Origin of the sequence: Algoriphagus aquimarinus (assembly GCF_007997215.1) — a bacterium.
Lineage (GTDB): Bacteria > Bacteroidota > Bacteroidia > Cytophagales > Cyclobacteriaceae > Algoriphagus > Algoriphagus aquimarinus_A.
On the sequence record NZ_VORW01000022.1, the window covers coordinates 1 to 57384 of the forward strand.

The 57384-nt window shown below is 40.8% G+C and carries 53 protein-coding genes, 1 rRNA gene, 2 pseudogenes and 1 riboswitch (1 of these 57 only partly in view); of the genes and pseudogenes, 33 read left to right on the forward strand and 23 right to left on the reverse strand.

The window, feature by feature from the left end:
• Positions 1 to 7 precede the first annotated feature (7 nt).
• Positions 8 to 119: ribosomal RNA gene (rrf, locus tag ESV85_RS19190) — 5S ribosomal RNA — on the forward strand.
• Between the two features lie 170 nt (positions 120 to 289).
• Here rrf and ESV85_RS19195 read toward each other — a convergent pair.
• Together ESV85_RS19195 and ESV85_RS19200 are read right to left on the reverse strand one after the other, a co-directional pair.
• A pseudogene (locus ESV85_RS19195) lies at positions 290 to 1110 on the reverse strand (ISL3 family transposase).
• A gap of 68 nt (positions 1111 to 1178) precedes the next feature.
• The gene (locus tag ESV85_RS19200) at positions 1179 to 1553 is read right to left on the reverse strand and encodes a transposase (protein WP_223276049.1); all 375 of its coding nucleotides are present in this window, start codon (positions 1551 to 1553) and stop codon (positions 1179 to 1181) included.
• A gap of 440 nt (positions 1554 to 1993) precedes the next feature.
• Here ESV85_RS19200 and ESV85_RS19205 point away from each other — a divergent pair, with 440 nt between their 5' ends.
• The 9 genes from ESV85_RS19205 (at position 1994) to ESV85_RS19245 (ending at position 11761) form a co-directional block, all read left to right on the forward strand.
• Entirely contained in the window at positions 1994 to 2785 is a 792-nt protein-coding gene (locus ESV85_RS19205; protein WP_146920500.1) for a phenylalanine 4-monooxygenase, read from the forward strand.
• Positions 2786 to 2857: 72 nt separating this feature from the next.
• On the forward strand, positions 2858 to 3454 hold the full coding sequence (hisH, locus tag ESV85_RS19210; RefSeq protein ID WP_146920502.1) for an imidazole glycerol phosphate synthase subunit HisH: 597 nt from the start codon (positions 2858 to 2860) through the stop codon (positions 3452 to 3454).
• 176 nt (positions 3455 to 3630) lie between these two features.
• Positions 3631 to 4350 carry a 1-(5-phosphoribosyl)-5-[(5-phosphoribosylamino)methylideneamino]imidazole-4-carboxamide isomerase gene (hisA, locus tag ESV85_RS19215; RefSeq protein WP_146920504.1) on the forward strand — a complete coding sequence of 240 codons (720 nt, stop codon included), beginning with the start codon at positions 3631 to 3633 and terminating at the stop codon, positions 4348 to 4350.
• 208 nt (positions 4351 to 4558) lie between these two features.
• On the forward strand, positions 4559 to 5314 hold the full coding sequence (hisF, locus tag ESV85_RS19220; protein WP_146920507.1) for an imidazole glycerol phosphate synthase subunit HisF: 756 nt from the start codon (positions 4559 to 4561) through the stop codon (positions 5312 to 5314).
• Positions 5315 to 5317: 3 nt separating this feature from the next.
• Positions 5318 to 5926 carry a bifunctional phosphoribosyl-AMP cyclohydrolase/phosphoribosyl-ATP diphosphatase HisIE gene (gene hisIE / locus ESV85_RS19225; RefSeq protein WP_146920509.1) on the forward strand — a complete coding sequence of 203 codons (609 nt, stop codon included), beginning with the start codon at positions 5318 to 5320 and terminating at the stop codon, positions 5924 to 5926.
• Between the two features lie 206 nt (positions 5927 to 6132).
• A complete protein-coding gene (locus tag ESV85_RS19230) occupies positions 6133 to 7734 on the forward strand; it encodes a BCCT family transporter (protein ID WP_146920511.1) in 1602 nt (533 codons plus the stop codon).
• Entirely contained in the window at positions 7731 to 8597 is an 867-nt protein-coding gene (locus tag ESV85_RS19235; RefSeq protein WP_146920513.1) for a universal stress protein, read from the forward strand. The genes ESV85_RS19230 and ESV85_RS19235 overlap by 4 nt, the downstream gene beginning before the upstream one ends.
• A 50-nt stretch (positions 8598 to 8647) precedes the next feature.
• Positions 8648 to 10096 carry a M24 family metallopeptidase gene (locus tag ESV85_RS19240; RefSeq protein ID WP_146920515.1) on the forward strand — a complete coding sequence of 483 codons (1449 nt, stop codon included), beginning with the start codon at positions 8648 to 8650 and terminating at the stop codon, positions 10094 to 10096.
• A gap of 15 nt (positions 10097 to 10111) precedes the next feature.
• On the forward strand, positions 10112 to 11761 hold the full coding sequence (locus ESV85_RS19245) for a M1 family metallopeptidase (RefSeq protein WP_191322064.1): 1650 nt from the start codon (positions 10112 to 10114) through the stop codon (positions 11759 to 11761).
• Positions 11762 to 11817: 56 nt separating this feature from the next.
• On the opposite strand, the gene ESV85_RS19250 is transcribed toward ESV85_RS19245, so the two are convergent.
• Together ESV85_RS19250 and ESV85_RS19255 are read right to left on the reverse strand one after the other, a co-directional pair.
• Positions 11818 to 13137 carry a S41 family peptidase gene (locus ESV85_RS19250; protein WP_146920518.1) on the reverse strand — a complete coding sequence of 440 codons (1320 nt, stop codon included), beginning with the start codon at positions 13135 to 13137 and terminating at the stop codon, positions 11818 to 11820.
• 55 nt (positions 13138 to 13192) lie between these two features.
• A complete protein-coding gene (locus ESV85_RS19255; protein WP_146920520.1) occupies positions 13193 to 13585 on the reverse strand; it encodes a Dabb family protein in 393 nt (130 codons plus the stop codon).
• A gap of 167 nt (positions 13586 to 13752) precedes the next feature.
• Between ESV85_RS19255 and ESV85_RS19260 the strand changes: the two genes are divergently transcribed.
• Positions 13753 to 14739: an aldo/keto reductase gene (locus ESV85_RS19260; protein ID WP_146920522.1), complete on the forward strand. Its 987-nt coding sequence runs from the start codon at positions 13753 to 13755 to the stop codon at positions 14737 to 14739.
• A gap of 77 nt (positions 14740 to 14816) precedes the next feature.
• On the opposite strand, the gene typA is transcribed toward ESV85_RS19260, so the two are convergent.
• From typA to ESV85_RS19290, 6 genes are all read right to left on the reverse strand, one after another.
• Positions 14817 to 16622, reverse strand: a complete 1806-nt coding sequence (gene typA, locus ESV85_RS19265) for a translational GTPase TypA (protein WP_146920524.1) — start codon at positions 16620 to 16622, stop codon at positions 14817 to 14819.
• Between the two features lie 210 nt (positions 16623 to 16832).
• A complete protein-coding gene (locus ESV85_RS22375; protein WP_191322065.1) occupies positions 16833 to 17531 on the reverse strand; it encodes a hypothetical protein in 699 nt (232 codons plus the stop codon).
• Positions 17528 to 18190, reverse strand: a complete 663-nt coding sequence (locus tag ESV85_RS19275; RefSeq protein ID WP_146920526.1) for a hypothetical protein — start codon at positions 18188 to 18190, stop codon at positions 17528 to 17530. The genes ESV85_RS22375 and ESV85_RS19275 overlap by 4 nt, the downstream gene beginning before the upstream one ends.
• Positions 18187 to 18870, reverse strand: a complete 684-nt coding sequence (locus tag ESV85_RS19280) for a hypothetical protein (protein ID WP_146920528.1) — start codon at positions 18868 to 18870, stop codon at positions 18187 to 18189. The genes ESV85_RS19275 and ESV85_RS19280 overlap by 4 nt, the downstream gene beginning before the upstream one ends.
• Positions 18867 to 19547, reverse strand: coding sequence for a hypothetical protein (locus ESV85_RS19285; protein WP_146920529.1), 681 nt, complete (start codon positions 19545 to 19547; stop codon positions 18867 to 18869). Before ESV85_RS19285 ends, ESV85_RS19280 begins: the two co-directional genes overlap by 4 nt.
• 19 nt (positions 19548 to 19566) lie before the next feature.
• On the reverse strand, positions 19567 to 19914 hold the full coding sequence (locus tag ESV85_RS19290) for a PadR family transcriptional regulator (protein ID WP_146920531.1): 348 nt from the start codon (positions 19912 to 19914) through the stop codon (positions 19567 to 19569).
• A gap of 376 nt (positions 19915 to 20290) precedes the next feature.
• On the opposite strand from ESV85_RS19290, the gene ESV85_RS19295 reads away from it, so the two are divergent.
• Positions 20291 to 21205, forward strand: a complete 915-nt coding sequence (locus ESV85_RS19295) for a glutaminase (RefSeq protein WP_146920533.1) — start codon at positions 20291 to 20293, stop codon at positions 21203 to 21205.
• A 168-nt stretch (positions 21206 to 21373) separates the two neighbouring features.
• Here ESV85_RS19295 and ESV85_RS19300 read toward each other — a convergent pair whose 3' ends face one another.
• Positions 21374 to 21829 carry a YciI family protein gene (locus ESV85_RS19300; protein ID WP_146920535.1) on the reverse strand — a complete coding sequence of 152 codons (456 nt, stop codon included), beginning with the start codon at positions 21827 to 21829 and terminating at the stop codon, positions 21374 to 21376.
• 1241 nt (positions 21830 to 23070) lie between these two features.
• Between ESV85_RS19300 and ESV85_RS19305 the strand changes: the two genes are divergently transcribed.
• The 4 genes from ESV85_RS19305 to ESV85_RS19320 are packed head-to-tail and all read left to right on the forward strand — an operon-like array spanning position 23071 to position 26029.
• The gene (locus tag ESV85_RS19305) at positions 23071 to 23442 is read left to right on the forward strand and encodes a response regulator (RefSeq protein WP_146920537.1); all 372 of its coding nucleotides are present in this window, start codon (positions 23071 to 23073) and stop codon (positions 23440 to 23442) included.
• A gap of 60 nt (positions 23443 to 23502) precedes the next feature.
• Positions 23503 to 24300 (forward strand): MlaE family ABC transporter permease, encoded by a 798-nt coding sequence (locus tag ESV85_RS19310; protein WP_146920539.1) that lies wholly within the window; start codon positions 23503 to 23505, stop codon positions 24298 to 24300.
• 2 nt (positions 24301 to 24302) lie between these two features.
• A complete protein-coding gene (locus ESV85_RS19315) occupies positions 24303 to 25055 on the forward strand; it encodes an ABC transporter ATP-binding protein (protein WP_146920541.1) in 753 nt (250 codons plus the stop codon).
• Positions 25052 to 26029 carry an MlaD family protein gene (locus ESV85_RS19320; RefSeq protein ID WP_146920543.1) on the forward strand — a complete coding sequence of 326 codons (978 nt, stop codon included), beginning with the start codon at positions 25052 to 25054 and terminating at the stop codon, positions 26027 to 26029. Before ESV85_RS19315 ends, ESV85_RS19320 begins: the two co-directional genes overlap by 4 nt.
• 6 nt (positions 26030 to 26035) lie before the next feature.
• Here ESV85_RS19320 and ESV85_RS19325 read toward each other — a convergent pair whose 3' ends face one another.
• Positions 26036 to 27034, reverse strand: a complete 999-nt coding sequence (locus tag ESV85_RS19325; protein ID WP_223276050.1) for an endonuclease/exonuclease/phosphatase family protein — start codon at positions 27032 to 27034, stop codon at positions 26036 to 26038.
• 216 nt (positions 27035 to 27250) lie between these two features.
• Between ESV85_RS19325 and acnA the strand changes: the two genes are divergently transcribed.
• On the forward strand, positions 27251 to 30028 hold the full coding sequence (gene acnA / locus ESV85_RS19330) for an aconitate hydratase AcnA (protein ID WP_146920547.1): 2778 nt from the start codon (positions 27251 to 27253) through the stop codon (positions 30026 to 30028).
• 367 nt (positions 30029 to 30395) lie between these two features.
• On the opposite strand, the gene ESV85_RS19335 is transcribed toward acnA, so the two are convergent.
• Complete coding sequence (locus tag ESV85_RS19335; protein ID WP_146920549.1) at positions 30396 to 31175, reverse strand: TonB family protein; 780 nt, start codon at positions 31173 to 31175, stop codon at positions 30396 to 30398.
• A 64-nt stretch (positions 31176 to 31239) separates the two neighbouring features.
• Positions 31240 to 32016 (reverse strand): energy transducer TonB, encoded by a 777-nt coding sequence (locus ESV85_RS19340; RefSeq protein ID WP_146920551.1) that lies wholly within the window; start codon positions 32014 to 32016, stop codon positions 31240 to 31242.
• Between the two features lie 169 nt (positions 32017 to 32185).
• Here ESV85_RS19340 and pgi point away from each other — a divergent pair, with 169 nt between their 5' ends.
• Positions 32186 to 33832 (forward strand): glucose-6-phosphate isomerase, encoded by a 1647-nt coding sequence (pgi, locus tag ESV85_RS19345; RefSeq protein ID WP_146920553.1) that lies wholly within the window; start codon positions 32186 to 32188, stop codon positions 33830 to 33832.
• Positions 33833 to 34462: 630 nt separating this feature from the next.
• On the opposite strand, the gene sucD is transcribed toward pgi, so the two are convergent.
• Entirely contained in the window at positions 34463 to 35344 is an 882-nt protein-coding gene (sucD, locus tag ESV85_RS19350; protein WP_146920555.1) for a succinate--CoA ligase subunit alpha, read from the reverse strand.
• A 264-nt stretch (positions 35345 to 35608) separates the two neighbouring features.
• Between sucD and ESV85_RS19355 the strand changes: the two genes are divergently transcribed.
• Genes ESV85_RS19355 through ESV85_RS19370 form a run of 4 tightly spaced genes read left to right on the forward strand, consistent with a single transcriptional unit; the run spans position 35609 to position 39145 of the window.
• Complete coding sequence (locus tag ESV85_RS19355; protein ID WP_146920557.1) at positions 35609 to 36784, forward strand: ATP-binding protein; 1176 nt, start codon at positions 35609 to 35611, stop codon at positions 36782 to 36784.
• A 2-nt stretch (positions 36785 to 36786) separates the two neighbouring features.
• The gene (locus tag ESV85_RS19360; RefSeq protein WP_146920558.1) at positions 36787 to 37419 is read left to right on the forward strand and encodes an ABC transporter ATP-binding protein; all 633 of its coding nucleotides are present in this window, start codon (positions 36787 to 36789) and stop codon (positions 37417 to 37419) included.
• On the forward strand, positions 37416 to 38678 hold the full coding sequence (locus tag ESV85_RS19365; RefSeq protein ID WP_146920560.1) for an ABC transporter permease: 1263 nt from the start codon (positions 37416 to 37418) through the stop codon (positions 38676 to 38678). The genes ESV85_RS19360 and ESV85_RS19365 overlap by 4 nt, the downstream gene beginning before the upstream one ends.
• A 26-nt stretch (positions 38679 to 38704) precedes the next feature.
• Complete coding sequence (locus tag ESV85_RS19370; RefSeq protein ID WP_146920562.1) at positions 38705 to 39145, forward strand: hypothetical protein; 441 nt, start codon at positions 38705 to 38707, stop codon at positions 39143 to 39145.
• Between the two features lie 306 nt (positions 39146 to 39451).
• Here ESV85_RS19370 and ESV85_RS19375 read toward each other — a convergent pair whose 3' ends face one another.
• Positions 39452 to 40273 carry an aminotransferase class IV gene (locus tag ESV85_RS19375; RefSeq protein WP_146920564.1) on the reverse strand — a complete coding sequence of 274 codons (822 nt, stop codon included), beginning with the start codon at positions 40271 to 40273 and terminating at the stop codon, positions 39452 to 39454.
• Positions 40274 to 40401: 128 nt separating this feature from the next.
• Here ESV85_RS19375 and ESV85_RS19380 point away from each other — a divergent pair, with 128 nt between their 5' ends.
• Positions 40402 to 40821, forward strand: a complete 420-nt coding sequence (locus tag ESV85_RS19380; protein WP_146920566.1) for a hypothetical protein — start codon at positions 40402 to 40404, stop codon at positions 40819 to 40821.
• Here ESV85_RS19380 and ESV85_RS19385 read toward each other — a convergent pair whose 3' ends face one another.
• Genes ESV85_RS19385 through ESV85_RS19395 form a run of 3 tightly spaced genes read right to left on the reverse strand, consistent with a single transcriptional unit; the run spans position 40822 to position 42452 of the window.
• Positions 40822 to 41262, reverse strand: a complete 441-nt coding sequence (locus tag ESV85_RS19385) for a c-type cytochrome (protein WP_146920568.1) — start codon at positions 41260 to 41262, stop codon at positions 40822 to 40824.
• Entirely contained in the window at positions 41259 to 41909 is a 651-nt protein-coding gene (locus ESV85_RS19390; RefSeq protein ID WP_146920570.1) for an SCO family protein, read from the reverse strand. The genes ESV85_RS19385 and ESV85_RS19390 overlap by 4 nt, the downstream gene beginning before the upstream one ends.
• 12 nt (positions 41910 to 41921) lie before the next feature.
• Entirely contained in the window at positions 41922 to 42452 is a 531-nt protein-coding gene (locus ESV85_RS19395; RefSeq protein WP_146920571.1) for a CopD family protein, read from the reverse strand.
• Positions 42453 to 42505: 53 nt separating this feature from the next.
• Between ESV85_RS19395 and ESV85_RS19400 the strand changes: the two genes are divergently transcribed.
• Genes ESV85_RS19400 through ESV85_RS19410 form a run of 3 tightly spaced genes read left to right on the forward strand, consistent with a single transcriptional unit; the run spans position 42506 to position 44643 of the window.
• Positions 42506 to 42913 (forward strand): hypothetical protein, encoded by a 408-nt coding sequence (locus ESV85_RS19400; RefSeq protein WP_146920573.1) that lies wholly within the window; start codon positions 42506 to 42508, stop codon positions 42911 to 42913.
• A complete protein-coding gene (meaB, locus tag ESV85_RS19405; protein WP_146920575.1) occupies positions 42910 to 43899 on the forward strand; it encodes a methylmalonyl Co-A mutase-associated GTPase MeaB in 990 nt (329 codons plus the stop codon). Before ESV85_RS19400 ends, meaB begins: the two co-directional genes overlap by 4 nt.
• Positions 43900 to 43905: 6 nt before the next feature.
• Positions 43906 to 44643: a DUF3298 and DUF4163 domain-containing protein gene (locus ESV85_RS19410; RefSeq protein ID WP_146920576.1), complete on the forward strand. Its 738-nt coding sequence runs from the start codon at positions 43906 to 43908 to the stop codon at positions 44641 to 44643.
• A 366-nt stretch (positions 44644 to 45009) separates the two neighbouring features.
• Here the strand turns inward: ESV85_RS19410 and ESV85_RS19415 are convergent, their stop codons facing one another.
• Positions 45010 to 46065: a YncE family protein gene (locus ESV85_RS19415; protein WP_146920578.1), complete on the reverse strand. Its 1056-nt coding sequence runs from the start codon at positions 46063 to 46065 to the stop codon at positions 45010 to 45012.
• 137 nt (positions 46066 to 46202) lie between these two features.
• A complete protein-coding gene (locus tag ESV85_RS19420) occupies positions 46203 to 48062 on the reverse strand; it encodes a TonB-dependent receptor (protein ID WP_146920580.1) in 1860 nt (619 codons plus the stop codon).
• A 112-nt stretch (positions 48063 to 48174) separates the two neighbouring features.
• Positions 48175 to 48390: riboswitch (cobalamin riboswitch) on the reverse strand.
• Between the two features lie 99 nt (positions 48391 to 48489).
• On the opposite strand from ESV85_RS19420, the gene ESV85_RS19425 reads away from it, so the two are divergent.
• The 5 genes from ESV85_RS19425 to ESV85_RS19445 all read left to right on the forward strand — a co-directional run bounded on the left by ESV85_RS19425 (position 48490) and on the right by ESV85_RS19445 (position 54052).
• A complete protein-coding gene (locus ESV85_RS19425) occupies positions 48490 to 49650 on the forward strand; it encodes an ABC transporter substrate-binding protein (RefSeq protein ID WP_223276051.1) in 1161 nt (386 codons plus the stop codon).
• Positions 49637 to 50668: an iron ABC transporter permease gene (locus ESV85_RS19430; RefSeq protein ID WP_146920582.1), complete on the forward strand. Its 1032-nt coding sequence runs from the start codon at positions 49637 to 49639 to the stop codon at positions 50666 to 50668. Before ESV85_RS19425 ends, ESV85_RS19430 begins: the two co-directional genes overlap by 14 nt.
• Before the next feature lie 3 nt (positions 50669 to 50671).
• Positions 50672 to 51643, forward strand: coding sequence for an ABC transporter ATP-binding protein (locus ESV85_RS19435; RefSeq protein WP_146920583.1), 972 nt, complete (start codon positions 50672 to 50674; stop codon positions 51641 to 51643).
• 232 nt (positions 51644 to 51875) lie between these two features.
• Positions 51876 to 53360 carry a DUF5687 family protein gene (locus tag ESV85_RS19440; RefSeq protein ID WP_146920585.1) on the forward strand — a complete coding sequence of 495 codons (1485 nt, stop codon included), beginning with the start codon at positions 51876 to 51878 and terminating at the stop codon, positions 53358 to 53360.
• Positions 53357 to 54052 (forward strand): ABC transporter ATP-binding protein, encoded by a 696-nt coding sequence (locus ESV85_RS19445; protein ID WP_146920587.1) that lies wholly within the window; start codon positions 53357 to 53359, stop codon positions 54050 to 54052. Before ESV85_RS19440 ends, ESV85_RS19445 begins: the two co-directional genes overlap by 4 nt.
• A gap of 15 nt (positions 54053 to 54067) precedes the next feature.
• Here ESV85_RS19445 and ESV85_RS19450 read toward each other — a convergent pair whose 3' ends face one another.
• Positions 54068 to 54469, reverse strand: a complete 402-nt coding sequence (locus ESV85_RS19450) for a hypothetical protein (protein ID WP_146920589.1) — start codon at positions 54467 to 54469, stop codon at positions 54068 to 54070.
• 96 nt (positions 54470 to 54565) lie between these two features.
• On the opposite strand from ESV85_RS19450, the pseudogene ESV85_RS22585 reads away from it, so the two are divergent.
• Positions 54566 to 54757, forward strand: a pseudogene (locus ESV85_RS22585) (DUF5687 family protein); the annotation flags it as partial.
• Positions 54758 to 54771: 14 nt separating this feature from the next.
• Positions 54772 to 55467 carry an ABC transporter ATP-binding protein gene (locus ESV85_RS19455; protein WP_146920591.1) on the forward strand — a complete coding sequence of 232 codons (696 nt, stop codon included), beginning with the start codon at positions 54772 to 54774 and terminating at the stop codon, positions 55465 to 55467.
• 582 nt (positions 55468 to 56049) lie between these two features.
• Here the strand turns inward: ESV85_RS19455 and ESV85_RS19460 are convergent.
• Positions 56050 to 57384, reverse strand: the 3' portion of a protein-coding gene (locus tag ESV85_RS19460; protein WP_146920615.1) for a TolC family protein. The gene runs 105 nt beyond the window's last position; the window shows 1335 of its 1440 coding nt (coding positions 106-1440); its start codon lies off the right edge, out of view; it ends in the stop codon at positions 56050 to 56052.

Genomic DNA, 57384 nt, shown 5'->3' on the forward strand with positions numbered 1-57384 from the left:
TTCCAATTTAGGCGGCCTAGCGCAGGGGTCCCACCTCTTCCCATCCCGAACAGAGAAGTTAAGCCCTGCAGCGCCGATGGTACTGGGGTTACACCCGGGAGAGTAGGTCGCCGCCTCATTTATTCAAAAGCCAGCTTTAATAGCTGGCTTTTTTGCGTTTAACCCATTATTGTTTTGATACTATTACATCCAACAGAGCAGCCCACGATAGGAATCGGGAGCAGCCTCATTTATTCAAGCCCTTTGGTTTTTTTACGGATCAGTCGGAATATCTGGGGAGCAGGTTCTTTTAAGCATAGATATTAGATAGTCTGAACAGGAAGAATTCAATGTTAGTGACACCTCTGAACTGAGCCCTGAATGCTTTTATTTTTGCATTGAATGATTCTGCTGATGCATTTGTACTCCTGTTTTCAAAGAAGTTAAGAATGGAAGTGTAGTGATTCTGTATGGTTCTGGAGACTGTGTTGAATAATTTGAAGCCTGCTTCTTCTACTTCATTAGTTTGTAGGCTTTTTCCAGATCAGGGTAGCGCTGGAAGAGAATCTCGGCCCGGTGTGCCTGTGACACCGTCCATTTATCTTCTCCTTTGAAAAGTAGGTATCTGCTTCTGGCCAACAGTTGTTTTTCTGTATCGCTATTTTCGAGCTTGTGTGGGATAAATACTTTTTTACACTCTCTACTGAGCTCCATTTCTTTATTCTCCTGTTCAATAGCATCCCATCTGTGAGAGATTCTCATCTCCTGAACCGCGTCATAGACCAGCTTCTGAACATGAAATCGGTCAGTGACCAATTGGGCTTTGGGAAAACTACGGCGTACGATCTTTTCCATGCTGGCAGCCATATCCAGCGTCACTTCCTCTACCTTCTTCCTTTTATTCTCGGGTAGTTGCCTGAGAATAGTGTTTACTGTTTCACTGTCCGTCCCTTTTATCATGGCCACCAGAGCTCCCTTCTTTCCTTTAGCTGTTTTATTGGTCAGGATAGTATACAGTTCTCCTTGGGACAGGGCTGTTTCATCAATGCTGAGATGTGTTCCCAGGTTTTCAGGAAAGAGAATCCAGTCTTTGGCATGTGGACGTTGTGGCCAGTCCAGAAAGCTACTCAGATGGAAAACGTATTGATGCTCAAGGGTTTTTCCGTTTACATGAAAGTTCTCAGCTAGGCTTTTGCAGCTTACCGGCGATGAATCCAGTCGTTCCTTTTTAAAAAAAGCGCGAATTCCTCTGTCATCCGCGTGCCGTTTGCCACCAAGCTCCAATCCCTGCTCACATTCGTGCCTGTCTGTTCATTGAGCCACTTCCTTCTTTTAATGTTAAGAAAACAGGCTTTGCCACGTAACGGAAAGTCCTGAATGCTCACCTGGTCATAAAAACCTTTTGAGGTGAGTTTTGATCCCTGAAGATGCTCGGGATGAATATTGAGCTCTTCCAGATAAATGTGGTAAGCATTGTCTTTGAGTCCCGCTGAAGTAACCTTGAAAAATTCAAGCAGGCCCTGAGGCAAAAGCAAGCTGAGGTAGTCCTTTTCTTCCAATTCTTTTTTTAGCAAAGAAAATGGATTGTGTCAATTCCCCCAACTTTTAGGACTGATCCCTATTACATCCAGCAGAGCAGCCCAAGATAGGAATCGGGAGCAGCCTCATTTATTCAAGCCCTTTGGTTTTTTTACCTTTTCCTTTTAGTAAACCTGAAGCTAGATATTGCTTTAGCAGAATCACTTAGTATCTTAGCGCTATGAATCCAACACCAAGAACTTTCGTACATCATTCTTACTACCATCTTCGATGAAGGGATAGGATGACTATGATTTTTTGGTAAAAAAATATAGAGGCCTATTCCCAATGGAATAGGCCTCTTTTAGTTTCAAGTCGCTGTGATACTGCTTCTTCAGAAGCAGCTTCAATACAACCCGTTTCCTGCTTTTGGAGAATCAACGCAACTAGTATTATTTAGAATAGTTAACTAGAGTACAGAATATACCCAAATACCATGAACACAAACACAAACACAAAACAAAAAGAATGGGTCTTTAGTGACCAACGACTGCAAAAGCTTAGGCAACAGTATGAAATCTACACTCCGGAAGATTTTAAGGTATGGAAAATCCTCTTTGAGCGACAGATGCCGAATTTACCAAAAGCTGCTTCTAAAGCTTATCTGGAAGGAGTGGAGCAAGTCAAGTTTACAGCTGATAAAATTGCCAATTTCGATGAGTTGAATCAGGTTTTAGCCAAAAGCACAGGTTGGGAAGTGCAGGTGGTACCTGGGCTGATCGATGATGATTTATTCTTTGGGTTGTTGAATAACAGAAGGTTTCCTTCCTCGACCTGGCTTCGCACGATGGAGCAACTCGATTATTTTGAAGAACCTGATATGTTTCATGATGCTTTTGCGCACATGCCATTGCTGACAAATCAGCCCTATGTGGATTTTCTAGAAAACCTTTCTGGGATCGCTCTAAAGCATATTGATAATCCTTGGGCGATCCAATTGCTGAGTAGGATTTATTGGTTTACGATTGAGTTTGGGCTCATTAATGAAGAAGGGGAGTTAAAAATATACGGTGCGGGGATCCTAAGTTCGGCTGGAGAGACTAAATTTAGCCTTTCAAACGAACCTATCCATCTCGCATATGATGTTCGGAAGATTTTGAATCAGGAATACTCGAAAAATCGCTTTCAGGATAAATACTTTGTGATAGATAGTTATGAGCAACTTTATGAGTCATTACCAGAAATTGAAGCGGTACTTGAAGAGATGCTTTTAGAAAAAAGACAATAGACATTAGATGCTAGACATAAGATGAGAGACTACTAGTCTTGAATCTTGTATCTAGCGTCTTGATACTTAAAAATGAAAATAGCAGTAATCAAATATAATTCCGGCAATGTACAGTCGGTGCTTTACGCTTTGGAAAGGCTAGGGGCAAATGCTGAACTGACTGATGACCCAGAAGTAATCCGCGCAGCAGATAAAGTGATTTTCCCCGGTCAAGGCGAAGCTAGCACTGCCATGAGATACTTGAAGGAGCGAAAGCTTGATCAATTGATCTCAGACATCAAACAACCTTTTTTGGGGGTATGTCTAGGCTTGCAATTGCTTTGTGAATATTCTGAGGAAAATGATACAGCCTGTTTGGGTATTTTTCCTGTGAAAGTAAAGCGATTTGTGCCTGAGAATTCTCAGGAGTTCAAAGTGCCACACGTGGGCTGGAATGAACTGGAGAATTTGAAGGATAATCCATTGCTTAAAGATCTTCCCGCTGAGCCATTTGTCTATTATGTACATAGCTTTTATGCTGAGTTGAGCGAAGAGACTATAGCTCAGACGCATTACATTCATGATTTCTCAGCCATGCTCCATCGGGATAATTACTATGCCATTCAGGCACACCCAGAGAAAAGTGGGTTAGTAGGAGAGAAGTTATTGAGCAATTTCCTCAGTATTTAATTGGAATTAATTTCGATTTATGAAGCACTATTTACGAGATTGTTGGAACCCCGAATTTGATCTTTAGTGCTTTAAATTTGTGATTCTATGTTTGAGGTTCATATCTATGTCGTAATTCAAAAATCGTAAATCGTAATTTTCCAATCTTTCAATTTTCAAATCTTCCAATTCAAAAAATGGAAATAATCCCAGCAATCGACCTCATCGGAGGCAAATGTGTCCGACTTAGTCAGGGCGATTACAGCAGTAAAAAAGAGTACCACGACGACCCGTTGGAGATGGCCAAGCGCTTTGAAGGTGCTGGAATCAGAAGATTGCATCTAGTGGATCTGGATGGAGCCAAAGCCAAAAAGATAGTAAATGCTGATGTATTGCAGCGAATTAGCGGCAACACGAGCCTTCAGGTTGATTTTGGAGGAGGCATCCAAGCTGACGAGGAAATAGAGAAAGCATTCAGTTTGGGAGCAAAGCAAGTGACGGGAGGAAGTATTGCGGTGAAAAATGCAGTGCTGTTTGAAGCTTGGATTACGAAATACGGTTCTGAAAAAATTATCCTTGGAGCAGATGCTAAAAACAAGAAAATAGCTGTGGGAGGTTGGGAAGAGACTACTTCGGTGGATTTAATTCCTTTTATCAAAGACTATGTAGCAAAGGGTATTAGCTATGTGATCTGTACTGATGTAGCTAAAGACGGTTTACTTCAAGGTCCTTCAACTGATTTATACAAAGAGATTTTGGAAGAAATTCCGGGGGTAAAATTGATAGCAAGTGGGGGAGTATCCTCTGTCAAAGACCTAGAAGAACTGGAGAAGATTGGTGTCTATGGAACGATTGTAGGGAAAGCATATTACGAAGGAAGAGTGACCTTGGAGGAACTCGCTTCATTTATCCATTGAAAAGATATTATCGTAATATTTACGACTTACGATATTGGATTTACGAGGCCTATTTTAGTGTTGACCATTATCCCAATCTTTAGCTTTTCAAAATGGCAAGACTCGAAGATTAAGGATTGAGGTTCAAATCAACGTCGTAAATCGTACTTCGTAAATCCTAAATTTCCCAATAACTAATTTTAAATAGTGAAGTTTTGAATACAAGAAGATGTTAACCAAAAGAATAATCCCCTGTCTGGATATAAAAGATGGTCGTACGGTCAAAGGAGTGAACTTTGTGGAGCTTCGAGATGCTGGTGATCCGGTGGAGTTAGCAAAGATTTACTCTGACGAAGGGGCTGACGAACTGGTTTTTTTGGATATCACTGCTACGGTGGATAAGCGTAAAACCTTAGCCGAACTTGTAACTAAAGTGGCCAAAGCCATCAATATTCCATTTACAGTTGGCGGCGGGATATCTACGGTGGAAGATGTTAAGTTTCTACTGAATGCCGGAGCTGACAAAATCTCCATCAATTCGGCTGCCGTACACAATCCCCAAATCATCAATGAAATGGCTGCCGAATTCGGTTCGCAATGTATTGTGGTGGCGATCGATACTAGAAATGTAGACGGAATTGATTTTGTACATACGCACGGGGGTAGAAAAGCAACCCTACTGAGAACTCAAGCTTGGGCTCAGGAAGTGTGTGATCGAGGGGCTGGAGAGATCTTATTGACGTCCATGGATCATGACGGAACCAAAGCTGGTTTCTCCAATGAGCTTTTGGCGGAGATATCATCTGCGCTTTCTATTCCAGTGATTGCCTCGGGTGGAGCAGGAAGTATGGAACATTTCAAAGATGTGTTTACCTTCGGGAAAGCGGATGCTGCCTTGGCGGCGAGTATTTTTCACTTTAAAGAAATAGGAATTCCTGAATTGAAGAGCTTTCTCTCCAATTCTGATATCAGTATAAGAAAATAAGTAATGAGCGAAAGAAGTATAGATTTTAAAAAAATGGATGGATTGGTGCCGGCAATCGTGCAGGATTCCATTAGTGGTAAAGTCTTGATGCAAGGCTATATGAATGAGGAAGCTTTGGCAAAAACCAAGGAAACCAATCAGGTCACATTTTTCAGCCGCAGTAAAAACCGTCTCTGGACAAAAGGCGAGACTTCCGGTAATTTTATGGAGTTGGTAAGCATTGCTATTGATTGCGATGGAGATTCGATTTTGGTGAAAGCCAATCCAAGTGGCCCAGTTTGTCATACGGGTTCGGATACCTGCTTTGATGAGGTCAATGCTTCAAAAACCGTATTCATTGATCAATTAAGAGCTATTATCAAGGATCGCAAAAACAATCCAACAGACACTTCTTATACTGCTTCTCTTTTTGCCAAAGGCATTAATAAAGTAGCTCAAAAAGTAGGTGAGGAAGCGGTGGAGATAGTGATCGAAGCAAAGGACGATAACAAGGAACTCTTTATGGGTGAGGCAGCCGATTTACTTTATCATTATTTAGTCTTACTAGAAGCTAAAGGCTATGAACTAGACGAGGTGATGGATGTGCTGATTGATAGGCATAAGAAAAAGTAAGGATATTTGGTGGTCAATGTAGACACTGGTCACACTAAATGAATGTTATAAAAGCTCTAGGGTTGAAGATAATTCAACCCTTTTTCTTTGTGGCAAGTAGAATTCCTTAACTTTTTATTTCATCCCCCAGATCGAGATTAATATATCAATCGATAAGCACAAGATTCATTTGTAAGTGCTTTTTTAACTAACAGAATTTTCAGCTTATGAAAAACAAGTACGTAGATATCCATAATCCTGTATTTTTCCCAACAGTCATTTTGTTGGTTGTATTTATGGCGGTTACGATTATTGTCGGTGAACCCATGCTGGTTTTATTTGATTCCTTTAAAACTTTTGTGACAGAAAAGACGGGTTGGTTATTCATTTTGGCAGTCAACTTTTTTATAGTTTTCTGCCTTTATCTAGGCTTTAGTAAATATGGTTCTATCAGATTGGGAGGAAAAGACGCTAAGCCGGACTTTTCTACCAGTTCTTGGTTTTCCATGCTTTTTAGCGCGGGGATGGGCATTGGCTTATTATTCTATGGTGTGGCTGAGCCAGTTTCTCATTATGCCAAACCTCCGGTAGCAGATCCCTTTACTGTAGAATCGGCGCAGGACGCGATGAGTTTTACATTTTTGCATTGGGGAATTCATGCCTGGGCCATCTATGCAGTGGTAGCATTGTCCCTGGCTTTCTTTGCCTTTAACAGAAATATGCCGTTGACTATGCGGTCTGTTTTTTATCCTGTACTGGGTGACAGGATTTATGGTTGGATGGGAGATGTGATTGATGTTTTCTCTGTATTGGCTACCATATTTGGTTTGGCGACTTCACTGGGAATCGGCGTACGACAAGTGAGCGGGGGACTTTCCTATGTGTTCGGTACTCCAAATAACGTTTGGGTTCAGGTAGCCTTAATTGCTGGGATTACTGCCATAGCCACGATCTCGGTAGTGTCTGGAGTAGACAAAGGGGTGAAGTTCCTAAGTGAATGGAATGTGCGAATAGCAGCTTTGCTTTTATTATTCGTGTTGATTTTCGGTCCTAGCCTATTTGTGTTTAAGTCATTTATACAAAACATGGGTGTCTATGCCAATGAACTGGTAGAATTGTCAACTTGGACTGAAGCTTTTGTAAATAAAAAATGGCAGGGAGACTGGACAGTGTTTTATTGGGCTTGGTGGATATCCTGGTCACCTTTTGTTGGAATGTTCATTGCCCGGATTTCAAAAGGGAGAACGATTCGTGAGTTTATTTTTGGGGTATTATTAGCGCCAAGCATTTTGACTTTCTTTTGGATGACGACCTTGGGTGGTTCTGCTATCTTTTTAGACATGCAGGATACATTAGCTGGGGGAAATCATGAATTTGCCAAGGCAATAATCTCAGACGAATCCACTGCCTTATTTGTCTTTCTGGAGAAATTCCCGTTGAGAATGGTTGGGTCTATTTTAGGAATACTATTGGTTGCTAGCTTTTTCGTGACTTCCTCTGATTCTGGATCTTTAGTGGTCGATAGTATCACTTCTGGTGGTAAATTAAACACACCTACTCCTCAGCATGTATTTTGGGCAACTACCGAAGGTGCTGTTGCCGCAGTATTGCTAATGGGTGGTGGACTCACTGCTTTGCAAACGGCGACGATTTCGACCGGTTTGCCTTTTCTCTTTATCTTAACAGTCATGTGTTATTCACTGCTGAAAGGAGTGAAAAAGGAATACGCCATGGACAAGCAACTGGCAGATGAGATAGATCAAAAATCCTATACCAACCGCTTGACGAAAGTAATAATTAAGCAAATCGATAAAGATAAAAAGCCATGAAGCCATTAAAGAACATTGGGATTTTTCTGGATTTGAGCGAGACCGATGAGTTCCTATTGAGCTATTTCAAAAAGCTGGATGATGTATTCGAATTTGATTCACTCACCTTGATACATTTTGTAGCCTTAGAGAGCGATTCGGCAGATCTAGCGGCTCTGACTCAGCAGCTTCCCAAGCCACTGGAGGAAGTCTTGGAAGACGAGGTTATGGAGTTAGTCGAAAAAGTTTTTGGTGGAAAGAAATCCAGTATTCAAATTAAAATTGCTTTGGGTGGAAAATTGGATGTACTCATCAAATGGGTCGATTCGAAGCGTTTCAATCTATTGGTGCTAGGAAAAAAAGCCAAGGAAGAAGGTACTGGCGTATTCAGTAGCAAGGTGATTCGACTTACTAATTCTGATTGTTTGTTTGTGCCAGAAGGTGCCAAGACCGAATTTGAAAGTATTGTTTTGGCTCTGGATTTTTCAGACTATACTGAGAAGGTAATCGTGAGAGGATTGAATTTGTCGAAAAACCTTTCTTCTAAATTGATGCCCCTACACATTCTTAAAGCTGGTTTTCAATATTTTCCTTACTTCAAAAATCAAGAGAATTATCAGAATACGCTAAGGCTCAAAGCTGAGAGTTCTTTTAAAAAGATCCAAAAGAAAACCGGACTTGCTGAAGAATTGATTTGCGTGGAAGACAGTGGTAACCATATCAGCCGATCTATACATGAATACGCAGCAGAACACCAAGCCAATTTGATCATCATCGGAAATAAAGGAAATGCTGACGCAGATGATCTATTGATTGGAAGTGTGGCAGACCGATTGACTTCCGCTGAGCGAAAAGTCCCTATATTGATAGTAAAGCCAGATTAACCAGGATTTATATTTATTATTTCAATCTAGAATTTAGCAACTACTCCGCTATGAAGTTTAAAAACACCCTAACAGTATTCCTGTTTCTGCTGTCTATTATTTCAGCAATTGCGCAAGAGAAAAATTACTACCAAACTGATTTCTCGAAAGAAGAGTTTGCCGCTAGAAGAGCAAAGATTTTTGATGCTATAGGAAATCAATCCATTGCAGTTATTCAAGGAGCAGGCGGTACTCCAGGTGTCAGCGTATTTCGCCAATCCAATTCCTTCTATTATTTGACGGGTATAGAATCTCCCCATGCTTACTTACTTATTAACGGTAGAAATAGGCGGTCTACGCTATATCTATCTCATAGAGATGAGGGAATGGAACGAAATCAAGGTAAAGTGTTGTCAGTAGAAGATGCGGAGCTGGTAAAAGAACTTACGGGAATCGATGAGGTAAAAGGAATCGAATTTCTCGCAAGAGACTTATCCGGATCAGGATTGATCAGACCGCCAGCACCAAGTTTATACACAGAATTCAGTCCCGTAGAAAGTGGCAATGATAGCCGTGACGAATTGCTAGCTAAGCAGATCATGGCTGCTTCTGATCCTTGGGATGGATCTGCTTCCCGTGAGGCTGAATTTATCCAAAAACTGGAATCTCGTTTTCCTCAGTTTGAAATCAAAGACCTTACTCCCACGCTGGATAACTTGAGACTGATCAAAAGTGAAAAGGAGATAGCTATTATTCGTGAAGCTACAGAGATCGCCGGCTTGGCAATCATCGAAGCAATGAAATCTACTGCCCCTGGTGTGTACGAATACCAACTTGGCGCAGTGGGTAAGTATGTGTTCTCACTTCATGGCGCAATGGGAGATTCCTATCCAGCGATTATTGGAGGTGGGACGAATGCTTATATGGGGCATTATTTTCATAAAACGGACAAGCTCGTAGATGGAGATTTGGTGCTGATGGATTATGCTCCGGATTATAAGTATTACTCTAGTGATGTGACCCGAATCTGGCCAGTGAATGGCAAGTTTACTGAGGAGCGACGCGCGCTTTATGAGTTTATCGTAGCGTATAGAGATGCACTTTTTAGATACATCAGGCCAGGCGTGACTTCCAATGAAGTGCTAGATCAAGCTGCAGCAGAGATGAAGGAATATATGAAAGGTAAGACGTTTGTGAAGCCTGCTCATCTAAAAGCTGTTGCGGAAGGAATCAAGTTTCGTGGACATTTTCAGCATCCCGTAGGAATGATTGTTCATGATGTAGGAAGAGTACATGGTGTTAAATTGGAGCCTGGAATGGTATTCACGATTGATCCGATGATCTGGATTCATGAAGAAAGGCTATATGTAAGAATAGAGGATGTGGCAGTAGTCACTAAAGACGGAGTGGAAAACCTCAGTGCATTCGTGCCTACGAGTATAGAAGAGATAGAGCAGACTATCGCTAAAAAAGGGATAATTGATTTCAGTCCTGCCGTTAAATTGCCTCTTGATAAATAACCTTACTATTTGATGATGTCTACCATAAAATACGGAATACTAAGTCTTGCTTTCCTGTGTCTCTTTGTCACTTATTCCTTTGCAGATAAATATCCCAAAAACCCCAAAGTCAATATTCTGAATTATCAATTTCAGATAGAACTGTCTGATGACACGGATGAGATCAAGTGTAAAACTACCATTGATGTCAGTTATTTAGGAGAAGGGGTTCAAGTACTAAGATTGGACTTGATAAAGGCAAGTGAGGCTTTAGAGAATAAAGGAATGACTGTAAGCCAAGTGATGGCCGATGGCAAAGAATTGAGTTTTACCCATGAAGGGGATGCATTGAAAATCACTTTACCAGTAGCTTCGCGAGTTAACCAACGCAGCCAATATACAGTGGTCTATTCTGGAGTTCCTGCTACAGGGCTTAAGATTGCGAACAATAAACATGGAGATCGTACTTTCTTTAGTGATAACTGGCCAGACAAAGCGAGAAACTGGCTGGCAGTAGTGGATCATCCATATGATAAAGCTACCAGTGAGTTTGTCGTGACTGCTCCAAATCATTACCAAGTAGTATCCAATGGCCTAATAGTAGAAGAAACTGACCTTGGAAATGGAAAAAGACTTACGCATTGGAAGCAGTCTGTTCCGATTGCATCTTGGTTATACGTATTGGGCGTGGCAGAATTTGCTGTGCAGCATGTAGATGATTTTGATGGAAAAGCTATTGAGACGTGGGTTTATCGCCAGGATAGAGAAGCTGGATTTTATGATTTTGAAGAGCCGACCAAAAAAGCACTGGAATTCTACAGTGATTACGTAGGACCTTTTTCCTATGAGAAACTAGCGAATATTCAATCCAATAGCGTGAGTGGTGGGATGGAAGCAGCATCAGCTATTTTATATTCTGAGGGATCAGTTGTAGGAGATAGAAATGAACGCTGGAGAAATGTCGTGATCCATGAGATTGCCCATCAATGGTTTGGGAATGCTGTGACAGAATACGATTGGGATGATGTGTGGCTAAGTGAGGGTTTTGCTACTTATTTCACTTCACTATTCATCGAGCACCAATACGGCCACGATGCCTTTATGGAGCAAATGACATCAAGTAAAAAGCGAGTAGATACTTTTAGTGCCGATAATCCAGGATATACCATCATCCACAACAATCTGGCGGATATGAGTGATGTCACAACTTCACAGACTTATCACAAAGGTTCATGGGTTTTACATATGCTTCGAGGCATGATCGGGAATGATCTATTCTGGAAGGGAATACAGAACTATTATGCTAAATATCAAGATCTGAATGCTACCACGGCTGATTTTAGAAGAGAAATGGAGGAAGTGTCTGGGATGGATCTTGAGGTTTTCTTTGACCAGTGGCTGTATAAGTCGGGAAGCCTAAAAATTGATGGGAATTGGAGTTATGATTTTACAGGAAAGAAACTTGAGATTAACCTAAACCAAGTTCAAAAGAATAGCGGGATATTAACTATGCCAATCCAGGTGGCAATCTATCAATCAGATAGTAAAAAGCCGGTGATTGAAACATTGACTTTGGATAAAGAAAAGAATTCCTTTTCTATTCCGCTAGGGTATAATCCTACCAAAGTAGTCCTAGATCCAGAATTTTGGGTGTTGATGGATTCTGATTTTAAAAGGAAAAAGTAGCAAGACTTAGTGAAGTAAAAAGGCCTGATCAATTCAAATTTGATCAGGCCTTTGATTTAGTAAGCAGGGAATTCCTGTTTCAATCCTTTGAATTGATCGATCATTTCCCATTTGGACCTATAGAAAGTGTTCAATAATCTACCTCCAACGGAGCCATTTTGCAGGACATGCAATGCTGCTGCAAAGCGTAGGTCATTTGGGTCTCCCCAGTTGAACTGAGGAGAATCTCCGACAGCAAAGTCAGCTGGGAATCCATCGAAATACTCAGCTTTCCCTTCGGAGTTGGCAGTGGCAAATGTGATAGGGACTAGTTCTACGTTATTTTGCTTTAAGATTTCATTGTAGCTGGACAGAGGAAAAGAGCCTACCGGTTTCCCGTAGGTATTATCTCCAACTAGAGTGATGTCGAAGTAGGGATCTAAGCAATTAATAACTAATTCTGAAGCAGATGCTGATCCTCTGGAGGTGATGAAAATCAATTTGTCAAGACTTAAGTTTCCTCCCTTTTTGAAATTCACACTTTTTTGAAGATTAGTTTTTAACGAATTGAGTTTGTTGGTGTACATCAATTTGCCAGTATTGGAAGATTGAATGAGGTAGTTGTTGATCTGCTCAGCCACAGCTACTGAGCCGCCGCCATTATACCTCAGGTCGATGATCAATTCATCGATACCGGCATCTTCGAAAAACTTCATGGATTCATCCACTTCCACACTTTTGGTTGGAGATTGACCTGCAGTAGCTTTGAAACTCTGATAGACCCAATAGCCCACTTTCATACCAGCAAGGTCAATTACTTCTTTATGAAGCACTGAGTTTGACTGGTATTCAGCTTTTACGTTTGTGCGTGTGGTAGTGGTGCCATCGGGTAATTTGAAAGTGAATGAATTTGTAATTCCAGGATCTGAAGTGCCCAACTGGAAATCGTATCCACCTGAAGCATTTTTGTATGCAGCTATAGCCTTCCCGTTAATTTCTTTGATTTCCCATCCACGTTGCCAGCCGTCTTTTCCCGCAGGGGACTCATCATACACAAAAGTCAAGTAAAGTCTCTCCGTAGCATCGAATGCAAATCCAAATCCGTGACCGGCATTTTTGCCTACAAATGCATTGTTGAACGCATCTTGTGTAGTCAGGTAGGAGAAGCGATCTAGCGGTTTGTAGATGATTGCATTTAGAAATTCTTCATTGGAAGAATAATCTGTAGCCTTAATAGAAGTAGGTATCTCATTATTCCAGTAGTACCATTCTTCCATGGAATCAAAAATAGCACCTCTCACTTTGTCTGATTGCGGAACTGGAATTATCTCATCTTTTGGATTGCATGACCAGATGAGTGAAATTATTAGTCCGAAAATCCACTTTGATTTATTCATATTTCAGGATTGACTGTTGTACTAACTACGAGTGAGAGGTGCTTTTAGATCTTAATTAGATCGCGATGTCATATACTTGGACTTTTTTCCACATATGAGAGTATTTCTCAATAAACGCTAGGTGGGTAGGATCGGACTGATAGACCAATTGATCTTCTAAGCTATCAAAGAAGGCGGTACAAGACACTTGGAAGCTATGGTCTACTACTTCTCTGTCTTCAGTAGCCGCAGGAGTACCAGCGATGAATTTGCCTACCGTCTTGCAGCGACCAAGCATAGGTACTGCTTCTGTGAGGAACTCTTGGGTATTGGCAGTATCGTGAAGCCAAAAATATACTTGGTGAATCATTTTTTGTTTTGCCATTTCTTTAGCGATTGAGGTTAGAGGTAAAACAGCAGTGGCACTTGCCACGCCGATGGTTTTGATAAATTGTCTTCTTGATTTCATTTGTTGAATGGTTTTGGTTTGAGGAGTGATTGGTTTTTTCTAACGGACAAATATCACTTCGAACCGTGATTCTAAAGATAAAAATTTAAATTACTTTTAGATAATCAGGCGATTTTTTGCCTTCCTTTTGAATTTCAATTCCCTTTTTTCAATAAAAATGCAGAAGTATGAATTATAGAATTTTAGGTAAGACCGGATGGAAAGTATCAGAAATTGGTTTGGGAACTTGGCAAGTAGGAGGAGGTTGGGGTACAGCTTTTGACCCAAAAGTTGCTGAGGAAATACTTCACGAGGCTTTTGACAGAGGGGTGAATTTCGTTGATACTGCCGATGTGTATGATGGTGGCGCGAGTGAGGCTGCAGTAGGACAAGCGGTGCGAGGTAGATCAGAAAAGATTTATGTAGCGACTAAATGTGGCAGAAGAATCCAGCCTCACATCGATGAAACATATTCTATTGACCGGCTGCGACGTCATGTGGAAGACAGCCTTCGCAACACTGGACTCAATAGATTGGATCTGATCCAACTTCATTGCCCTCCTACTTCAGTCTATCAACGGGATGATATATTTGGGTTATTTGAAAAGTTGAAAGCGGAAGGGAAAATAGCTGCCATGGGAGTGAGTGTGGAAAAAGTAGAAGAAGCCATAAGTGCGATGGAATACGATGTCGTTTCGAGCGTGCAAGTGATATTCAATATGTTTCGACAGAAACCAGCTGAAGACCTTTTTAAAGTAGCTTCCACGAAAAATGTAGGGTTAATTATCCGAGTACCTTTGGCAAGTGGATTGCTGACAGGTAAAATTACTCCAGAAACCACTTTTTCCAAGGATGATCACCGTCACTTTAACCGGGAAGGAAAGGCATTTGATAAGGGAGAGACGTTTGCAGGAGTACCTCTGGAAAAAGCTTTTCCAGCTGTAGAAGAGATAAGAGAGCTTTTTAAAGGGGACGGCGCTTTGGCAGCACTTGCGCTTCGATGGATATTAATGTACGATGAGGTAAGTGTAGTTATTCCAGGAGCATCTAAATTGTCACAGTTAGAAGCAAATGTATACGCTGGGCAGTTGCCCCCCCTCACTAAGAATCAAATGGATGAAGTGAAAAAAATCTACGATAAGCACATCCGTGCTGAGGTTCACCAACTTTGGTAGCAAAAAATAATCCCTCAAACTTTCGCTTGAGGGATTTATTATATTCTTAACTCTAGAGTTTTGTTTCTAGAATCTGATTAAGAGTCTTTCTTTGAATTTCTAGTTCTTTCACCTTCGTCCAAATAGATTTTTCTCATTCGGATAGACTTAGGAGTGATCTCTAGGTACTCATCCTTCTGGATGTATTCCATAGATTCTTCTAATGAGAATTTCTTAGAAGGAGTGATACGCGCGTTGTCATCAGATCCTGAAGCTCGCATGTTGGTCAATTTCTTGCCTTTCTGCACGTTCACCACGATATCGTTATCACGAGAGTTTTCTCCGATTACCTGACCTGTATATAGATCATCTCCTGGCTCTACGAAGAAAGTACCTCTGTCCTGAAGTTTGTCGATAGCATACGCAGTACACTGACCACCGTCCATTGAGATCAATGATCCGTTAGTACGTCCTGGTATAGTGCCTTTGAAAGGCTCGTATGAAGTGAATCTATGGTTCATGATCGCTTCACCTTGAGTAGCGGTAAGCATGTTGTTTCTCAAACCGATCAAACCTCTAGATGGAATATTGAATTCCAAGTGCTGAAGATCACCTTTTGGCTCCATGATTACCAATTCACCTTTACGCTGAGTTGCAAGTTCGATCACTTTACCTGAAGTCTCCTGAGGAACGTCAACTACCAATGTTTCGATAGGCTCACATTTCACACCGTCGATTTCTTTGAAGATCACCTGAGGCTGACCTACCTGAAGTTCGTAACCTTCTCTTCTCATTGTTTCGATCAAAACAGACAAGTGAAGGATGCCACGACCGTAAACCAAGAATTTGTCTTCAGAATCAGTTGATTCTACACGAAGCGCAAGGTTTTTCTCAGTCTCTTTCATCAAACGATCTCTCAAGTGACGGGAAGTCACAAATTTTCCTTCTTTACCGAAGAAAGGAGAGTTATTAATCGTGAAGAGCATATTCATCGTAGGCTCATCGATAGATATTCTTGGAAGAGCTTCTGGATTCTCAGCATCAGCTACAGTATCACCAATTTCGAAATCTTCAATACCAGTCACTGCACAGATATCACCAGCAGCAACCTCTGTAACTCTAAGTTTACCCAGACCTTCAAACGTATGAAGTTCTTTCACTTTCATCTTTTTGATAGAACCGTCAGCTTTCATCAAAGCGATCTGCTGACCTTCTTTGATTGTGCCTCTTTTTACACGACCGATAGCAATTCTACCTACGAAATTGGAGTAATCCAAAGAAGTGATTTGCATCTGAAGTGTTCCTTCGTCGATTTTTGGAGCAGGAATGTGTTCCAAAATAGCATCCAAAAGTGGGAAGATTGTATCGGTAGGGTTTTTCCAATCAGGACCCATCCAGTTTTGCTTAGCTGATCCGTAAAGCGTCTGGAATTCCAGTTGCTCTTCAGTAGCGTCCAAGTTGAACATCAATTCAAAAACTGACTCATGAACTTCGTCTGGGCGACAGTTTTCTTTATCTACCTTGTTTACTACTACGATAGGAGTCAATCCAAGATCCAATGCTTTACCCAATACAAATCGGGTCTGAGGCATAGGGCCTTCGAATGCATCCACCAAAAGGATCACACCGTCAGCCATTTTCAATACTCGCTCTACTTCACCACCGAAATCGGCGTGACCAGGAGTGTCAATAATGTTAATTTTAGCGTCTTTGTAGCGAACGGATACGTTCTTTGAAAGAATTGTAATTCCTCTTTCTCGCTCCAGGTCATTGCTGTCAAGAATCAAATCTTGAAACTGCTGGTTCTCTCTGAAAATCTGAGAAGCGTGAATGATTTTGTCCACGAGTGTAGTCTTGCCGTGGTCAACGTGTGCGATAATCGCAATATTCCGAATATTCTGCATGGTTTGCCTGATTGAGGCGCAAAAGTACAAATAAAATTTTGGAGTTGGGTTATCTACCTGTGAAGTTTAGTGTTATGTGTCCTGAAGTGCTTATTTAGGGTAAAAAGGAAGTATTAGTTTTATGCTTCGCTCTATACATATTTAGTAAAAGACAGTAATGAGATGCTGGCAATTGGGGAAAAGCTTAGGTTTCTATCAGAAGTTTGCAACTCATGATTCATAAATCGCCTGTAGCTTTCTGGTTTCTGCTATAGACCTGTCCAGAACTCTTGGAAGAAGGAATATTGAAATGAATGACATGGCTATAAGTAATAGGCCTAAGGCCATGAAAACTCCTTTGACGGTAAAATCAATTACGTAATTTGGGTTTTCGAAAAATCTAAGGGCATAAATATTGAGCTGCGTAAACATATTAAGAATTACCATGAAGTTGGTTGTTCTTTTAAATGCCACGTAATTTTTTAGCCTCTTATTAACCTTATAATAGCTAACAATTATATAAACCAGACCAACAAAAAAGAAAGCCACCGCCCAAATTGGTAGTGTGAGTTCATACCCAAATGGTCTCGTATTTACGCTTAGCCAATAGAGAATAAAACCCATTACTGCAGGGTAGATGATTCTATAGCTCTTGAAAAATCCAATCAGTTCCTCCCAGAAGAATATTCTATAGCGTCTTTCTATACTTTTGGTGTAAGACTCGGCCAGATCAGAAAACCCAAAGATTCCGAATTCGCTGTGAACTTTGCGGAATGCATCGTCAAGTGACAGGGTTGGTTTTTCCTCCAAAAGCACTTCTATCTTGCAGGCTACATGATCTAAGATCTCGTATTGCAGATCGATCTCAGGATAGCCTTTGTAGGAAATCAGTTTTTTGAGGATGCTGATTTGGTCAGGGGAGAGTTTCATCGGGTAGTTCTATAATTAGTTAAATTAGAGGCTATTACTAATAGACTTATAGAGTACAGAGTGCTGAAAACTGTGACAATTCCCATTCCCCATACAAATAGGGTATTTGAATGGATCTCACCCCTTGTCAATACACTTGGCATAGCATAAATCCACATAAATATTGTGTTCAATATTCCAACTCTTTTGATGATAGTAGCAGAAGAGATGGAGACCATTTTGTGACTGAGTCTAAAGGAAATAGCGTCTCTTTTCATGAAAAACACTCCAGCTGTGGTAATGAGAATGATAACTAAGAATACGAGGATTAATTCTGAAACAGGGATGATGAAAATGGCAATTTCTAGTAAGGCAAATCCTATGATGGTTGCCAACAAACCTTTGAGTCCATGATTCCAAAACTTCAAAAATTCAAGTTGGGCTACCCATACTTGCTTGGATACATTTTTTTCTAATTCCTGATCCATTCCTTTTACAACTGACCATGCAAAAGTTTCATTGAGCTGTGTAAGGACGATTATTGATTCAGCCTCTGAAACGTTTTCCAGTGTAGTACAGTAATGATCAAAGATCTCCTCATACACTTCAGTATAGCGGATATACAGACTTTTTAGCCTAGTATGAATCCGATCAAATTCCTGTGCTGATAGCTTTCTCATATCAATGCGGTTTTAGATTTGACTTTCCAGGCTTCTATAAGGGAGAATAGATATCCAATGTAAAAAAGACTAAATAAGAAGGAAGCCATAATAAAATAGGTGCTCTCAAACCATATAGGATTGTCAAAAAAAATCTTTGGTATTAATACAAATAGATTAAAAAAACCAAGTATCATTTGAAATTGTAAAGAGAGATTGGTTAAAAAAGAAGATTGAACTTTAGAAGCTATACCTATATTTTTTTTGATTTTTCTCACTTTTAGATAGGACTTTAATGCAATCAACCCAAACAGTAAAACAGCAACTCCCATGGGGTATATCACTGCCAGCCCCTTTGTTTTTCCCTCTAAATTGTCAAATATGAGAGTCAAAATTATTACAACTAGTGCAGTGAAAATGATCTTTGGCCAAGAAAGATAGCTCTTACAAATTGACCATTGGATTTTGCGAAGTTCTTTTTTTGCAGTTTTCTCAAAATTCTCTTGTAGGGGATTGTAGTAGCTATATCTGAATTTCTGCTCCAACTCGAACAGTTCATCTTTGAAATCAGCTTCCTCAAAAGTTTCCAAATGACTTACGTAGTGGTCATAGATCTCTACTAGGATTTCTGCGGAAGTCAGATCTTTGTAAGCAATAGCCTTTTTTACTTGATCTACTTCCTTTTCTGATAATTGTCTCATATCAGTGAAGTTTTAGATTTGATTTTCCAAATTTCCAATACTGAAATCACATAAATGAAAAGGAGGATAGAAAATATTAAGGCGATTTGTGGAGCTATGTTGGAGGAAACTTGGATATCAAACATCATATCAGAAAACCAAACTATGGAGTAAACTACTATCACAGGTAAATACATCCTTTCAGAAATAGGATAGAATAACGAGGATTGCAGATGGCTTTTTTGATTGACAGACCGCTTGATTATTTTGATTCGTATGCTTGATCTTGCTAATAGATAAAGATGAAAAATCTTCAGAATCAATAATGGGAAAATCATCATAATAGCGGCCTCTTTCCCATTTCCAATAGATGAACTCAAGTAGAATGCAACCGACATAAAGCCAATAATATTCATGATTCTGGGAAGGTGAAAATTTCTTTGAATTATCTTCCAATGCAGTTTTCCGACATCTTTTCGGATTTCTTTATTGAGCTTTGCTTGTAAAGCATGGCAATATCCAGAAGTAAATCTTACTTCTAATTTTCCTAACTCATCCTCAAATTCTGATCTCTGAAAATCCTCCAAATGACTCATATAATGATCATAGATCTCTACTAGAATTTCCACTGAAGTCAATTCCTTGGATGCAATAGCCTTTTTTACTTGTTCAAGTTCTTGTTCCGATAGCTTTCTCATAGATGTCACCTTTAAAAAATCAGATGTTAAAACCCGGTTTAAGGTCTGGGGTTAAGATTCGCTGGAGGTTTTCCACGAAGCCTTGCAACTCGGACATTTTGCTGGTTACTTCCTTTTGCCCGTCTTTAGTTAGGCTGTAGTATTTTCTCACGCGGTTGTCCACTTGCTGGATCTCGGTGCTAAGCAATCCTTCGGCTTCCAGTTTGTGTAGAGCAGGGTATAGTGCTCCCTCGGTGATCTTGATTTCTCCTGCCGTTAGTTCTTTCACCCGTTGGGTGATCTCATAGCCATACATTTTTTCATTCTCTTCCAAGAGTTTGAGAATGATGGTTTGCAGAGAGCCTTTGATAAGATTGTTGTTTGACATGGTTGCGCTGTATTATCTAGCTAAACCAAATATATAGAAAAATTATATACATAAGAATTTTAGGCATGTGTTTTTTTATCAGTCGAACGTCCAGTAGTTATCGGGATTCATGTCAGTCCGAGCGGAGTCGAGGACAAAGTTTTACTAAAATTGAAAGGGCCTTCGATTTCGAGACTCTCGTCTCTCAAGTGCTCAGGCTGACACCGTCATCTCTGTTTTATTTATTTCTCAAATTGTGGATAATCATAGTGATGCGTAGGAGAGACTTCTAGGTTTACGAAATAACTGTCAACCATTTTCAGGACGCTACATTATCGCAAAGTCGATATCTCAAAAAAACCTTTTAATCTTTCTCAAATTTCCAGACTTTTCCAGAATGGACTACCAGCAGCTTATTGAAGAAGTGTACCAGCAGGTGCAGGAAGAGAACCTAAAAGGCAAAGTTGCCAACTACATTCCTGAAATCGCCACAGTGGATCCGAATCAATTTGGAATTGCCTTGGTGGATCTCCTAGGGAATGTATATGGCGTGGGTGACCATCAAGTGCCATTTTCTATACAAAGTATCAGCAAGGTTCACACGCTCACGATGGTTTTCAATGTGTTTAGATCAAAACTTTGGTCTCGGGTGAATGTGGAGCCAAGCGGCGATCCATTCAATTCTATCGCGCAGTTGGAATACGAAAAGGGAATTCCCAGGAATCCTTTTATCAACGCAGGAGCCTTGGTGATCACAGATGCCCTGTGCAGCAAATTTGAAAACCCGATAGATCAACTTTCAGAGTTTATCAATGAGCTAGCGGGTGAAACCTGTGTGAAAATCAATCCGGATGTCAGGAATTCAGAAAGGAAACATGGAGAGCGAAATACGGCATTGGCCTATTTTTTAAAGTCCTATAAGAACTTTGATAATCCCATAGAAGAGGTGCTAGAAGTCTATTTTTCTCAATGCGCTATGGAAATGAGTTGTGTGGATTTAGCCAAATCGTTCTCTTTTTTGGCCAATGATGGCTTTTCTATTTTTGCCAATCGACAGATCTTATCAGAAAGTAGTGCCCGCCGAATCAATGCATTGATGCTGACCTGTGGGTTTTACGATGAAGCAGGAGAATTCGCATATAAAGTGGGGCTACCTGGTAAAAGTGGAGTAGGGGGAGGAGTGGCTGCAGTGATGCCGCATAAGTTTAGTATTGCGGTATGGAGTCCTGAACTCAACGAAAAAGGAAATTCCGTCAAAGCGATTCGTGCTTTGGAGCTATTGACAGATAAGTTGTCATTCTCTTTGTTTTAAAACTGACTATAATTCAAAGCTAAGCGAATACTCCATTTCAGTAATCAATAAAACCTCCTAAATGCTTTAGGAAGCTATAATGGCTAATCTGGAATTTCAAGTGTTGATGTAAGGATCATATGTGTAATTACTCTTAAACTTCTGAAATCCATTATCAGTAACCAAGGGCTAGATCTTTACCTTCGCTACCTTGGTGTGCATATCTGACATCAGCATCAGTGCGGCTGACCCATACCATTCCTTAAGATCCATTTTGAGTACGCCAGCCTTGATGGCTGGATCGGATTCTGTAAGTTTCTGAGCTTCTTCTAGGCTTTCTACAGCAAAGAAAAAAAGTCCTCGCAGTTCCTCATTTCCGAAAAAAGGCCCAGCTATTACTAGTTGTCCCTTTTCAGCCAAGTGATTAATATTTGCCATGTGTCCAGCTTGGATATCTGTACGTTCTTGTTCGGTATATTCATCCACTTTGTCACCTCTGTATAGGAAAGCGATCACGTATTTTCTCATTCCGTAATCATCTGCACCCACTTCTTTAGCCAGCGTTTCATCATAGTTAGCAGTTTGGGCAAAAGAGTAGTAGTTAGCGGAACATATGATGAGCAGTAATAAGAATAGTTTTTTCATATCAACGTGGTAATTGTTGGGTTAGAGTTATACCAATTTAGCATTTTTCAGAGTATAGGGAAGCTGGTTTCTCTCTTGATATTAAATTCTTTTATTGGAAAGTTTATGATTGTTACTACGATACTAGTCGGTAGTGAGGGTAGCGCAAAGTTGACAAAAAGCTGGGAGGATGTATCCAAGATATAGGAAGGTTTCACTGTGTTTTATGATTAGCAGGCAGCGTAGATAAGAGTGTCAAGGCAATCATATTTACCAAGTCAGACGATCATAATTTCTCTCTTTTTTGTATTCAGCGATGGTCAGCAGAGACCGATAAAACATATAATCTGCAAGGCATAAATTTTCGGTTGGGATAGGACTAGTAGGCTAAATTTAGAGCTGTCCAGCAGAATAAAAATGAGGCATATTACAGAGGTTGAAACTCTATTTAAAGTTGCCACATGGAGCATTCAGATTGAGGGCTTCAGTAGATCAAAACCGGTAATTTATACATCCATCCTGATCCCCATAGTGGGACCTTTCAGGGGCGAAATGAGGTTCATTTCTGTGGGTGATATGAATAATTATTCATCTATATGACCGAAGATATGAGTATACTAAAGGTTAAAACTGTAAAATTTTTGCCTAAGAAATCCACCCATTTACTGGTAAATACTGTCCTGTCCAATTCATCTTTATGGCCTTCATTTATATCAAATTGATGTGGGATTTACAATGGAAATGGTGTGAATTGAAAACTAGATATTTTTCTAGGCTAAGCTACTCACTTCATTTATGCGGATAAATTTTTCGGTAAAATAACTGAAAACCTATCCTGTTTCGGTGTAGGGTTAGGCCGATTTATTTGCAGAACAATCTACTGTTGATGAAATCGGTAGTTAAACTGCTGCTTTTTCAAATCCATACTTTCCGCATACTACCTTAGTAAGTGTTACTTTGCTAGAGGTGGATTAACTAGTTGATTTTATGTGAATTAAGTCTGGTTTAGTGTTCTCGTAATTTGTCTAAGCTAAAAAGATTAGACAGGACTAAATATAGAGATGAGTAATGAGTTTGTATATAGCTGGAGCGACGACTTTAGGAATTAGTATTTGAAAGTGTTTACGAGAGAAAAATTGAATTTTTGACGGATATCGAACTGTATTAGATACAGGTGTGTTGGGGCAACAATGGAATTTTGATTCAGATTTTTTTAATCTTAGCATTTTCAAATCATATACATCATTTCCGAATTTCTCAGAATGAAATCTATCCCGATCAAAAAAATACTTTTACTCGACGATGACAGGATTCAAAAGATATTAGTGGAGAAGAGGCTTTTGAAAATTAATTCAGGAATTGAATTTGTTTATTTCGACACACCGAGTAAGGCATTGGATTACCTGAAAACTGAATCTGTGGATCTACTTTTAGTAGATCTAAATTTACCCGAAATGACAGGGTGGGAATTCGTAGATGAGGTTGAAAAAGTGAGTCCAGATTCGGTCGTTATTTTGCAGTCTGGATCTGTTGAAAATGAGCAAATACAACGGGCAAATTCCGACAAGAGAATCAGTGAGATTTTTGAAAAACCTTTAAGTGAATCAGACTTAAGATCAATCCTCGGACTTTGAAGTATATTAGAACTATCCTTTTGAATAATTTAATTAATTTCGAGCCATCATAAAGAATGTATGACTGAAAAAGCAGAAGACAGAAAGCCCCTGCTTTCAAAGAAAATAGATAAGTTTTTTACCGGACTGGCGGACGCTTGGAATTTTGTTAGGCGATTCTTCAAAGAGGTATTTGTACCGCCTTATGAATTTAAGGAGGTTATTCATCAGTGCTATCGCATCGGGGTGGAGTCGTTGCCGCTAATTGCTTTGACTGGATTCATTGTGGGGATCGTTTTCACCAATCAATCCAGACCTTCTCTTGCCAACTTCGGAGCTACTTCTTGGCTTCCATCCCTTATTTCCATAGCAGTAGTTCGTGCCATGGGACCTCTGGTCACTGCTTTGATAGCAGCAGGTAAGGTGGGATCTAGTATAGGGGCAGAGATAGGATCCATGAAAGTAACTGAGCAAATCGACGCGATGGAAGTGTCGGCTACCAATCCTTTTAAATTCTTGGTAGTTACTAGGGTGTTGGCAACTACATTTATGATCCCGGTGTTGGTAATGTTCACGGATTTTGTAGCATTAATGGGATCGTTTCTCAGTGTGAGTGCAAATGAAAATGTAAGTATTATCACCTTTTTTGTAGAGGTTTTTGGAGCGATAAGTTTCCTAGATATTATTTCTTCAGTACTGAAAGCATTGCTTTTTGGCTTTACTATTGGGATAGTAGGCTGCTACAAAGGGTATAATTCATCTAAAGGAACAGAAGGTGTTGGACGTGCTGCAAATGCAGCGGTGGTTATGGCTATGTTCCTGATATTTATTGAAGAGCTATTGGTTCTTCAGATCGTAAACGCAATCCGAGCATTTTAATCATGGAAGAGAAGGTTGTAGAAATTCGCGGTTTGGAGAAGTCTTTTGGTGACTTGGATGTATTGAAAGGAGTTGATCTGGACCTTTACAAAGGTGAAAATCTAGTGGTACTAGGTAAGTCTGGCTCAGGTAAGTCAGTATTGATCAAAATCATGGTTGGACTGCTGAAGCAGGACTCTGGATCAATGAGTGTGTTAGGCAAAGAAGTTTCTATGCTTAAAACCAGAGAGCTGAATGAGTTGAGGTTGAGAATTGGTTTTTCATTCCAAAACTCAGCGCTTTATGATAGTATGACAGTTAGAGAGAACTTGGAATTTCCTTTGGTGAGAAACATAAAGAATCTAACTAAGAAAGAGATTACCATGAAAATAGAAGGATTGCTAGAAAGTGTGGGACTTCCTCAGTCTATCAATCAGATGCCTTCAGAGCTTTCCGGAGGACAAAAGAAAAGAATTGGTGTGGCGCGTACGTTGATTTTGGAGCCTGAGATCATGCTTTACGATGAGCCTACAGCAGGGTTGGATCCGATTACTTGCGGAGATATCAATAACTTGATTATACAAGTAAGAGAAGAATATAATACATCATCCATCGTCATCACCCACGATTTAACCTGTGCCAAAGATACAGGGGATCGCGTGGCAGTGTTATTGGATGGACAGTTTGACGCTGTCGGAACTTTTGAAGAGGTTTTTCCTCACGCAGAAGACAAACGCATAAAATCATTTTACGATTATAATTTTATCAACTCATGAGAGGGGAAAATAAGAGATCAGTCATGGTAGGCATTTTTGTCTTCATTGGCATAGCAATTCTGGTTGCGGGTGTTTTGACACTTGGAGGCCAGCAGAAAAAATTTGTAAAGGCGATTCAGCTTAAGGCTGTTTTCGATGATATCGGAGGTCTACAGACTGGAAACAACATCTGGTTTTCCGGTGTGAAAATAGGTACTGTCCGCAAAATCAATTTCTATGGAGATTCCCAAGTGGAAATAGAAATGAACGTGGAGGAAGAAGTGGTGGAATTCATCAGAAAGGATTCTAAGGCTACTATTAGCTCTGATGGCTTGATTGGTAATAAAATCATTGTGATCTACGGCGGAACTACTTTAGCGCCCCCTGTAGTGGACGGAGATAGGTTAGAATCAGTTATGCCTTTGGATACGGACAAGATGATGGAGACACTTCAGGTGAATAATGAAAATCTGGTTGAAATCACTGGAAATCTTAAAAACCTGACTAGTAAGCTAGCAGAGGGCGAAGGTATGGTAGGAGCTGCTCTGACTGATTCTCTGCTTGCAGAAAGCTTCCGTGCCATTGTGAAAAACCTCAATCAAGCTTCAGTCAATAGTAATCGAATGATTAATGAATTGAACAGCTTCACATCTAAATTGAATCAAAAAGGCAATCTATTCAATGACTTGGTGACAGATACTACCATGGCCGCTGACCTAAGACAATCAATGGAGAGCCTCAAAGAAGCTGCAGCCAATTCTGAGGAGATGACTCAAAAACTAAGTACAATCACAGACAAATTTAACGATCCTAATAACTCTGTAGGAATGCTTTTAAATGACCCTGAATTTGCAAAAAGCCTTAAAAGTACGCTTGAGAATGCTGATTCAGCTACCTATAACTTGAACCGTGGAATGGATGCCCTTGAGTACACTTGGCCATTCAATAAAGGATTCAAGCGTAAGAAAAAGGAAGAAGCTAAGGAGAATAATTAAAAGTATTTAATCTTCATCATTGAGCCCGCGGGAAATTTTTTCGCGGGCTTCTTCTTTTTCATCCCCATTGGCTTTGATCGTGTCAGTATCGTTTGTCGGTGTTAATACTGCTTTCAGTGAAATAGGGAAATGATCTGAACCTATTCCCTTTTCTACTTTCATACCTCCAAGACCAAAATCCTTGCTTAAGAAGATGTGATCCAGCGGCCAGCGGAACAAAGGCACCTTGGCATGGAAAGTATTGAATAGCCCTCTTCCCCGGCGTGGATCAGCCATCTCTGAGTTTTTCAAAAATAATTCTGTGGTATAACTCCAGGCCACATCGTTCAAATCTCCTATTACCAGAGAAGGCAAGTGATTTTCTTTTGATTTTTTCCCCACTAAAAGGATTTCCGCATCTCTATCAGTACTTTTTTCATTCTCTCCAGGGACTGGTGGGGTCGGATGAATCGCGTAAATGGTAATTAATTGCCCATTTCGAAGTTTAATATCAAGTTCCAATGATGGGATTTCCTCATCTATTAGGTAATGGATTTCTTTTCTCTGAATTTCCAATTTGGAATAAAGGAGCAGTCCATACGTGTTATCCATTGGGAGTTTGATCTGCGTAGGATAATCCTTTTCTATTTCGGAAAGTCCATTTTCCCATGCTTTATCTGTTTCTACAAAGAAGATTAGATCAGGAGTAGTTGATTGTACGAGGCTTACCGCTTTATGATAGTTTTCGTTGTATTGGTATACATTACCTACCAGAATATGAATCCCATTTTTGTCCTTGTACGGGACTGAATCGATCATCTTTTTTGCCCAAGGAGTAAATGGCCACACTTTCTTAGCCAGATAGATGGCACATATTAGGAGTAGTGACGCCCAGATAACAGACTCTGTATCCAAAGGAGGAGTGAATGGGTAAATCCATACGGCCATCAAGAAAAGGGTGATAAGTAGCTTTTGAAGCCTTGGGTAATCAAATATCCTTATCCACCAGAAGTCAAGTTTGATCAATGGAAAAAAAGTTGCTAGTATAAAAAAAAAGCTAAAGAATCGAAGTATGTATAGCCCCATGTAGAAGTTTGATTTTCTTAAGTTAAATTAAAGATGATAATTCTCTTTGGTCTTTTGGCAAGACTTTGGGACTCAACTTGGGCGCCAATGGAATTCAAACTCCCAATTTAGAGTTATTACTTTGATTCCTTTTTTTTACTAAATCCCCTTTTTATCATGAACCAAGACCCATACCAGATTAAATCTACTCTTAAAACCTCAGAAGGAGATCATACCTATTGGAGCTTAGAGAAGCTTGAAGCTTCTGGCCATCCGGTAAAGCATTTACCTTTTTCTATCAGGATTTTATTGGAGAATGCGTTAAGGAGTTTCGATGACTTCGCTATTACCAAGGAACATTTGGAGACCTTACTGAATTGGTCGCCTAATCCTTCGGATAAAGACATTCCTTTTAAGCCTGCTCGAGTTCTGATGCAGGATTTTACAGGAGTTCCAGCCGTAGTGGATATTGCTTCTTTGAGATCTGAAGCGAAAAGGAAAGGTAAAAATCCAAGCGCTATCAATCCATTGATTCCAGTGGACCTAGTGATTGATCACTCAGTACAGGTAGATTACTTTGGAACGAATTATAGCTATCAGCGAAATGTAGAAGTAGAATACGAGCGAAACTCTGAGCGATACAAATTCCTTAAGTGGGCTCAAAAGACCTTTAATAATTTTTCAGTGGTGCCTCCAGGAATGGGGATTTGCCACCAAGTAAACCTTGAATACCTAGCTCAAGGAGTAATCAAACGCGATGGTTTAGTTTTTCCAGATACGCTAGTTGGAACAGATTCGCATACACCGATGGTGAATGGTATAGGAGTAGTTGGTTGGGGAGTGGGAGGAATAGAAGCTGAAGCGGCCATTCTAGGTCAGCCAATCTACTTTATCATGCCAGAGGTAGTTGGCTTAAAATTGACAGGCAAATTGCCTGCAGGAACGACCGCTACGGATATGGTGCTTACCATTACCGAATTGCTGAGAAGACATAGTGTAGTAGGGAAATTTGTGGAGGTATTCGGGCCAGGTCTGGATCATCTTTCCGTTCCTGACAGAGCCACCATTTCCAATATGTCTCCGGAATTTGGCTGTACAGTGACTTATTTCCCAATTGATGATCGTACACTTGATTACATGGGTAAGACAAACCGCCCTAAAGATCAGATTAAATTGGTGGAGGATTATTGCAAAGCCAATATGCTATGGAGAAAAGACGAAGATCTGATCAACTACAGTTCTGTGGTAGAATTGGATTTGGGAACGGTCGAAGCGACAGTTTCAGGCCCAAAACGTCCGCAGGATAAGATTTTGGTGAGGAATTTCAAACCAAAATTTGGGGAGTTGTTGGAGTCAATGCATGGTCGTCAATACATTCCAATAGATAAAAGAGAAGAGCTGGGCCGATTCCTTGAAGAAGGAGGAGGACAAACAGAAGATCAATCAGGCGTACAAGCACCTGCAGAAACAGAGATCAAAACCATGATTAAAAATGGGTTGAAGACCGTATCTGTAGATCTTCATAACGAGAAATTTGAATTGTATGACGGTTCTATCGTCATCGCAGCTATTACATCCTGTACCAATACTTCCAATCCATCGGTAATGCTTGGAGCTGGCTTAGTAGCTAGGAAAGCACGGGAATTGGGATTGGATGTGAAGCCTTGGGTGAAAACTTCCTTGGCTCCGGGATCGAAAGTGGTAACGGACTATCTGGAAAAGGCAGACTTGCTTGAGGACTTAGAAGCCTTGAAATTCCATACCGTCGGTTACGGTTGTACTTCCTGCATTGGCAACTCAGGACCTCTTCCAAGACACATTGCGCAAGCGGTGGAGGATAATGATCTGGTTGTAGCTTCGGTTCTTTCCGGAAATAGAAACTTTGAAGCCCGTGTGCATCCTCAAGTGAAAATGAACTACCTCATGTCGCCTATGCTAGTTGTAGTATATGCTCTTGTAGGACGTGTGGATGTGGATTTGTACAATGAGCCGGTGGGCTATGATCCTAATTTGGAACCAGTATATATGAAGGATATCTGGCCAACTAATGAGGAAATAGCTGAGGTTGCGAAAAAAGTCCTTACGCCGGATGATTATGAGAAAAGCTACGGCGAGATCTTCGAAGGAAATGATATCTGGAAAGAATTGCAGTCTGGCGAAGGAGAAATCTATCCTTGGGACGAAAGCAGTACCTACATCAAAGAAGCTCCATTTTTCAAAGGAATTTCTACCGAGGTGCCAGAACCTAAAAACATTACAAACGCGAGAGTTCTTTTGAAACTGGGTGACTCGATCACTACGGATCATATTTCTCCGGCAGGATCTTTCCGACCAGATACTCCTGCGGGAAAATACCTGAACGGACGAGGAGTAGAGCGTCCGGACTTTAATTCCTACGGTTCGCGAAGAGGAAATGATGAGGTGATGGTTCGTGGTACTTTTGCTAATGTTCGTATCAAAAACCAACTCAGTACACAAGAGGGAGGTTTTACAACTTATATTCCTAGCAATGAGGAAATGTCTGTATTCGAAGCTTCGGAGAAATATCAGGCAGCACATGTGCCTCTGGTAGTCTTGGCGGGCAAAGAATACGGTTCGGGATCTTCCCGTGACTGGGCAGCAAAAGGCACAACCTTATTAGGAATCAAAGCTGTGATTGCAGAAAGCTATGAGCGTATTCACCGAAGCAATTTGGTGGGTATGGGCGTCTTGCCACTTCAGTTCTTGCCAGGAGAAACTGCCGAGAGCTTGGGCTTAACAGGCAAAGAGGAATTCAGCATTGTTGGAATTGAATCAGGATTGACTCCAGGTCAGAAATTCGAGGTAATTGTCACTTCTGATTCTCAGGAGAAGAAAATCCAAGTGCTTTCAAGATTGGATTCAGAAGTAGAGATTGCTTACTACAAGCACGGAGGCATTTTGAATTACGTGTTGAGGGATTTCTTGAAGGATTAGGGGAGTTGGGTGTTTGGTGTCGGATGACTGGTGCAGGCTGCGATTGAAGTTGAGCTGTGGTGACGTCATTGCGAATAAGAAAAATTTAGAATTCACAAAAGAGTGATGACTGTGTCAGGCTGAGCACTTGAGAGACGAGAGTCTCGAAATCGAAGCCCCTTTTATAACAGGTAAAATTAATGCCCTCGACTCCGCTCGGACTGACCGGCGTTTCGTGTCCGCAAATCAATCTGTCATTGGTAGGTACAGCCTACCCCAATGAATCGGGGAAGCAATCTCATTGCCTATCGTTTCGGTTTTTAATCTAGCCTTTAACTAAACAAAACCCGTCAGAAATGGCGGGTTTTGTTGGTTATGAATGATTTGTTTAATTAGAGAAGACTGTCCTGCTGCTGGATAATCTAAATACTGTAGGCATTACAAATACGCCTTCTTTAGGCTCTCCGTAGACATCATAATGAGGATAAAATTGTGGATCATAGAGCTCAGATAATCGAATTGCTTCTTCATGCAGAATTGATGATGTTTCCTCGGGATCTAAAATTTCGCGACTCTTTACTTTCCCGTTTACATCTATTTGGTGAAGCAATTTCACAACTCCTTGCTCTCCTCTTAGCCTTGCTTGTGAGGGGTATTTTAAATTTTGTATATAAAAGTCGTTACGATCTTTTACAGTGAATTTGGGAGTTAATGTAAGAGGGTCGTATTCCGTAATTAATGGTTCTTTCATATCTTTTCCTAAGAGTTTGTAGGTCTTTTCCCCATCAAATTCTAAGGATGACACCTGTTCTCCACTCTTAAAGTAGTAGCTGAAAAATTTGCCATTATCTAAATTCAAGTACTTGATACTCTTTCTGTTTTGGGTAGTGTCAAATCGCTCTTCTACAAGTTCATTATAGCCTAATTCTTCATTGAAGCTAACTTTGGAACTTTGGAGCATTCTGTTTTGAAGGTCATAGATCTTCTCGATTCTGGAACTATCCTTTCCCATAGTTGAGATTCTATTATAAGCATGCAATGAATCCTGCCCTTCTGTTAATATTCGATAAAATCTATCAAGCTTTGTTATCTCCCTGCCTTGAGCAAATAGGCTTAAGCTTATGCAGGAGCTGAGGACGATAAGAAGTAGAGTGGTTTTTAATCTCACTGGAAACTAATTAAGGTGGTTGAAATTATAAACTAATAATTTACCTGGAAAAATGATATTCTTGCTAGCTTAATTTAAACCTGATAGGAATTTTAAATGTACCTGCTACGGGCTCTCCAAATATTCCATAAGCTGGATTAAATTGGGGGTCGAATTTTTTAATCACTCTTATTGCTTCTTTGGATAAGGATGGATGAATTGAATCCTCATTTTCACAATGATAACTTATTACTTCACCATTTTTATTTACTTCGATCGCAACTATTGCAGTACCTGTTTCCCTTTCAGAACGCGCCTGACTGGGATATTGCAGGGTTTGGGAAAGAAACTTAAAAAACTCCTCTTGCTCAAAAGAAGGGGAAGGATCCATTGGATTGGTCGGGCCTATAGCAATTGGCGTTTCTGATTTTCCCATATAGAGTTTATAGTTTTCTCCATTACTTTCTCCTTTTGTAAACTCTAACCTTGTAACCACCTTCTCCTCATCCAAGTAAACCCTGACAAAACTCCCATTATCCACATTTTTAATTTCACTGGAAATTAAATTCTGGAGCGTGTCATAGCTGGAAATAATTGCCTCATTGTATCCCAACTCCTCGTTGTATTTCTCTTTGGTCTGACTAATTAGTCGGTTTTTGAGATCGTATATTTTGGAAATGGATGAGCTGTCTTTTCCTGTTGTTATAATCTGATTGTATTTATGTGTTCCAAAGTTTTCATTAAGAACAGGAGTCATACCTCCGTCTAATTTGATGATTACCCTTTCTTGAGCGATAAGGCATTGCGCCACTATGGACGTGAAAAAGAATAAGCTAATTAGCACTTTACACTTGAAAACCATGATTGGAGCCTAGATTGTATGTTTCTCGAAACTAACTAATCTTTTTATAATTTGAAATCATTTTCTGTATTCTAGCATTCAAGAATGCAGATAGGCAAGTAGTATAAAAGCCTTTTATCCCAGAAGATAAACCTTAATTTTGTGACTCATTCCTATTAAATAAGAACCAATGAACGCAATTAATCCAACCACCACACCTGCCTGGGCAAGATTACAGCAACTTGCTGAAGATAATAAAGACATGACCATACTTTCTCAATTCGATGAGCGGGAGCGCTTTGATAGATTGAGCATTACGATGGAAGATATTCTGGTGGATTTTTCTAAAAATAGGCTGAATCCTGATATTCTGGATGCACTTTTTGATCTGGCACGTGAGTGCAAACTGCATGTGGCGATAGAAGATATGTTTACAGGAAAGCCTATTAATGTCACCGAGGGAAGAGCTGTATTGCATACCGCGCTTAGAAATCCGGCTAATGAATCAGTCTATCTGGATGGACATAATATCATGGAAGATATCTCTGCTGTCTTGAAAAAGATGAAGACTTTCGCAGACAAAATTCAAAATAAAGAGTGGGTAGGCTATACTGGAAAACCAATTAAATCGCTGGTAAATATCGGTATCGGTGGATCTGATCTTGGTCCGGTGATGGTGACTGAGGCCTTGAAGCCATTTAAGAATCCAGATATCGAGTGCTATTTCGTATCGAATGTGGATGGAACGCATATAGCAGAGACCTTGAAGAAAGTAGATCCTGAGACGACTTTGTTCTTTATCGCCTCCAAGACTTTCACTACGCAAGAAACTATGACTAATGCGCATTCAGCGCGTGATTGGTTTTTGGAGCATGCGAAAATTGATTCAGCCGTAGCCAAGCATTTCGTAGCGCTATCTACCAATGCCAAGTCGGTAGCCGAATTTGGAATTGATACCGCAAATATGTTTGAGTTCTGGGATTGGGTAGGGGGAAGATATTCTCTTTGGTCTGCAATTGGTTTGCCGATTGCCTGTACCATCGGTTTTGACAATTTTGAGAAATTGCTGAAAGGTGCTCATGCGATGGATAATCACTTCCGTCATACTCAGTTTGATAGAAATATCCCGGTTGTATTGGCGATGATTGGTATCTGGAATACCAATTTCCTTGGAGCAAGTTCTGAGGCAATCCTTCCATACGATCAGTACATGCATAGATTTGCAGCCTATTTCCAGCAGGGAAATATGGAAAGCAATGGCAAGTATGTGAGTCGCTCAGGAGAAAAGGTGAATTATACTACTGGCCCGATTATCTGGGGTGAACCCGGTACCAACGGTCAGCATGCTTTTTATCAATTGATTCATCAGGGCACGCATTTGATCCCTTGTGATTTCATCGCTCCGGCGATTTCTCATAATCCTATCGGAGATCATCATCAGAAGTTGCTTTCCAACTTCTTTGCCCAGACAGAAGCCTTGATGAAAGGAAAGTCTCTGGAAGATGTGAAAGTAGAAATGAAAGCTGCGGGTAAGTCTGCTGAGCAAATTCAAGAAATCGCTCCGCATAGAGTTTTCGAAGGCAACCGACCTACAAATTCAATTTTGGTAAAGGAAATCACTCCTTATACGTTGGGTGCATTGATCGCGATGTATGAGCACAAAATCTTCGTGCAGGGCGTGGTTTGGGATATATTCAGCTTTGATCAGTGGGGAGTAGAGCTAGGGAAAGTTTTGGCATCTGGCATTCTTCCTGAGCTTCATGGAGACGAAGAAATCACTGCTCACGATGGATCTACGAATGGCTTGATCAATGCCTATAAAAAAATGAGGAAATGATTTTTTTAACCGCGGAGCTTTCGCAGAGAACTCAGTAATTCCTGTTATCCTTCTTTTCCAGAAGCTGGACTAGATTAATCAGAGAGTGGGGCGATCGTAAATGTCGGCGAAGTAAGTGTCTCCACTAACCGAACAAAACAAAATCCCGATTCTGCAAAGAGTCGGGATTTCGTTTTTGGTACAGCTTTGGTGTACAGAGAACCACTAAATCGTTAGCGGGTTGCCTTATCAATTATTCTCGCAGCCGTGGTCTGTGTACCCACAGCCCGCTAATGTCGAAGTATTATGTGTCCCCACAGCCCACTAGTTTTCTTTGTAATAATTCCTGTCGGTGAAGACACAGACCGGGGGAGGGGATTGCCGGTTGATTACTTTATCAATCATTCTCCATTTCTAACTTCCAATTACATAACGTTTCAGTTTCCCCGATTTTAATAAACTTGTTTTTTGGAGTTTCAAACGAGCTAGAATCTTGTTCGCATTTTCCTGTTTTTATGTTAGAAGGCACGTATTTATTCAGCCTTTAAAACGTGATTTTCAGCTGTTATATGACACAAAAAAAAACCGCTCCGAAATTAATCGAAGCGGTTTTTAAACACCCGACATCTAGCATCGGGCATCTAACAATTATTACGCATTCACGCCCAAGACTTTTGCCATGGTAGCTCCGATCTCCGCTGGAGAATCTACTACGTGAATTCCATTTTCTCTCATGATTCTCATTTTGGCAGCAGCAGTATCATCAGCTCCGCCGATGATAGCACCAGCGTGACCCATTCTACGTCCAGCAGGAGCAGTTTGACCAGCGATGAAACCTACTACAGGCTTTTTGTTGCCAGTTTCTTTGATCCACTTAGCTGCTTCAGCTTCATAGTTACCACCGATCTCACCGATCATCACGATCGCGTCAGTATCTGGGTCTTCCATTAGCAATTGTACAGCTTGCTTCGTAGATGTTCCGATGATAGGATCTCCACCGATTCCGATCGCAGTAGAAACTCCCAAGCCAGCTTTAGCTACTTGATCAGCTGCTTCGTAAGTCAAAGTTCCTGACTTCGATACGATACCTATTCTGCCTTTTTTGAAGACGAAACCTGGCATGATACCAACCTTAGCTTCACCTGGAGTGATTACTCCTGGGCAGTTAGGGCCAATAAGCGTTGCACCTCTTTCGATAATATATGGCTTAGCTTTCATCATATCAGCTACAGGAATACCTTCAGTGATAGCGATGATTACTTTGATGCCAGCATCAGCAGCTTCCATGATCGCGTCAGCAGCAAAAGCCGGTGGTACGAAAATGATAGATGTGTCTGCACCAGTTTTTTGAACTGCTTCTTCTACAGAATTGAAAACAGGCTTCTCCAAATGAGTCGAGCCTCCCTTGCCAGGAGTTACACCGCCGACTACGTTAGTACCGTATTCGATCATTTGCTGTGCGTGGAAAGAACCTTCAGACCCGGTGAAACCTTGTACGATCACCTTGGAATTTTTATTTACTAGTACACTCATGATGCGATTTCTATAGTTTGGCACAAAAATATAATAAACCCACCACCCACAAAAGAAAAGAAGAACAATATGCTGGGAATTCGACTATTCTTTGATAATGACTGCATTCTCATGAAGGGCGGTCGATGAAAATAGGAGGACAGGAAATATTCCTAAGGATCATCTTTCATCCCATTTGTAAAGCAAATGACCTATTTCTATTTACCAGATGCATATTTTTTATATTTTCGACTATAATTAGATTTATCACATTCATTTTGATCTATGTTTAGCCTTAAAATTCTCATCGTTGAAGATGACGCAGTGTCAGCACTTTTGCTTCAGCGAGCACTCGAGAAAAACAGACACGAAATTCTTGGAATAGCAGATTCTGGAGAAAAAGCTCTTGAGATTTTGTCTGAAAATTACGCCGATATGGTGATGATGGATATCAATTTGTCTGGTGAATTGGACGGGATAAAAACCACCGAAATCATCAATGAAAAATATGATATTCCCGTGGTTTACCTGAGTGCAAGTTCTGATGCTGAGACACTTAACAAAGTGGTTGGTACCAATCCTAGCGCTTACGTCATCAAACCATTCAATATCCGAGAGCTGAATATGGTGATCGAATTGGCGATCTATAAAGACCGTAAGGAAAAAGAACTACAAAAGCTCAATAATGAGCTCGAAGAAAAAGTAGAGCAGCGTACAATTGAGCTGTATAATGCCAATAGAGAACTTACCAAAGCGCTGGAAAAGGAGCGGGAAATCAATGAATTGAAGTCTAGAATTGTATTGAATGTCTCTCATGGATTCAAAACGCCTTTGACTTCTATCTTGAGCTCAGCCCAATTGCTTCAGATCTATGCAGAAAAAGATCATCCTTTCAAGCCGAAGATTACAAAGCATGCTTTCAAGATCGAGAATTCTGTGAGAGCATTGAATAATCTTCTTACTAGCGTGTTGTTTTTTGGTAAAGCTGATGCCGACAAGATTGAGTATAAACCTAAAAAGATGTTTTTGGGAGCTTTTGTCAAAGAGGTGCTGGATACGGTAAGGGCAGGAATGGAAAATGATGTGTTAATCAAATCTGAATTGATCAATCTGCCAAAGGTAATTACTTCGGATAGCGAGCTTTTGTATCAGATTTTCGAAAACCTTCTATCCAACAGTGTGAAATATTCTAAGGACGGACAAGAAGTGAATTTCAAGCTGGAATTTAAGGATAGCAAGCTGTTTGGAGTAGTTCAGGATTCCGGCATAGGTATTCCAGTTTCAGAGCAGAGCCAGCTTTTTGATCGTTTTTTCCGGGCAAAAAATGTAGGAATAGTAGAGGGCTCTGGATTAGGCCTTTCTATAGCGAAGAAATGTATGGACGTATTGAAGGGAGAAATCACCTTTGAAAGTAGCTCTAAAAATGGCACCACATTTAGAGTAGAAATCCCTGTACGTTAATTATGCTTTTTGAATCAAAAAAATTAGAATACAGTCATCCTGGTCAAAAAACGCTGATTTTTCCTGATATTTCTTTAGCGTCAGGCGAAAGTTTGCTTGTGCTGGGGAAATCTGGATCAGGGAAAACTACGCTCTTGAATTTATTGGCTGGATTGCTCAAGCCTAAGGCTGGAGAGGTTATTTTAGCTACTAAGGACTTTGCACGTATGAAGGGTCAGGAAATGGATTTGTTTCGTGGAAAAGAGATAGGAATAATTTTTCAAAAACCGCATCTTCTGGCAGCCTTGAATGTGAAAGAGAATCTTCAAATGGCTCATTTTTTCAGTAAGAAAAAAGGACAGGATATTGGGCAGTTGTTGGCGGAGTTGGGTTTAAGTGAAAAGGCTAAATCTTCGGTTTTGACCCTAAGTGAAGGAGAAGCGCAGCGTGTTTCCATTGCCCGTGCGTTGGCAAATAGTCCGAAGTTAATTCTGGCGGATGAGCCTACTTCTAGCTTGGACGATGAAAATACAGAGAAAGTCATCAGTCTTCTGAAAACTCAAGCAGCTAAGATCGGTGCGGCATTGATCATCGTCACGCACGACCAGCGCGTGAAGGCCCATATCCCCAATTTTGTAGAAGTACAAGCCTCATGAATTTATTTAAACTAAGTTGGAAATATTTGACATTCAGACCTCTTTCCACAGGTTTGAATGTGTTTTTGCTAGCGCTTGGATTGGCTATTATCACAGTGTTGCTACTAATTCAGGATCAGTTTGAGAAGAAAATGAATCAGGATGCTGCTGGGATAGATTTGGTCGTGGGAGCGAAAGGAAGTCCACTTCAGTTGATTCTTGCGGGCGTATATCATATTGATTTTCCCACTGGAAATATCCCGATGGACGAAGCACAGAAGCTATCCAGAAATCGCTTAGTGAAGAATATCATTCCTATGGCATTGGGAGACAATTATCAAGGGTTTAGAATCGTAGGTACAAATCACGATTATCCTGCACTCTATGAAGCCAAAATGCAAAGTGGAGTACTATGGACAAAGCCATTTGAAGTGGTTTTAGGTGCTGAAGTCGCTGGTAAGTCTGGATATAAAGTTGGGGATGAGTTCTTGGGAAGTCATGGCATAAGTGTAGGAAGTCATGAGCATGATGCGAATAAATTTAAAGTCGTGGGTGTATTGGAACGTAAAGGGAATGTGCTCGACCGTTTGATTTTGACGAGTGTGGAATCTATCTGGTACACGCACGATGAAGGAGAGGCAGAACCTGCTGATTCTACAACTAACCAGGAAGAGCATCATATGATCAAACTTCAGGATTCAGTTGCTGTAAAAGGTTTTCCAAAAACTTCCGAATCCAGGGATTTGACTACGCTGCTGATCCAATACAGGAATCCGATGGCAGCCATTCAGCTTCCTCGATTGATCAATTCCGGCACTTCTATGCAGGCAGCTTCTCCGTCTTTTGAGATGTCTAGACTTTTTGAACTACTTGGTGTGGGAATCACTCTCCTGCAAGGACTTGCTATGGTGATTATTGGGATTTCGGGACTTGGGATTTTCATCGCGCTTTATAATTCACTTAAGGAGAGAAAGTACGATCTGGCGATTCTGCGAGCTATAGGAGCATCCAGAGGGCAGCTTTTGTTGTTGATTTTTCTGGAAGGAATCATGCTGACATTTATGGGAGCAGTCTTAGGGATCTTACTCGGGCATACCTTCCTTTCTGTGATTATTTCGCAGAATGAACAAGGGGTAGTTGGTTCGCTTCAGCCTTGGATTTTCCTCAAGCAAGAACTTTGGATAGTAGTTTATGCGTTAACGGTGGGAGTTTTGGCTTCTATTATCCCAGCTTTTGCAGCTTATCAAACAAGTATTGCAAAGCAATTGACAAAGGCTTAACTAGCGCTGATTTAAAACCCGAATATATGAACAAGTTAAAAATAGCCGTTTTGGCAATTCTAGTGACGATTTTGGGACAAGTTACCCTTTTGGCACAAAGCACCAATGTGTGGAAAAACCTTACTGAGGTGACCTATAAAATCTCTGAAGATCAGTACGGAGAGCTTTATGTTCCTGTGTTTTCAGAAAATATCACCAAGATGGAGGGCAAAGTAGTGGAGGCCGACGGTTACATTATTCCTTTCGAGGGAATGTTCAAGCCTGAGCACATTATCCTTTCGAGTTTGCCTTTGGCGGAATGCTTCTTCTGTGGTTCTGGTGGACCAGAGACAGTGATGGAAGTGGATATGGCTTCTCCTATCAAATACACTTCTAATAGGGTTCGCGTTCGCGGCACTCTCACCTTGAATAGCAAGGATCCCGAGAAGCTGATGTACATCATGACGAATGCTACGCTGGTGAATTAAGAGGGGGTTCTAAGGTTTTTAACCACTGAGATTCGCAGAGTCTTTCGCAGAAATGATAAATTATGGTTTGGCCTTGTACTCAAGAGGGCTGAAAGCCCAGAATATTTTAGCCCAGCCTGGTGGGCTGGGTAATTGTGATAAATAGTGTGTCCATAAGCTCAACTTGGTTCAAGTCTCATGACTTGGACCTAAACAAATGCAGTCTTTAGACTGCCATCCAACTCGCACACATGAAAATCCTCTAAGTAGCCTAGAGTATAAATTGCGTATTGGTTAAACTTCCAACTTCCCGACTTCCAAGCAATTCTAGTAACAAAGCTCCTTCTCCAATTCTCTGAATTTCGCTAGAAGATCAAGTGAAACAGGCCCTGGTCTTCCAGTTCCGATTTCATGATCATCAATTTGAGTTACTGGTAGTAGCACTTTGGTGGTACTGGTAATAAAAGCCTCGTCAGCATTCAAAGCCTCCTGCATGCTAATCGGCCTGATCTGCACATCTCCAGCCAACTCGATGATGTGCTTGCGGGTAATCCCCATGAGTACATGAACATCTGGCGTGCTGATGACTCCATCCTTTACGATGAAAAAATTGCTTCGGGAGCTCTCGCTGATGATACCATTCATATGATATAGTACATCTTCAGCACCAGCATCTTTCCATCGCATACTATCCCAAACAGGAAAAGCATAATTGGTTGTTTTTATCTCAGCAATTGGCCTTACGTACTCTAGAGAGAGCAATTTGATTCCCTTTTCATATTTCTCTTGAGCTGGAAAAATCAGTGATTCCGCAAAGATGAATAGCTTTCCTTTTGCGGGGGAAAAGTGATTTGGAGAAACCCCGCCACTTAATACCATTCGAATTCCACCTTCTTTGAGATGGTTTTTTTCGATCAAATCCTGAATAACAGTTTTCAGTTCAGCACGGGAATAATCCAGTGGTAGAAAGGTTTTTTCAGCAGATGCGAAAAACCTGTCTAAGTAGCTATCTAGAAAAAGAGCCTTGAAATTGACCGTTCGGAAAAAATCGAAAATCCCATATCCACGGATTAATCCTAAGTCCATCGGATGAATGCTGGCTTTTTCCGTAGAAATAATTTGCCCGTCGGCAAAGCAAAATGGTTTCATAGTGTTTGTATTAAAGAGCTTCTAAAATTAACAGCTCTGGCTGAATAAATCACCTACTAATATCATCGTACTTTATAATACTATCATTAGATATAATAGTAACTTTGCCGTGAATTAACAGTTTAATCATGAAGAGAACTATTCTATATTTAATTTTAGCCTCATTTACACTATTATACGCTTGTGGTCCGAGTGGTCCAAGCGAGAATGAAATACTCAGAGCTGAGGTTATTGCTGTGCATGATGAAGTAATGCCTAAAATGGGGCAGCTCAAGTCACTTGAACGGAAAGCTCTTGAGAAGGCGAAAGAATTGCAAAGTCAAGAAGTGGTGGATTCAGTCGCAGTAGAAAAGTATAAAGCACTTGCCTACGATCTCAACCATGCTCATGAAGCAATGTTTGAGTGGATGCACCAATATGAGCAGCTGGACGAAGGGAAATCTGAAGAAGAGCTTGAAGAATACCTTGATACTCAGATGATACTAGTATCTGAGGTCAATGTCGAAATGAAAACAGCCTTAACAAAAGCTGATGACCTTCTAAAATAATTAGAGCTCAGGTTTTTCCTGTAAATATTTTTCAATCTGCTTAGAAGTGATTTTTCCCTCGCTCATACCCCAGATATTGTATAAATACGTGCTGATTTGGGAGATTTCTAAAGGAGTGAGTTGAGGACTCGGAGGCATGGGTTGATTATATACCTGTCCATTTACTTCGATTTCACCTTCCTGACCGTGCTTCATAATCCAAACGGTACGATGGACACTTTCTTGAAAATAATCTGCGTCTCGAAGCGGCGGGATTAACTTACCAAGTCCCAAGCCGTCATTTTGATGGCAATTTCCACAGTGATTTTCGTAGATAGTTTTGCCATCTACTGCATATTTCATCACCTCAGGGTCTTCTATTTGGGAAAGGGTGTTATCCTCGTTGGAGTTTTTTGGACTGCATGCTGTCGCAAAAAGTAAGAGGATCAGATACTTTTTCATTCTCCTAAAATCTTTGGAATATCCTTTATCAATTGATCTACTTGATCCGTTTTCGTGCCATCATAAACACCACGGATATGACCATTTTGATCTACCAATACAAAAGCTCCACTATGTAGAAATCCACCCGCGGCAGTTTGATCGGCTTGGGCAGTTGTGATATAGCTGGTTTGTCCTAATTCATAAATCTTCTCAGCATCTCCTGTTAAGAAGCTCCAGGTTTTAGAGTTCTCTATTCCTAACTTCTGAGCATAATCTTTCAATACCACTTCCGTATCATGATTAGGATCAATGGTATGACTCAGGATTTTAAAATTCGGATTGTCTCCAAATGCCTCATATACGCGAAGCATTTCTTTTTTCATGATAGGGCAGATAGTAGGGCAAGTAGTGAAAAAGAAATCAGCTACGTAAACCTTACCATTTACTGATGCATTTGTGATGGTTTCTCCATCTTGATTTGTAAGGGAAAAGTCTGCGATTTTGTGATAAACTGTATCCTGAACCACTTTCCCGTCCACTGTTTTTTCGTCCACATGCCAATTTCCAAGTTTTGGAAGCGGCGTGCTATTTTCTCCCGCAGGTTTACACTGAGAAAATAATAATGAAATCAGAAGAAGAGAGAGAATCGAAAACCTCGTATGCATACTAATTAAGAGTTAATTTCTAAATTTTTTGTAAAGTCTGATAGCGAGCATCAGGGTCACTCCAAGTGTAATCAGCCCTGCCAATCCCCAAACCATACTCAAGGTGCTTTTCAGGACAATCAAAAACACGATCGCAAAGAGCAGGAGTGTGGATGCTTCATTCCATATCCTCAACTGTGTGGAGGTCCATCTAGTTCGCCCAGCTAGCAGTTCTTTGAAGAGTTTGTGACACCAGAGATGATAGCAATAGAGCAGGAATACAAAGCCGAGTTTGGCATGCATAAAGCCCATTTCTAAATAGCCCATGCGCTGGCTCAAAACCCAAGTGCCAAAGATCAATGTAAGTACTGCAGATGGCCAGGTGATTATATACCAAAGGCGTGAAGCCATTAAGTCTAGCTGAGGTTTGAGGATTTTTCGCTCCGCCTCAGGGCGTTCCATTGCTTCAGTCTGATAGATGAATAATCGAACGATATAAAATAGCCCTGCAAACCAGGTGACTACAAAAATGATGTGAAGTGCTTTGAGATACTCGAAGGTCATTCTCGGGATTTTCGGCTAAATTAAGGCCTAAACTTCATAACCGCACCTAAATTTTGAAAAGCTCTAAAATCATTTTCTGGATTATCGCCATAATAGTGGCTGGACTTGTAGTATATATATCCTTGGATTCTCTTTCACAGCCTGGAATCGAGCGGTTTGAAGGGAAGTACAAGGAGTTGTCAAGCTATAGAAATGAGAATAATACTGGGCCAGTCGTACGGGTTTATGCTGTATCTGCATTGGACACTTCTATGGATTGGATGCAGGAATACGGAGATGCTATGCCGCATACTAAATATGGCAGGACGGTGGTTTTCTTTTTCACCAAAGAAGTGAATCAGGAGATCAGTTTATCGCCGACTGACCCCTATTTCATACAAAGTTTGCAGACTTCTGTAATAGCTACCTATCAAAAGAGCCCTATGGGAGATGTGAGTTTTACTGATGGCTACGCAAAATGAGAAAACGCTTTACCCTACAGGAATACAAAGAAGGAGTTCTTTCTGGCGATAGAACGAAACTCAGCCAAGCAATAACACTAGCAGAAAGCTCGCTGGAAAGTGACTTGGCTTTGGCATCTGACTTAGTACAGGAAGTCTTGCCATTTACTGGGAATTCAATTAGGATTGGAATCACCGGAGTTCCTGGAGTTGGGAAAAGCACATTTATAGAAGCTTTCGGTCAGCTACTTGTAGAGCAAGGGAAGTCGGTTGCAGTATTAGCTGTAGATCCTTCCAGTCAAAAAAGCAAAGGCAGTATTCTAGGTGACAAAACCCGCATGGAAAAGTTGGCGGGAGATAAACGGGCTTTTATCCGTCCTAGCCCAACAGGCACAACCTTGGGAGGGGTGACGTCTAAGACTAGAGAAGCGATGCTACTTTGTGAAGCGGCAGGTTTTGATGTGATTTTGATTGAGACAGTGGGAGTGGGGCAATCTGAAACTGCTGTGAAAAGCATGGTGGATTTCTTTCTTTTGCTGATGCTGGCAGGAGCTGGAGACGAACTACAGGGGATCAAAAAAGGCATCATGGAAATGGCTGACGGCTTAGTGATTCATAAGGCCGATGGCGAAAATCAAATCAATGCTAAGAAGGCAAAGTCAGCTTATCAAAATGCACTTCATCTTTTTCCGATAGGACAAAATAATTGGTCAACTCCCGTAATGACAGCTTCTTCCTTGACAAAGGAAGGGTTGAGTGATATTTGGGAAATGATTCAGAAATACAATCTCCAGATGCAAGCGTCGGGTTTTTGGACTTCAAATCGTGCCGCTCAACGGTTGAAATGGCTTGATGAAAACCTTCAGTTCTTACTTGGTAAATTCTTCATGGAACATCAGCAAGTGCAAGAAATACTCGGCCAAAATCGCAAACTTGTTGAAAATGGGGAACTCAGTCCTTTGTCTTTGGCGAGGGATTTAATTGATACTTTTTTCAATCCAAAGTAAAGCTTAATGAAATACCTAGTCTTCATAGTTACCGTCCTTTTCTTTGCCTGCAACAATTCTGAGCAAAGGGAAACGCAACTTACTTTTAGCAAAAAGACTTTCTCCTCGGAAAGATGCATCGATGATAATTGTGCAAAAGTTGAAGTGAGTTGGCCAGTAGCTGAAAATGTACCTGCAGCTTCCTTAATTAATGAGGAAATAGAGCTTCAATTGTTAGCATACTTTCAGCAGGATAAGACCTATATCAATCTAGATTCTGCAGCAAATGATTATTTGAATTCTTACGAAGAATTTAAATCTGATTTCCCAGATGCTCCTGGTGGTTGGTCCATTGAGGTGAACGTAGAGAAGACTTATGAATCTGATAGTACACTGAGTTTTAAGTTTACAGAATTCAATTTTTCAGGAGGAGCACATCCTAATTCCAGTGTTTACTACATGAACTTTGATAAGCAATCAGGCGAGTATTTGAGTATTGATCGAGTGGTATTGGATGAAAAAAAGATGCTGGAAATTACCGAAAAGGCATTCCGAAAACATCATGAGGTGGCAGAAGGGAAGTCATTGGAGGAAGCTGGGTTCTTTTTGTCAGAAACAGGTTTTTTTCTCCCAAATGCCATGGGATATGAAGACGAGAAATTTCATCTGACCTATATACCCTACGAGATTGGGCCTTATGTGATGGGATACACTGAGCTGGAATTTGAGCTACAGGATTTGGGGGGGATCGTGAGGTGGAAATAAGTGATACTTGGGTGAGTTTTATGGATTGTAATCCACAAAAGGACGATTTTGAAGAATGATGATCGTCAATCATGAGATTGACAAAGCAAAAAAAGCCGATGAGAAATCAATCCCAACGGCTTGTATAATTATAGGAAATAGTCCACTCTACCTTACTCGGGGACCGGTTACATTTTTAAGTAAAGCAGGGATGAAAAGGAATGCGACATAATAGCATTCCTTTTCATCCCTCCTAATTCTAGCAGCTTTGGTGGCCGAGTTAAGCCGCGGCCAAACAGATCTTAATTACTTAATTGAAGATTCTATAAGAGTCACTGACTGAATTCACCAGAGCCTAATTTTTCAATTTTGGAATCTTTCAATTTTTCAATTTCCGTAAACCAAAAACCCAGAAGGGCCTCTTCCAACTTCGAAGCTTCGGATAACCGAACCAGTTTCAGAAAGAACAGTTACCGTTCCGTTACCTTGGAAACCATTTGAATTAGCTACATACACTTGATTTAAGTTGTCGTCAAATCCGATTCCGTAGAAGCCTGATCCAGTCATCAGTTGAGTAGCGGTGGAAGTACTTCCGTTGATGTCAATGCTTAACACGGTGTCATTGTAATCAGGCCATCCTGAGCTAGTCAAAACATACATTTCGTCATCACCATTAAAAGCGATATTGCCTGTAGCATTGGTAACAGGGACAGTATAGGTGTTGCCAAGAGTCAAGCTACTTAGGTTTACAGTATAGAATATCACCTCATCTGCTGCCACTGCATATACCCAAAGAATTCCGTCTTCAGCATAGAACTGCCGAGGAGAAGCCTCCAGGTTAATTGTGGTGATCACAGCTTCCTGAGTTGCGTCAATGATTTCAATTTTGTTTTCTTCTGAGCCAGCAACAATGATGTAGTTTCCAAAGGAGAAAAGATCTTGAGGTTTGTTTGAAACCGGGATTTTCTTCGAAACTACTCCACCATCAAGGCCATTTACTACAGCTACATAGGAATCTGGTGTAGCATAACTGGCGTCATAAGGACCGTAATCACTGATGAAAAGCTTGCTTCCATTCACAGCTAATGATCTTGGTTGATCCAATTCTGCGGAAACAGCACCTAAACTTTTGAAATCTGCTGGATTAACGATTTCTACTTTTCCTGTGTTTGCTACCAAATACAACCTGTCTGACTCAAGCACCAGGTCTTGCAATAAACCAGCAAAAGGTCTAAGGTTTTCAGCTTCAAAAATATTTGGAAGAAGTACTTCAGTATTTGGATTCAGATGATAGACTTCTCCATCATTGGTCCCAAAGTTACCTTCGTTCATGATCAAAATACCGTTGTTGTATTTGCCTAAAGGTTTTTCCTCACCACTGTCAGAGCAGGCAAAGGATGCAGAGATAAGGGCTAATGCCCCGAGTAGTTGGTTTAATTTCATATGATTATAATTTGTTTTTTAAAGGCCATATGCCCGCCAGGCTGATGCCAGTCGGACAGGGAATCTCGCATGGTTGATAATCATCAGTGTTTGCTGACTGTGTCATGCCTGTCTGCCTCCTTTAGGCAGGCTCGATTTCATAGAAATATTGATAAGTTAAATTGATAGGATCTTCCAGGCATGGCTCTCAGATAGAGCACTTGATAGTCTGTATTGAGAATATTGTTGATTTGAAAACTTAGAGGAAATTGGAGTTTGCCAAGAGTAAGTTGATCGTAGCCTAGCCCGAAATTGAATAGCTGAAATGAGGGCATCATGCGAGGATTGTCAGCCGTGACAGATCTTTCTCCCACGAAGAAAGTCCCGATCGAGCTGGTGAATCCTGATTTTTTTACTTGCACTTTTGCATTGGCCTGGTGCTGCGGAGTATATGGTAGCTGCTTGCCTATGGACTGGTCATTCTCATCCGTGCCTTTGGTTGTCACAGCTTTGGAGTAGGTGTAAGATGTGGCCAATTCCCATTTCCACAAACCGAGATGACCGTTCAAACTCCCTTGGTATTCTAACCCTTGATTACTGACTTTTTTGATGTTTTCAGGAGTCCAGACACTTCCTTTTGGTAGCCAAATGATCCAATTATCCACCGACATTTTGTAATAAGTCAAGCCTTGAGTCCAATTGAGGTCTCCCTTTTTACTCCAATTCAAGCCAACTTCTCCGCTCAGACTTTCCTCTGGTAGTAGATTGGGATTGCCTCCGGGATTCCAAAATCGATCATTAAGCGTGGGAACCTTAAAGCCTTTTCCTATGGAAGTTTTCAGTAGCAAGGACTGAGTATTTGTATTCCAAAAGCTCCAATCCATTCCCAGATTTGGAGTGAATGGAGCGAAGGTGCCTGAATAAACTAATTGGCGAAGGTTTATGGCAAACGATAGATTTTCTGTGGCTGAAAATTTCGTACTCTGGTACAATTCGATTCGTTCATCATCAGCTTTGTAAGTGCTTAGATCTCCTTTCGTCAGCGTGTATCTAGCACCTAGTTTAGAAGTCCATTTGCCAGAAATCTCCTGATCCCAATCTCCTGCTACGAAGTATTGCGTACTGTTGTTTTCACTGGCATTGAAAAGTTGCTCGTTTCTCACAAAACCAGTTTTCAGATTCCAAACAGACTTTTCCTCAAAATGAAAGAAGTCAATCACTGCTCGAAAAGCCTGATCTTCCTGCACATCTTTCGTTTTTGAACCCATTACCGGCTGAACTTCCCGATTGGTTTTATTCCACCAAAAAGCAGTTTTAAACTGATTGTTGGAGTTCAGGTTCCAGGCCAAATCCTGAACAACTCCGATCTGCTCAAACTGTGCATGATCTTCTTTTACTTCTGGCGTCCCTATTCGTCCGAGGTCTTTGTAGGGGAAATTGTTCTTCGAAAACTCACGGTAGACTTTGGTTTTGCTACTGAAATTTTTCGAGGAAAACCCTGCAAATAGGTTCGTGTTGAATAAGCCAAAGCTTCCGGTCTGATGAGTAATACCTGCTTGAAGACCTTTTCCGAATTCGGAATTTGTGCCCAAATGGATAGATCCCCCAATGGCTTCATTACCGAAAAGTGCACCTGCATTTCCAAACTGCAAACTCACTTGATCGATAGAGGAAATAGGCAAAATGGACAAATCACTTTGGCCAAGCGAAGGACTATTGATCGGAAGTCCATTCCAAAAAACTGCTGTATGTCCAGCAGATGTACCACGAAAAGATGGGGAAGCGATCATTCCAGCCCCATATTGCCTGACGAAAACTGGAGATTGCTCCTGCAGGATGTCTCCAAGTGAGCGGCCTTGGAAATCTTCCAATTCTGCTTTTTCCCAGCTGATCACTTTTTGCCCTTGGGCAAATCGATCCAAAGCTGGCGCATACACTTCCACTTCCGCTAAGGGAATTGTATCCTGGCTGACCGGATAAAAGCCGACAAAAGTGTAAACCCACAAAAGCAAAAACATCCCTGATCGAATTAGTTATAAATTCGATTCGGGCTTGAAGAGAAATAGGAAGAAGGGATCGAAGCCGATTTATCGGCTCTGGTACATTCTTCGTAGCCTTTCCTCCGAAAGCACAGAATCAACAGAAATGGGCAGGTCTCCTGGCTCACCTTAATTTGCCGCCTTCTCACTCCGAATTCGTTTCGGAACAATGGCATTTTTGACAAATTATTTGCGGAAAAATCCGCTCGGCTTACAGTTGCGGGGACAGCTTTGGTTTTACACCAAATTCCCTTTTAATCCCAAGAGCTCTGGTACGAGATTGGGAACCTATTTCGGCTGCAAAAGTAGATCGGGAAAGTTTAGAAAAAAAATCTGTTTACAGACAAATTTTGGAAGTGGCGAAAACCCGCGCTTATTTTGGTATTCCATATCAGCAAGAAATTTTGTGAAAAACCTACGATTCAATCTCTTAATTACTTCCTTTTTTTTGATAGTAAGCTGTTCATTTTCAAGATGTAGTGAAAGAAAAATTGATGACACGCAGGAACTGGAAAAAATAGGCTTAAGCTATGCTTCGGGATATACTATTTCTCGGGGAAATGATTTTTGGGAGTTGGAAGTTACTCAGGCTTGGTTAGGAGCAGATAGAGTTTTCAAATATTTAGTACTGGAAGAAAATGCCGAAAAACCAGCAGGAAATTTCGATGCAATTATTCAGCTTCCAGTAGAGAAAATCATCATGACTTCGACCACGCATATCCCCCATTTGGATATGCTAAATGCCAATGAAAAGTTAATTGGTTTCCCAAATCTGAATTTGATTTCTTCGGACAAAACCTGGAAGCAAATTGATGCTGAAAAGGTGGAGGATTTGGGAGCAGGGCCTTCGGCAAATACAGAAATGGTCATTGATTTGGCGCCTGATTGGATCATGATTTCTACGCTGGGAGATGATCTGAAGTACTTGGATTTGCTGGCGCAAGCTGAAATTCCTGCAGTAATCAACGGGGAATATGTGGAGCAGCATCCGCTCGGAAGAGCTGAATGGATCAAGTTTACGGGCGTGCTTTTAGGGAAATACGAGGAAGCTAACCTTGCTTTTGAGCAGGTGGAAAAAGACTATTTGGAAGCGGAGAAATTGAGTGATGCAATCATTGACTCTCTTCGGCCAACGGTGCTAAGCGGAGTGCTTTATCAGGATATTTGGTATGCGCCAGGAAGTGAAAGCTGGGGTGCGAAAATCCTTCAAAATGCTGGAGGAAACTATATTTTCTCAGATCAGAAAGGAACTGGAAGCACGCAGTTGAATTATGAATTCGTACTTGAAAATGCACTACAAGCCGATTTTTGGATAGGTTCGGCTGATTTTCCAGACTTACAAACCATGGGTAATGCTGAGCCTAGATATAAGACTTTCAAAGCTTTCAAGTCAGGGAATGTATTCTCTTATACCCAGAAGCGAGGTAGAGCAGGAGGATTGGAATACTTTGAGTTGGGCTATATGCGGCCGGATTTGATCCTAAAAGATCTGATCAAAATCCTCCATCCGAACTTACTTCCAGGATATGAGTTGTATTTTTATCAACAACTCGATGAAAACAACTAAGCCAATCCTTCTCCTTTTAGCTGCGCTGATTCTACTGGTTTTGAGCTTTCTGGTCAACGTCAGCTTAGGATCCGTGTCTATTTCCCCAAGCGAGATCCTGTCTGGGATCTTCACCGGTGATTGGACAAAAGCTTCACGAGAGCAGATTATTTTGAATTATAGATTTCCAAAAGCTCTTGTTGCGATTTTGGCAGGAATTGGACTTAGCATTAGCGGACTTCAGATGCAAACTTTTTTCAGAAATCCCCTCGCTGGGCCTTTCGTGCTAGGAATTAGTTCGGGTGCTGGGTTAGGAGTTGCAATCTTGATGTTAGCTGGTTCAGCGTTTGGTTTGGCTACTTTTGGAGGAGCTATCAATCCCTGGGCGATTGCTATCGCCGGAACGTTGGGCGCAAGTTTAGTCTTACTTACAGTAAGTTTAGCTGCATGGAAAGTCAAGGATAGCATGACACTTTTGATCGTAGGATTGATGTTTGGCTCGGCCGTGTCGGCGATTATTTCTGTTCTTTCTTATTTCTCTGGAGCGGAAGCATTGAAACTTTTTACCATTTGGTCAATGGGCAGTTTGGGCGGCTTGGTTTGGGATCAGGTGTGGGTGCTGGGGCTGGTGATTTCTATTGGGATTATTCCCGTGATTGCCTCCGTGAAATCTTATAATGGGATGCTTTTGGGAGAAAGCTATGCGAAAAGTATGGGGATCAATCCTGATCGCTTGCGTTGGTTGATGATTCTCAGTACAGGATTATTGGCAGGGAGTATCACTGCTTTTTGTGGGCCGATTGCATTTATTGGGATTGCCGTACCACATTTGGCTAGGATGGTCTGGAAAACTTCGGATCATCGAATCCTCTTTCCCGCAACGGCTCTGATAGGAGCGAGTTTGTTACTCTTGTGCGATGCAGTTGGTCAGCTTCCTGGTTCCGCTCAGACATTGCCGATCAATGCAGTGACTTCACTCGTTGGAGCTCCTATAGTGATCAGTTTGGTGCTGCGCAAAAACTTCAGCAAAGAATTCTAGGCTATGAAAGAAGCATCAATAACCGGTACAAATTTGACCTTGGGCTACGCCAAAGGCAAAGTTCAGAAGGGGATTCTGAGCGGATTGAACTTTGAGCTTTTTGAAGGTGAAATGTGCTGTTTGCTTGGGCCAAATGGTGTTGGTAAATCAACATTAGTAAAGGCTATTTTGGGACAGTTGAAACCCTTTGAAGGAGATGTTTTGCTGAGAGGAAAGCCTATTTCAACTTACTCTAATGAAATGCTGGCCAAAGAACTTTCGGTTGTGTTGACTGAGCCATTTTTACCAGGAAATATGACTGTTGGACAACTGGTAGCGATGGGGAGAATACCACACACAAGTTGGACAGGAAAGTTGGAAGGCAGTGACCTAGAAATAGTTAATAATGCGCTAGAGGCTACGAAAACAGCGTATTTGCGTGATGAGAGACTTTCCGAAATTAGTGATGGACAGCGACAAAAAGCATTGATCGCCAGAGCGCTGGCTCAGGATGGGAAGGTGATGGTATTAGATGAACCGACTGCACATTTGGACCTTGTGAATCGCTATGAAATCATGCATTTGCTTCGGGAAATCTCAAAAAGTCAGGGGAAGTCAATTCTTGTGGTGACTCATGATTTAGAGATTGCTTTGGAAACTGCCGACAGATTTTGGTTGCTGAATTGTGGAACGCCACTGATTTCAGGTTTGCCTGAAGATTTGGTGATTTCTGGTCGAATCAATCAATTATTGCCGGGTGAGAGTTTTCGATTTAGTATAGAAAAGGGGAGGATTGAATCTAAAATTGAAAGTTTAAAATTTGACATTTCAGGGCCAAGTGAATATATTTCTTGGGTCTCAAAAGCTCTTGAAAAAGCTGGGATTAAAGAATTGCCAGAACCGATTGAAGTTAGCAAAGATCCATTTGCTTTGAGATATAAAGGGTTGATATATAAAAGTGTTGAAGAATTTGTAAAGCAATGTGTAACTGAATAGAGGTTTTTTACCACATAGAAAAAATAGCACACATAGTTTTTACATTAGATTAGCTTGGTCGCATTGTATGTTCCTAAAGGGGGCTGTAGCATTTTAGTAGAGTATTTAATCTTGCCTCCGTTAAATATGAGGAGCTCTGTTTCTTCATGTTTCTCAAGCCCAATTTCAATAAATACTCTAAGATTCCCTATATTTTGAGTTGAAATTAGACCCTACTTACTTTTGAGATTGTATGTTATTTGAATTGATCCGATTGGAATTTCTGAAAAGTTTCCGATCCACGGCCTTTGCAAAAAGCGTGATGGTTGCCATTTTCCTTGGTTTTTTGGCCATTATGCTTTTGGGGTATTTATTGATTGCGGGCTTATTTCTGACCAGAATTATAGAGCAACTTGCTGAAGGACAAGATCCTATTCAAGTACTGAATTCAGGTTTGATTTTCTTCTTTCTAGTCGAATTTATGTATCGGTATTTTCTCCAGAAGCTTCCAGTAATTGAGTTGGAAAGTCTATTGCATCTGCCTATTTCAAAGAGGAAGATTATGCATATGCTACTGGGAAGGTCCTTTTTCTCTCCTTTAAGCATCATCGCTTTAATTCTTTTCACTCCGTTTGCATTCTCTGAGATCTCCACTCAATATGGAGTGTCCGGTGCAATTTTCTGGTTAGGAACTATCCTGTTTATCAGCTGGACTTTGCATTGGTTTATGCTGTGGTTCAAGCAGCGCTTTGAGGATAGCCTGATCGGAGTAGTTATTGTGCTCATTGTTCTCCTTTTGGGTTTGGGATCTGCCTATATGGGTTGGTTTAATTTGGGTGAACTAGTCGCTCCATTCTTCAATTTTGCTATGACAAGCTTTATTCCACTGGCAATCATGTTTGTCCTGTGTAGTGCCGGCTATTATATGGCATTTTCCTACTACCTAAATAACGCCTATCTGGAAGATTTGGCTGAGGAAGAAGAGGTTCGATTTGTTAATCAATCGGTAGGATTCTTTTCCAAGTTTGGAATGGCAGGGGAGTTGGCAAATTTGGAGTGGAAGCTGATTATTCGCCACAAAAAAAGTAGAACCTTCTTAATGCTTAGTGCTTTGTTCTTGCTGTATGGAACCATTTTCTATGATAATCCAGCTTATCAGGAGGGGCCGATGCGGAACATCTTTATTTTCGTTGGGATCTTTATTACTGGGATATTTATGATTCAGTACGGTCAGCTTTTCTTAAGCTGGAACTCTGGATATTTTGACTTTTTCTTGGGTCGAAAAGACGGAGTAAAAAATTTGGTAAGGGGTAAATATCTCTTGCTGTTATCCATCTCTTTACTCTGCTTTTTGTTATCAATTCCCTATGTCTATTTCGGTTGGTCATTCCTACTGATTCACCTTGCTACCTTCCTGTTTAATGCTGGAATAATGATCCATTTGATCATTTACTTGGCACTTTGGAAGCCAAAGCCAATGGATTTGAATAAGGGGGCAATGTTCAACTACGAAGGTGTAGGAGCTGCGCAGTTTCTCATGATTATCCCGATGATGGTGGCTCCCTACGTGGTTTACTTGCCATTTGCTATGTTCTTCAATTTCTATGCAGGATTAGCAGCCTTAGGCATAGTTGGCGTTGTAGGGATTATATTCTTTAATAAGCTGTCTACTATTAATATTAATCGGGTTTTAAAAAACCGATACGAAATTTCATCTTCATTCCGTCAAGAGTTATGATTCAAGTTACTAACCTGAAAAAACAATATAAAGAAGCAGTTGTCCTAGATGTGGAGCGTCTTGAAATCCCAAAGTCTGAGTGCTTTGGATTGGTGGGGAATAATGGTGCTGGAAAAACGACCTTGTTTCGAATTATGCTCGACCTTGTTCGTGCTACTCATGGAAAGGTGGAAATCGATTCTAGGGATGTAAGTAAATCGGAAGATTGGAAGAGAACCACAGGCGCTTACTTGGATGAGCACATGCTATTGTCGTACCTGACTGCTGATGAGTATTTCCAGACGCTGCGCAAAATCTATGGTCTATCGGAAGCTGATTTGCATCTGCATCTTGGAAAGTTTACTGAGTTTTTTAACGATGAGATTGTTGGCAAAAAGAAATACATCCGCGATCTGTCAAAAGGTAATTTGAAGAAGGTGGGTATCGCAGCAGCGCTTATGGGAGATCCTGAGGTAGTGTTTTTGGATGAGCCGTTTGAGAATTTGGATCCCAGTTCTCAGATACGGTTAAAGAAATTGATCCTTCAAGTAAAAGAAGCGTCTCAAGTTACTTTTTTGATTTCCAGTCATGACCTTACACACGTGACAGAGATCTGTGATCGAATAGTGCTTTTAGAGAAAGGAAAGATTATCAATGATCTGAGGGATAAATCGGCGATGCTCGCTGAGTTGGATGCTTATTTTACAGGATAAACGGATTTGGAATAGTCACCGTAGGAAAAAAGTCACATCGTCACAGACCCTTATTGTCTTGGATAAGATGCAACCTTTAAAAATGTATTCTCCTGGCTGACTCCCTTTGAATTTCTGAAGAGATGAGATCCTTCCTGCCTTTCCGGTTACCTCCTCTGTAAACACCACTTGACCATTGACTTCCCAAATCATATCCCATTTGTTGGTGGGAGGGAGGCCTCTGACCACAAGCAAAAGTCCAACACTGTCTTGGAAACTTTGATTAGGCCCTCCAATCACGCTTACCTCTTCCACAGTATAATCAGACGGTTCTGGCGGAATAATATTGCAACCTAATAGAACTAAAAAAAGAAGAGGTAGCATTTTCACCATGATATGACTCGAATTAAGCTTGTTTGCACGTAAAATGATGAACATGGAGGAAGGTGAATTTGTTAACCAAAGAAATAAGAATTATGGTAAAAACAAAAAAAACTCTCCGTTGATTTAGAGAGGTCTTTTTGTGGAGCAGCTCAGTTTCTTATGATTATACCTATGATGGTCGCACCATATCTGATTTATTTACCATGTGCGATGCTGTTTAATTTCTATGCTGGATTGGCAGCGATAGGCACAGTAGGTGTTATAGGAATTATTTTCTTTAATAAGCTTTCAACTATTAATATTAATCGCGTTTTAAAAAACCGATATGAAATTTCATCTTAATTCCGTCAAGAATTATGATTCAAGTAACTGATTTAAAAAAGCAATATAAAGAAGCTGTCGTCCTAGATATGGCGAGACTAGACATACCGAAATCAGAGTGCTTTGGATTGGTGGGGAATAATGGTGCTGGAAAAACAACCTTGTTTAGGATTATGCTTGACCTTGTTCGGGCTACCGAAGGAAAGGTGGAAATCGATTCTAGGGATGTAAGTAAATCGGAAGATTGGAAGAGAACCACAGGAGCTTATCTGGATGAGCACATGCTATTGTCGTACCTGACTGCTGATGAGTATTTCCAGACGCTGCGCAAAATCTATGGGCTATCGGAAGCTGATTTGCATCTGCATCTTGGAAAGTTTACTGAGTTTTTTAACGATGAGATTGTTGGTAAAAAGAAATACATCCGTGATCTGTCCAAAGGTAATCTCAAGAAAGTGGGAATTGCCGCTGCATTGATGGGCAATCAGGAAGTTGTTTTCTTGGATGAGCCGTTTGAGAATTTGGATCCTAGTTCTCAGATCCGTTTGAAGAAATTGATCCTTCAAGAAAAAGAAACCTCTCAGGTTACCTTTTTGATTTCCAGTCATGACCTGAATCATGTCACGGAGATTTGTGATCGCATCGTACTACTTGAGAAAGGCAAGATCATCAATGACCTGAGAGATAGATCGGCGATGCTCGCTGAGCTGGATGCTTATTTCACGGGTTGAGTTATCGAGCTGAAAATCTTTTTATTTGTTGGAATAAGGTTAAAATATAATGGGCCTCGACATTTCTCGGCCACCGGGTTTGTGTGGTTTAGAAGGACGGGGATAGTTTTTATAGCCAGTCTGATTTTGGCAGACTTCTGTCGGATGGTCTATCGAGCGCAGTCGAGATGCCATCTTAATTAAATTGTGCCCTCAATGTAATCCTTGGCTAGTGAGCCTGTCTAACGCCAAGTGGTCCTGCTGATCTACTGTGCTCCTCAGTTTAAAAAACCTGTTCATTTTTAGCTCGTCAAGTGAACATATACTAAGAAAAGCTACTATTTCTGGACAGGGTTTGAGTACATGTCCATTTTTATTAAAAAATTGGACATGTACTAGTTGTGCACCTATTTTCTGGACATATAATAGCAACATGTCCATTTTAATAAATAATATGAACATGTTATTTGTGTCTTGTTCGTTAATGAAGAGCTTGTCAGGATTTTGGGAGATTAAAAAAGTCCCTCCAAACGCTTGGAGGGACTTTCGACAATGCTATCCATGCCATTACATGGATAGACGTTCAACCTTTAATCAACCAAATTATTTCCAACCGCCACCAAGGGCTTGGTAAATATTGACCTTGGCATTCATTTGTTTCATCCTAGTTTCGATCAAGTCGAATCTAGATTCCAGTGCATCTCTTTGAGTCAATAGAACTTCCATGTAATCTGCTCTTGCAGAATTGAAAAGCTCATTAGAAATGTCAACTGATTGAGTAAGAGCTTGTACTTCCTGAGACTTCAAGTCATAGGTTTTTTCCAAGTTGCTGATATTTGAAAGCTGATTTGCAACCTCTATATAAGCATTCAAGATGGTTTGCTCATAGTTGTAAATTGCCTGAATCTGCTTCGCGTTAGCCATCAAGTACCTCGCTTTTATCGCATTTCTATTGATTAGAGGAGCAATTAGCTCACCTGTCAGTGAATAGATGAGCGACTCAGGAGAAGTGAAGATGTAGCTTGGGTTAAAAGCATTGAAACCAAGACCTGCTTTGATCTCCAAAGAAGGGTAGAAGTCAGCTTTGGCTACATTGATGTCAATCTTAGAAGCCGCTAACTCTAGTTCAGCTTGTCTGATATCAGGTCTGTTTGCCAATAGTTGAGAAGGGATACCTGCTTGGATTGTTTCTGGAATTAGATCTCCAAATGCATTTGCGTCCCTCTCCACCTTCTGTGGGAATCTACCTACTAGGAAGTTGATTCTGTTCTCGATTTCTATGATATTCTGCTGTATGCCAAATTGAAGGCTCTTAGTATTGAGTACCTGTGCTTCAAATCTGCGTACTGCCAATTCGGTCACCCGTGCAGCTTGCTTTTGATATTTCACTATCTCGTAAGCATTGTTTTGAATCTCAATGTTTTGCTTAACGATAGCAAGTTGATTATCGAGGGCCAGCAACTCATAATAGGAGTTGGCAATCTCTGAAATCAGATTGGTCACCATGAAGTTTTTGCCTTCCACACTGGCCAAATATCTGGTCATCGCAGACTTTTTAGCATTTCGCAGTTTGTGCCAAATATCCACTTCCCAAGTAGCGTAGGCTCCCAGCATGTAATCTTGCAGTGGGTCAGGCATTTCTTTGCCTGGTTTGATGTCAGTATTTGCATCATTCGCACCCTGACTTGTATATCTACCCACTTTGTCTACGCCGGCTGCAGCACCCAGACCAACAGAAGGTAGAATCTCGCCTTTGCGGACTCTTATTTCATTTTGGGCAATCTGAATTTCCTGCAATGTAATATTCAACTCCTGATTATTGCTCAAGGCAGTGTCAATCAGAGCTTTCAGGTATGGGTCGGAAAAATAATCCTTCCATACTACGTCTGCCGCTGTATTTGTAGAATCCTGAGAGCTATTCTGATAGCTCTCAGGTAC

Bases quoted from the DNA above. Each gene is read 5' to 3' on its own strand.
- ESV85_RS19435 (WP_146920583.1), top strand. From the start codon at position 50,672: ATGAAAGAAGCATCAATAACCGGTACAAATTTGACCTTGGGCTACGCC.
- hisIE (WP_146920509.1), top strand. From the start codon at position 5,318: ATGAGCGAAAGAAGTATAGATTTTAAAAAAATGGATGGATTGGTGCCG.
- hisF (WP_146920507.1), top strand. From the start codon at position 4,559: ATGTTAACCAAAAGAATAATCCCCTGTCTGGATATAAAAGATGGTCGT.
- ESV85_RS19280 (WP_146920528.1), bottom strand. From the start codon at position 18,870: ATGAGACAATTATCAGAAAAGGAAGTAGATCAAGTAAAAAAGGCTATT.
- ESV85_RS19360 (WP_146920558.1), top strand. From the start codon at position 36,787: ATGCTTTTTGAATCAAAAAAATTAGAATACAGTCATCCTGGTCAAAAA.
- ESV85_RS19245 (WP_191322064.1), top strand. From the start codon at position 10,112: ATGTCTACCATAAAATACGGAATACTAAGTCTTGCTTTCCTGTGTCTC.
- ESV85_RS19300 (WP_146920535.1), bottom strand. From the start codon at position 21,829: ATGAAAAAACTATTCTTATTACTGCTCATCATATGTTCCGCTAACTAC.
- typA (WP_146920524.1), bottom strand. From the start codon at position 16,622: ATGCAGAATATTCGGAATATTGCGATTATCGCACACGTTGACCACGGC.
- ESV85_RS19440 (WP_146920585.1), top strand. From the start codon at position 51,876: ATGTTATTTGAATTGATCCGATTGGAATTTCTGAAAAGTTTCCGATCC.
- ESV85_RS19305 (WP_146920537.1), top strand. From the start codon at position 23,071: ATGAAATCTATCCCGATCAAAAAAATACTTTTACTCGACGATGACAGG.
- ESV85_RS19445 (WP_146920587.1), top strand. From the start codon at position 53,357: ATGATTCAAGTTACTAACCTGAAAAAACAATATAAAGAAGCAGTTGTC.
- ESV85_RS19315 (WP_146920541.1), top strand. From the start codon at position 24,303: ATGGAAGAGAAGGTTGTAGAAATTCGCGGTTTGGAGAAGTCTTTTGGT.
- ESV85_RS19250 (WP_146920518.1), bottom strand. From the start codon at position 13,137: ATGAATAAATCAAAGTGGATTTTCGGACTAATAATTTCACTCATCTGG.
- ESV85_RS19205 (WP_146920500.1), top strand. From the start codon at position 1,994: ATGAACACAAACACAAACACAAAACAAAAAGAATGGGTCTTTAGTGAC.
- ESV85_RS19415 (WP_146920578.1), bottom strand. From the start codon at position 46,065: ATGAAATTAAACCAACTACTCGGGGCATTAGCCCTTATCTCTGCATCC.
- ESV85_RS19450 (WP_146920589.1), bottom strand. From the start codon at position 54,469: ATGTTCATCATTTTACGTGCAAACAAGCTTAATTCGAGTCATATCATG.
- ESV85_RS19380 (WP_146920566.1), top strand. From the start codon at position 40,402: ATGAAGAGAACTATTCTATATTTAATTTTAGCCTCATTTACACTATTA.
- pgi (WP_146920553.1), top strand. From the start codon at position 32,186: ATGAACGCAATTAATCCAACCACCACACCTGCCTGGGCAAGATTACAG.
- ESV85_RS19275 (WP_146920526.1), bottom strand. From the start codon at position 18,190: ATGAGAAAGCTATCAGCACAGGAATTTGATCGGATTCATACTAGGCTA.
- ESV85_RS19235 (WP_146920513.1), top strand. From the start codon at position 7,731: ATGAAGCCATTAAAGAACATTGGGATTTTTCTGGATTTGAGCGAGACC.
- acnA (WP_146920547.1), top strand. From the start codon at position 27,251: ATGAACCAAGACCCATACCAGATTAAATCTACTCTTAAAACCTCAGAA.
- ESV85_RS22375 (WP_191322065.1), bottom strand. From the start codon at position 17,531: ATGAAACTCTCCCCTGACCAAATCAGCATCCTCAAAAAACTGATTTCC.
- ESV85_RS19375 (WP_146920564.1), bottom strand. From the start codon at position 40,273: ATGAAACCATTTTGCTTTGCCGACGGGCAAATTATTTCTACGGAAAAA.
- ESV85_RS19295 (WP_146920533.1), top strand. From the start codon at position 20,291: ATGGACTACCAGCAGCTTATTGAAGAAGTGTACCAGCAGGTGCAGGAA.
- ESV85_RS19430 (WP_146920582.1), top strand. From the start codon at position 49,637: ATGAAAACAACTAAGCCAATCCTTCTCCTTTTAGCTGCGCTGATTCTA.
- ESV85_RS19290 (WP_146920531.1), bottom strand. From the start codon at position 19,914: ATGTCAAACAACAATCTTATCAAAGGCTCTCTGCAAACCATCATTCTC.
- ESV85_RS19365 (WP_146920560.1), top strand. From the start codon at position 37,416: ATGAATTTATTTAAACTAAGTTGGAAATATTTGACATTCAGACCTCTT.
- ESV85_RS19420 (WP_146920580.1), bottom strand. From the start codon at position 48,062: ATGTTTTTGCTTTTGTGGGTTTACACTTTTGTCGGCTTTTATCCGGTC.
- ESV85_RS19410 (WP_146920576.1), top strand. From the start codon at position 43,906: ATGAAATACCTAGTCTTCATAGTTACCGTCCTTTTCTTTGCCTGCAAC.
- ESV85_RS19310 (WP_146920539.1), top strand. From the start codon at position 23,503: ATGACTGAAAAAGCAGAAGACAGAAAGCCCCTGCTTTCAAAGAAAATA.
- ESV85_RS19285 (WP_146920529.1), bottom strand. From the start codon at position 19,547: ATGAGAAAGCTATCGGAACAAGAACTTGAACAAGTAAAAAAGGCTATT.
- ESV85_RS19395 (WP_146920571.1), bottom strand. From the start codon at position 42,452: ATGACCTTCGAGTATCTCAAAGCACTTCACATCATTTTTGTAGTCACC.
- ESV85_RS19355 (WP_146920557.1), top strand. From the start codon at position 35,609: ATGTTTAGCCTTAAAATTCTCATCGTTGAAGATGACGCAGTGTCAGCA.
- ESV85_RS19320 (WP_146920543.1), top strand. From the start codon at position 25,052: ATGAGAGGGGAAAATAAGAGATCAGTCATGGTAGGCATTTTTGTCTTC.
- hisH (WP_146920502.1), top strand. From the start codon at position 2,858: ATGAAAATAGCAGTAATCAAATATAATTCCGGCAATGTACAGTCGGTG.
- ESV85_RS19370 (WP_146920562.1), top strand. From the start codon at position 38,705: ATGAACAAGTTAAAAATAGCCGTTTTGGCAATTCTAGTGACGATTTTG.
- ESV85_RS19340 (WP_146920551.1), bottom strand. From the start codon at position 32,016: ATGGTTTTCAAGTGTAAAGTGCTAATTAGCTTATTCTTTTTCACGTCC.
- ESV85_RS19385 (WP_146920568.1), bottom strand. From the start codon at position 41,262: ATGAAAAAGTATCTGATCCTCTTACTTTTTGCGACAGCATGCAGTCCA.
- ESV85_RS19260 (WP_146920522.1), top strand. From the start codon at position 13,753: ATGAATTATAGAATTTTAGGTAAGACCGGATGGAAAGTATCAGAAATT.
- sucD (WP_146920555.1), bottom strand. From the start codon at position 35,344: ATGAGTGTACTAGTAAATAAAAATTCCAAGGTGATCGTACAAGGTTTC.
- ESV85_RS19455 (WP_146920591.1), top strand. From the start codon at position 54,772: ATGATTCAAGTAACTGATTTAAAAAAGCAATATAAAGAAGCTGTCGTC.
- ESV85_RS19240 (WP_146920515.1), top strand. From the start codon at position 8,648: ATGAAGTTTAAAAACACCCTAACAGTATTCCTGTTTCTGCTGTCTATT.
- ESV85_RS19390 (WP_146920570.1), bottom strand. From the start codon at position 41,909: ATGCATACGAGGTTTTCGATTCTCTCTCTTCTTCTGATTTCATTATTA.
- ESV85_RS19230 (WP_146920511.1), top strand. From the start codon at position 6,133: ATGAAAAACAAGTACGTAGATATCCATAATCCTGTATTTTTCCCAACA.
- hisA (WP_146920504.1), top strand. From the start codon at position 3,631: ATGGAAATAATCCCAGCAATCGACCTCATCGGAGGCAAATGTGTCCGA.
- ESV85_RS19255 (WP_146920520.1), bottom strand. From the start codon at position 13,585: ATGAAATCAAGAAGACAATTTATCAAAACCATCGGCGTGGCAAGTGCC.
- meaB (WP_146920575.1), top strand. From the start codon at position 42,910: ATGAGAAAACGCTTTACCCTACAGGAATACAAAGAAGGAGTTCTTTCT.